The sequence below is a fragment of the Vreelandella sedimenti genome, assembly GCF_013416325.1.
Classification (GTDB): Bacteria; Pseudomonadota; Gammaproteobacteria; order Pseudomonadales; family Halomonadaceae; genus Vreelandella; species Vreelandella sedimenti.
Window position 1 is genome coordinate 1 of record NZ_JACCGK010000015.1, and the last position, 57,671, is coordinate 57,671.

At 52.6% G+C, this 57,671-nt stretch carries 53 protein-coding genes and 2 pseudogenes; 17 read left to right on the plus strand and 38 right to left on the minus strand.

The window, feature by feature from the left end; genetic code table 11:
- Together HZU72_RS16705 and HZU72_RS16710 are read right to left on the minus strand one after the other, a co-directional pair.
- Positions 1–1,183: PqqD family peptide modification chaperone (locus HZU72_RS16705; protein WP_180094111.1), on the minus strand; the 1,183-nt coding region annotated here is incomplete at its 3' end.
- The gene (locus HZU72_RS16710) at positions 1,167–1,415 is read right to left on the minus strand and encodes a hypothetical protein (RefSeq protein WP_180094113.1); all 249 of its coding nucleotides are present in this window, start codon (positions 1,413–1,415) and stop codon (positions 1,167–1,169) included. The genes HZU72_RS16705 and HZU72_RS16710, both read right to left, overlap by 17 nt.
- Before the next feature lie 344 nt (positions 1,416–1,759).
- Between HZU72_RS16710 and HZU72_RS16715 the strand changes: the two genes are divergently transcribed.
- The 4 genes from HZU72_RS16715 to HZU72_RS16730 are packed head-to-tail and all read left to right on the plus strand — an operon-like array spanning position 1,760 to position 6,231.
- Complete coding sequence (locus HZU72_RS16715; protein ID WP_180094115.1) at positions 1,760–2,446, plus strand: carboxypeptidase regulatory-like domain-containing protein; 687 nt, start codon at positions 1,760–1,762, stop codon at positions 2,444–2,446.
- 50 nt (positions 2,447–2,496) lie between these two features.
- Entirely contained in the window at positions 2,497–4,866 is a 2,370-nt protein-coding gene (locus tag HZU72_RS16720) for a bifunctional diguanylate cyclase/phosphodiesterase (RefSeq protein ID WP_180094117.1), read from the plus strand.
- On the plus strand, positions 4,863–5,753 hold the full coding sequence (locus tag HZU72_RS16725; RefSeq protein WP_235976157.1) for a DUF3034 family protein: 891 nt from the start codon (positions 4,863–4,865) through the stop codon (positions 5,751–5,753). Before HZU72_RS16720 ends, HZU72_RS16725 begins: the two co-directional genes overlap by 4 nt.
- A 10-nt stretch (positions 5,754–5,763) precedes the next feature.
- A complete protein-coding gene (locus tag HZU72_RS16730) occupies positions 5,764–6,231 on the plus strand; it encodes a group I truncated hemoglobin (protein ID WP_180094119.1) in 468 nt (155 codons plus the stop codon).
- On the opposite strand, the gene HZU72_RS16735 is transcribed toward HZU72_RS16730, so the two are convergent.
- From HZU72_RS16735 to HZU72_RS16745, 4 genes are all read right to left on the minus strand, one after another.
- Positions 6,215–7,267 (minus strand): GGDEF domain-containing protein, encoded by a 1,053-nt coding sequence (locus HZU72_RS16735; protein ID WP_208458133.1) that lies wholly within the window; start codon positions 7,265–7,267, stop codon positions 6,215–6,217. The two genes, HZU72_RS16730 and HZU72_RS16735, sit on opposite strands and share 17 nt — an antisense overlap.
- Before the next feature lie 92 nt (positions 7,268–7,359).
- Complete coding sequence (locus HZU72_RS16740; protein WP_235976158.1) at positions 7,360–7,875, minus strand: hypothetical protein; 516 nt, start codon at positions 7,873–7,875, stop codon at positions 7,360–7,362.
- Between the two features lie 202 nt (positions 7,876–8,077).
- A complete protein-coding gene (ccoM, locus tag HZU72_RS24055) occupies positions 8,078–8,200 on the minus strand; it encodes a cytochrome c oxidase subunit CcoM (RefSeq protein ID WP_263364941.1) in 123 nt (40 codons plus the stop codon).
- Positions 8,201–8,332: 132 nt separating this feature from the next.
- Positions 8,333–8,851, minus strand: a complete 519-nt coding sequence (locus HZU72_RS16745; protein WP_180094124.1) for an FKBP-type peptidyl-prolyl cis-trans isomerase — start codon at positions 8,849–8,851, stop codon at positions 8,333–8,335.
- A 114-nt stretch (positions 8,852–8,965) separates the two neighbouring features.
- On the opposite strand from HZU72_RS16745, the gene HZU72_RS16750 reads away from it, so the two are divergent.
- Positions 8,966–10,327 (plus strand): AmpG family muropeptide MFS transporter, encoded by a 1,362-nt coding sequence (locus tag HZU72_RS16750; RefSeq protein ID WP_180094126.1) that lies wholly within the window; start codon positions 8,966–8,968, stop codon positions 10,325–10,327.
- Between the two features lie 19 nt (positions 10,328–10,346).
- Here HZU72_RS16750 and HZU72_RS16755 read toward each other — a convergent pair whose 3' ends face one another.
- Both HZU72_RS16755 and HZU72_RS16760 read right to left on the minus strand, forming a co-directional pair.
- Complete coding sequence (locus HZU72_RS16755) at positions 10,347–12,164, minus strand: SEC-C domain-containing protein (RefSeq protein WP_180094127.1); 1,818 nt, start codon at positions 12,162–12,164, stop codon at positions 10,347–10,349.
- A 137-nt stretch (positions 12,165–12,301) separates the two neighbouring features.
- Positions 12,302–13,543: an ABC1 kinase family protein gene (locus HZU72_RS16760; RefSeq protein ID WP_180094129.1), complete on the minus strand. Its 1,242-nt coding sequence runs from the start codon at positions 13,541–13,543 to the stop codon at positions 12,302–12,304.
- A gap of 190 nt (positions 13,544–13,733) precedes the next feature.
- Between HZU72_RS16760 and HZU72_RS16765 the strand changes: the two genes are divergently transcribed.
- Positions 13,734–15,656 (plus strand): DNA topoisomerase III, encoded by a 1,923-nt coding sequence (locus HZU72_RS16765; protein WP_180094131.1) that lies wholly within the window; start codon positions 13,734–13,736, stop codon positions 15,654–15,656.
- Between the two features lie 108 nt (positions 15,657–15,764).
- On the opposite strand, the gene HZU72_RS16770 is transcribed toward HZU72_RS16765, so the two are convergent.
- Positions 15,765–16,280 (minus strand): MgtC/SapB family protein, encoded by a 516-nt coding sequence (locus HZU72_RS16770; protein ID WP_009286495.1) that lies wholly within the window; start codon positions 16,278–16,280, stop codon positions 15,765–15,767.
- A gap of 232 nt (positions 16,281–16,512) precedes the next feature.
- On the minus strand, positions 16,513–17,418 hold the full coding sequence (locus tag HZU72_RS16775; RefSeq protein WP_180094133.1) for a LysR substrate-binding domain-containing protein: 906 nt from the start codon (positions 17,416–17,418) through the stop codon (positions 16,513–16,515).
- Between the two features lie 119 nt (positions 17,419–17,537).
- Here HZU72_RS16775 and HZU72_RS16780 point away from each other — a divergent pair, with 119 nt between their 5' ends.
- A complete protein-coding gene (locus tag HZU72_RS16780) occupies positions 17,538–18,239 on the plus strand; it encodes an FMN-dependent NADH-azoreductase (protein WP_180094135.1) in 702 nt (233 codons plus the stop codon).
- A gap of 56 nt (positions 18,240–18,295) precedes the next feature.
- On the opposite strand, the gene HZU72_RS16785 is transcribed toward HZU72_RS16780, so the two are convergent.
- The 18 genes from HZU72_RS16785 to HZU72_RS16870 all read right to left on the minus strand — a co-directional run bounded on the left by HZU72_RS16785 (position 18,296) and on the right by HZU72_RS16870 (position 34,116).
- Complete coding sequence (locus HZU72_RS16785; protein WP_180094137.1) at positions 18,296–18,616, minus strand: DUF1330 domain-containing protein; 321 nt, start codon at positions 18,614–18,616, stop codon at positions 18,296–18,298.
- 139 nt (positions 18,617–18,755) lie between these two features.
- Positions 18,756–19,304 carry a GrpB family protein gene (locus HZU72_RS16790; RefSeq protein ID WP_180094139.1) on the minus strand — a complete coding sequence of 183 codons (549 nt, stop codon included), beginning with the start codon at positions 19,302–19,304 and terminating at the stop codon, positions 18,756–18,758.
- A 32-nt stretch (positions 19,305–19,336) separates the two neighbouring features.
- Positions 19,337–21,310, minus strand: a complete 1,974-nt coding sequence (locus tag HZU72_RS16795) for a M48 family metallopeptidase (RefSeq protein ID WP_180094141.1) — start codon at positions 21,308–21,310, stop codon at positions 19,337–19,339.
- An 18-nt stretch (positions 21,311–21,328) separates the two neighbouring features.
- The gene (locus HZU72_RS16800) at positions 21,329–21,925 is read right to left on the minus strand and encodes a LemA family protein (RefSeq protein WP_180094143.1); all 597 of its coding nucleotides are present in this window, start codon (positions 21,923–21,925) and stop codon (positions 21,329–21,331) included.
- Positions 21,926–22,052: 127 nt separating this feature from the next.
- Positions 22,053–23,162, minus strand: coding sequence for a GGDEF domain-containing protein (locus HZU72_RS16805; protein WP_180094145.1), 1,110 nt, complete (start codon positions 23,160–23,162; stop codon positions 22,053–22,055).
- A gap of 192 nt (positions 23,163–23,354) precedes the next feature.
- Positions 23,355–23,840, minus strand: coding sequence for a VOC family protein (locus tag HZU72_RS16810; protein WP_180094147.1), 486 nt, complete (start codon positions 23,838–23,840; stop codon positions 23,355–23,357).
- Positions 23,841–23,871: 31 nt separating this feature from the next.
- A complete protein-coding gene (locus tag HZU72_RS16815; protein WP_035578737.1) occupies positions 23,872–24,111 on the minus strand; it encodes a hypothetical protein in 240 nt (79 codons plus the stop codon).
- Between the two features lie 69 nt (positions 24,112–24,180).
- Complete coding sequence (locus HZU72_RS16820) at positions 24,181–25,494, minus strand: S8 family serine peptidase (protein WP_180094149.1); 1,314 nt, start codon at positions 25,492–25,494, stop codon at positions 24,181–24,183.
- A 196-nt stretch (positions 25,495–25,690) separates the two neighbouring features.
- Positions 25,691–26,482 (minus strand): type I methionyl aminopeptidase, encoded by a 792-nt coding sequence (gene map / locus HZU72_RS16825; RefSeq protein ID WP_180094151.1) that lies wholly within the window; start codon positions 26,480–26,482, stop codon positions 25,691–25,693.
- Positions 26,475–26,681, minus strand: a complete 207-nt coding sequence (locus HZU72_RS16830) for a ParD-like family protein (RefSeq protein WP_022523750.1) — start codon at positions 26,679–26,681, stop codon at positions 26,475–26,477. Before HZU72_RS16830 ends, map begins: the two co-directional genes overlap by 8 nt.
- Before the next feature lie 88 nt (positions 26,682–26,769).
- Complete coding sequence (locus HZU72_RS16835) at positions 26,770–28,140, minus strand: CHAD domain-containing protein (RefSeq protein WP_180094153.1); 1,371 nt, start codon at positions 28,138–28,140, stop codon at positions 26,770–26,772.
- 53 nt (positions 28,141–28,193) lie between these two features.
- Complete coding sequence (locus tag HZU72_RS16840) at positions 28,194–28,595, minus strand: DUF2784 domain-containing protein (protein WP_180094155.1); 402 nt, start codon at positions 28,593–28,595, stop codon at positions 28,194–28,196.
- A 130-nt stretch (positions 28,596–28,725) separates the two neighbouring features.
- Positions 28,726–29,529: a M48 family metallopeptidase gene (locus HZU72_RS16845; RefSeq protein ID WP_180094157.1), complete on the minus strand. Its 804-nt coding sequence runs from the start codon at positions 29,527–29,529 to the stop codon at positions 28,726–28,728.
- A 270-nt stretch (positions 29,530–29,799) separates the two neighbouring features.
- The gene (locus tag HZU72_RS16850) at positions 29,800–30,600 is read right to left on the minus strand and encodes a coiled-coil domain-containing protein (RefSeq protein ID WP_180094159.1); all 801 of its coding nucleotides are present in this window, start codon (positions 30,598–30,600) and stop codon (positions 29,800–29,802) included.
- 262 nt (positions 30,601–30,862) lie between these two features.
- Positions 30,863–32,083 carry a winged helix-turn-helix domain-containing protein gene (locus HZU72_RS16855; protein WP_180094161.1) on the minus strand — a complete coding sequence of 407 codons (1,221 nt, stop codon included), beginning with the start codon at positions 32,081–32,083 and terminating at the stop codon, positions 30,863–30,865.
- A gap of 171 nt (positions 32,084–32,254) precedes the next feature.
- Positions 32,255–32,746 (minus strand): arsinothricin resistance N-acetyltransferase ArsN1 family B, encoded by a 492-nt coding sequence (locus tag HZU72_RS16860; protein WP_180094163.1) that lies wholly within the window; start codon positions 32,744–32,746, stop codon positions 32,255–32,257.
- Between the two features lie 102 nt (positions 32,747–32,848).
- Entirely contained in the window at positions 32,849–33,436 is a 588-nt protein-coding gene (locus HZU72_RS16865) for an O-methyltransferase (protein ID WP_180094165.1), read from the minus strand.
- Between the two features lie 53 nt (positions 33,437–33,489).
- Positions 33,490–34,116 (minus strand): LysE family translocator, encoded by a 627-nt coding sequence (locus tag HZU72_RS16870; RefSeq protein WP_180094167.1) that lies wholly within the window; start codon positions 34,114–34,116, stop codon positions 33,490–33,492.
- Between the two features lie 908 nt (positions 34,117–35,024).
- Between HZU72_RS16870 and HZU72_RS16875 the strand changes: the two genes are divergently transcribed.
- Positions 35,025–36,410 (plus strand): FAD-binding oxidoreductase, encoded by a 1,386-nt coding sequence (locus tag HZU72_RS16875; RefSeq protein ID WP_180094169.1) that lies wholly within the window; start codon positions 35,025–35,027, stop codon positions 36,408–36,410.
- A 324-nt stretch (positions 36,411–36,734) separates the two neighbouring features.
- Here HZU72_RS16875 and HZU72_RS16880 read toward each other — a convergent pair whose 3' ends face one another.
- The gene (locus tag HZU72_RS16880; protein ID WP_180094171.1) at positions 36,735–36,950 is read right to left on the minus strand and encodes a hypothetical protein; all 216 of its coding nucleotides are present in this window, start codon (positions 36,948–36,950) and stop codon (positions 36,735–36,737) included.
- A gap of 399 nt (positions 36,951–37,349) precedes the next feature.
- Between HZU72_RS16880 and HZU72_RS16885 the strand changes: the two genes are divergently transcribed.
- From HZU72_RS16885 to HZU72_RS16895, 3 genes are all read left to right on the plus strand, one after another.
- Positions 37,350–39,260 (plus strand): hypothetical protein, encoded by a 1,911-nt coding sequence (locus HZU72_RS16885; RefSeq protein WP_180094173.1) that lies wholly within the window; start codon positions 37,350–37,352, stop codon positions 39,258–39,260.
- 22 nt (positions 39,261–39,282) lie between these two features.
- Positions 39,283–40,404, plus strand: coding sequence for a patatin-like phospholipase family protein (locus tag HZU72_RS16890; protein ID WP_180094175.1), 1,122 nt, complete (start codon positions 39,283–39,285; stop codon positions 40,402–40,404).
- A gap of 102 nt (positions 40,405–40,506) precedes the next feature.
- Complete coding sequence (locus HZU72_RS16895; protein WP_180094176.1) at positions 40,507–40,731, plus strand: hypothetical protein; 225 nt, start codon at positions 40,507–40,509, stop codon at positions 40,729–40,731.
- Here HZU72_RS16895 and HZU72_RS16900 read toward each other — a convergent pair.
- From HZU72_RS16900 to HZU72_RS16925, 5 genes and pseudogenes are all read right to left on the minus strand, one after another.
- Complete coding sequence (locus tag HZU72_RS16900) at positions 40,728–41,198, minus strand: hypothetical protein (RefSeq protein ID WP_180094178.1); 471 nt, start codon at positions 41,196–41,198, stop codon at positions 40,728–40,730. The two genes, HZU72_RS16895 and HZU72_RS16900, sit on opposite strands and share 4 nt — an antisense overlap.
- Before the next feature lie 100 nt (positions 41,199–41,298).
- Positions 41,299–43,329, minus strand: coding sequence for an NAD-binding protein (locus HZU72_RS16905; protein ID WP_180094187.1), 2,031 nt, complete (start codon positions 43,327–43,329; stop codon positions 41,299–41,301).
- A gap of 232 nt (positions 43,330–43,561) precedes the next feature.
- Positions 43,562–45,187 carry a toll/interleukin-1 receptor domain-containing protein gene (locus HZU72_RS16910; RefSeq protein WP_180094190.1) on the minus strand — a complete coding sequence of 542 codons (1,626 nt, stop codon included), beginning with the start codon at positions 45,185–45,187 and terminating at the stop codon, positions 43,562–43,564.
- A 156-nt stretch (positions 45,188–45,343) separates the two neighbouring features.
- Positions 45,344–45,911 (minus strand): annotated as a pseudogene (locus HZU72_RS16915) (IS30 family transposase); the annotation flags it as partial.
- 346 nt (positions 45,912–46,257) lie between these two features.
- Entirely contained in the window at positions 46,258–46,719 is a 462-nt protein-coding gene (locus HZU72_RS16925) for a hypothetical protein (RefSeq protein ID WP_180094192.1), read from the minus strand.
- A 95-nt stretch (positions 46,720–46,814) separates the two neighbouring features.
- Here HZU72_RS16925 and HZU72_RS16930 point away from each other — a divergent pair, with 95 nt between their 5' ends.
- The 4 genes from HZU72_RS16930 (at position 46,815) to HZU72_RS16945 (ending at position 50,866) form a co-directional block, all read left to right on the plus strand.
- Positions 46,815–47,783, plus strand: coding sequence for a LysR family transcriptional regulator (locus tag HZU72_RS16930; RefSeq protein WP_180094194.1), 969 nt, complete (start codon positions 46,815–46,817; stop codon positions 47,781–47,783).
- A gap of 43 nt (positions 47,784–47,826) precedes the next feature.
- Positions 47,827–48,000, plus strand: coding sequence for a hypothetical protein (locus HZU72_RS16935; protein WP_180094197.1), 174 nt, complete (start codon positions 47,827–47,829; stop codon positions 47,998–48,000).
- Between the two features lie 484 nt (positions 48,001–48,484).
- Positions 48,485–49,240 carry a phosphatase PAP2 family protein gene (locus HZU72_RS16940; protein ID WP_180094199.1) on the plus strand — a complete coding sequence of 252 codons (756 nt, stop codon included), beginning with the start codon at positions 48,485–48,487 and terminating at the stop codon, positions 49,238–49,240.
- A 1,092-nt stretch (positions 49,241–50,332) separates the two neighbouring features.
- On the plus strand, positions 50,333–50,866 hold the full coding sequence (locus HZU72_RS16945; protein ID WP_180094201.1) for an invasion associated locus B family protein: 534 nt from the start codon (positions 50,333–50,335) through the stop codon (positions 50,864–50,866).
- Positions 50,867–51,275: 409 nt separating this feature from the next.
- On the opposite strand, the gene HZU72_RS16950 is transcribed toward HZU72_RS16945, so the two are convergent.
- Together HZU72_RS16950 and HZU72_RS16955 are read right to left on the minus strand one after the other, a co-directional pair.
- On the minus strand, positions 51,276–52,271 hold the full coding sequence (locus HZU72_RS16950) for a GGDEF domain-containing protein (protein WP_180094203.1): 996 nt from the start codon (positions 52,269–52,271) through the stop codon (positions 51,276–51,278).
- Between the two features lie 80 nt (positions 52,272–52,351).
- Positions 52,352–52,816 (minus strand): hypothetical protein, encoded by a 465-nt coding sequence (locus HZU72_RS16955; protein WP_235976159.1) that lies wholly within the window; start codon positions 52,814–52,816, stop codon positions 52,352–52,354.
- Between the two features lie 660 nt (positions 52,817–53,476).
- On the opposite strand from HZU72_RS16955, the gene HZU72_RS16960 reads away from it, so the two are divergent.
- Both HZU72_RS16960 and HZU72_RS16965 read left to right on the plus strand, forming a co-directional pair.
- A complete protein-coding gene (locus HZU72_RS16960; RefSeq protein WP_235976160.1) occupies positions 53,477–53,863 on the plus strand; it encodes a phasin family protein in 387 nt (128 codons plus the stop codon).
- A gap of 399 nt (positions 53,864–54,262) precedes the next feature.
- A pseudogene (locus tag HZU72_RS16965) lies at positions 54,263–54,967 on the plus strand (transposase); the annotation flags it as partial.
- A gap of 382 nt (positions 54,968–55,349) precedes the next feature.
- On the opposite strand, the gene HZU72_RS24235 reads toward HZU72_RS16965, so the two are convergent.
- Positions 55,350–55,451, minus strand: a complete 102-nt coding sequence (locus tag HZU72_RS24235) for a hypothetical protein (RefSeq protein WP_371829550.1) — start codon at positions 55,449–55,451, stop codon at positions 55,350–55,352.
- A 681-nt stretch (positions 55,452–56,132) separates the two neighbouring features.
- Entirely contained in the window at positions 56,133–57,428 is a 1,296-nt protein-coding gene (locus tag HZU72_RS16970; RefSeq protein WP_180094214.1) for a sensor domain-containing diguanylate cyclase, read from the minus strand.
- Positions 57,429–57,671 lie beyond the last annotated feature (243 nt).

A 57,671-nucleotide genomic window follows, 5' to 3' on the forward strand; every position in this document is an offset into this window, starting at 1 on the left:
CTGAGGTACTATGAGAAATCCAGGCTAGCAATAAAGACATATCTTTGGAAACCTGTTCACGGGAAACTGGCATAAAAAACTCGGCCAATGTTTTACTTAGTTCGTCTATATCCATTGCTTCATTTTGCAATAGCAGCCACACGGCGCGGCTAGTGACATTCATGCGGTGAATCGCACCGCCATCTTCGACAATCACAAATAGTTCATCGCCCAAGGAGTATTCATGGGCCGCTTTACAGGCCCGCCAACAACGCTGATCGCTTCTCTCCAATGCAGCTGCTTCAGGCATTGACGCTGCCTGCGAGGGTGGTGTGTAAGTTGATGGCTGGTCGTGTAGCGCCCGCTTAAGCTCACGACCTACAAACTCTGCTGCTTGGTAAGCATCTGAGTAGCGCAGTAAAAAACAGGGAATACGCTTAACCAAGGGCAAAAACTTGGTGATCAGTACCTGTTCGGAAAGCGTATCAGCAAAGTTCTGCTTTAGCAGCTGCCATAACCCCTCCCCGTGCTGAAGCGATGATAATTTGGGAGTGGTGACACTATTGTCACGGTCAATTAATATGATCGCACCTATGGGCCGCTTCACACCATGGTGCGCCAGTAGCCTTTCATCCAGCACTAAATAACCGTAGCGGTGATCGCTTGGGCCTTGATGTGCGCTGACAAAATCCTGAAATCCGGCATTAATAGAATCAGGGAGAGGCAAACGAAGCCTTGGCGCAATGCCAAGCGACACGCCTTCCCCTTCAGGCGTTAATGCCAACACGTCGTCACCGAATACTCGATACCCTGTGGCCGCAAACGCAGACGTCAGCGTACTTTTACCGGCACGGTGCGATTCAGGGAAAATCACTAGCTGACCATTTATCTCGGCAGAGCCACAGTGCAACCCAATATAATTAGGCTGTTTACGCAAAAAAGCACCCGCTACATCTGCAATAACACTACAGGCTGCGCCTACCGCCGTTTCAAGCCACATGCCTCTGGGCAGCGCATTCGCCTGTTGCCAGTAGCCCTCTTCTTGCTGCCAAACGCAGATATCAGGCTCAACAGATTGGCGTGGGCACTCAGTTAATGCCCAGCCGGGCATCGCCGCTTGAAGAACGGGCAACAAGGGTTGCGCACCTACCAGTCGGATACAGGGGCCTATACCGGGAAGCGAATAGTCAGTCACTGAGTTCATGGCCATTATCACCAGCGATGCGGAAGTAGACGGCTAATGCGCAATTCAATAACCCCATCGCGCTCCCAGCGTCGACGTTCACGACGTCCGTAGGGGCGTGAATAATCAGACCTAGAATAGCTGGGTCTAGAGTAGCTAGGTTTTGAATAGCTGGGTCTTGAATAACTGGGTCTTGAATAGCTAGGCCTAGAATGACCTCGATGTTGGCCGCTAGGCCTAGAGCGATGATCATGAGCCTGCGCTTGATTCATCGACAGCAGCATCGGAGCTACATAGAGTGCCGCTGCGCCCAAGCCTAAACTGGTTAACACCTGCCGACGAGAGCGGCGCTGCTTTAATAGGGTTGGCGTTGCATCGTTGTTCATCTCTCTTCTCCACAGTTAACGAACACCGTTTTACAATATTCACTTTAACCACTGCGCCTTTAGAGCACCACTCCACAAGTGTGCTTTCCCTATTGTTTACTCTTTTTGGCAAATGTTGGCTTACCGTTAAGCCAAAGGCATGACTTTCTTGCATAATCCATCCACTATTAGGCTTAACACTTTGCCAGCTTAATGCGGGATGCCGACCTCTATGCCAAAGCCAACACTACGACGTCGCCCTTTTAGAGGGTTTATCAGTGCATACACAGCCCCGCTATTGGCACTGGCAGTAATCATCCTAATTGTCCCCAACGCTAACGCCGCGCAAATAACTATAAGCAGTTCTGATGGCCAGCCGCTTGAGAACGCAGTCGTTGAGATTTACTATACTTCGGAGGCGAATCCCCCCCAAGAAGAGAACATCTATCAACGTGATGCTACCTTCCACCCCAAAGTACTAACCGTTCCTAGCGGCAGCCATGTGGCATTTCCCAACCAAGATACAACCCGTCATCATGTGTATTCTTTTTCACCGGCCAAAACCTTTGATTTAAATCTATACCTGCAAGAAACGCCGCCACCGGTGCACTTAGATCAAGCCGGCATTGTCGTTTTAGGATGCAATATTCACGACCATATGCAGGCTTTTATTGTTGTCAGTGACGCCCCCTACGCGGCGACAACGGACGCCGAGGGCATACTTACGCTGCCGGCGCTGCCATCTGGTGAGCATCGTGTGCGCGTTTGGCACCCGCGTCTTGATGACAGCCAGCAAGTCTGGTGGGAAGGCATCATTACCGATACCGACCAATTGGAAGTCAGATTAGAACTCAACGCGCTACCACCCCCTGCGCCAACACTCTCTCCCCTTCAGCAGCGATTTAAAGATGCCACTTAAGTCTCTATCAGTGTTAAGGAGGTGGCGATCAGCCACTTAGTGAGGTTGCTATGCGCTTTAGAACGCACCTGATGCTCGTACTACTGACAGTGGTGATTGTCTCGCAACTTGCCACAGGGATGGCGTTTCTCCGCGCGACCCAAAATGACGTTATCGCTAAAGGTTCACAGCGCTTAGAAGTAGGCGCCAAAGTGCTTAACCAGTTGCTGGATGCCCGCGGTGAGCAGTTAGCTAATAACGTCGCCATCCTCGCCGATGACTTCGGTTTTAAAAGCGCCGTTTCCACTCAGGACACCGAAACACTCTACTCCGTATTGGCCAACCATGGTGATCGAGTCAAGGCGGATATCGTGTTACTCAGTGGCCTGGACGGGCGTATTTTGGCCAGCAGCCATCACGCGCAAAATAGCCCAATGCCTTTCCCGCAACTGCTCGATCGTGCCCGTCAAGAGGGCGAAGCCGTTAGTGTTGTCATCGCTGAGGGACAGCCGTATGAGTTTGCCCTGCTCCCCGTGCGTGCCCCAAACCTGATTGGCTGGGTGGGTATGGGTTTTTTAATCAATGAAGCGTTAACGGAAGAGATTAATGCATTAACCGGGTTGGACATTAGCGTAGTTAACTATCGCGATAACGGCGAGATCAGCTACCTTGCCAGCTCTCATCCCGAGCAACTGGCCCAGGAGTTAATGAGCGGGCGTGACGATGAGCTAATCGCAGGCGAATATGCCTTACACAGCCAGATGACGCCGGATGCCGAGTACCTGACCTACGCGACTCAGTTCTACTCCGATGACGTCAACCAGGCCTATGCGCTGTTACAACTCTCACGCAACGAGTTGCTTGGCGCTTACCGCTCGCTGCAGTGGCAATTGCTGGGGATCATTGCTCTGATTCTGCTGTTTACCGTACTCATAGCCATGTGGAGCGCGCGGAGCATGAGCAAACCGCTAATGGAACTGGCGAAGGCGGCTCAGCGCATTGGACGCGGAGAGCGTTTTACCGAGCTACCCATTGGTACTGAGCGAAGTGAAACGGGTCTTTTGGCGTCGACACTGCTCGCCATGCAGGAGGGCATCGCTCAGCGCGAGGCGACGCTTCATCACCAGTCCCGCCACGACCTTCTTACCGACTTGCCCAATCGCATCAGCGCCCAGGAAGATATCAGCCTTTTGATCAAACGCGGTGAGCCGTTTACCCTTCTGCGCCTGGCAATTAACAACTTTCGCGACATTAATGACACCTTCGGCTATGCGCTGGGGGATCACGTGCTGGTTACCCTGGCCAAGCGCTTGCAGCACTTTGATGGCTCGGAGAGCACAGCCTACCGGCTTGATGGTGAAGAGCTGCTGCTGCTCGTCAAGCAGTCAAGAAGCGACTTTGCCTGGCGTACCCGACTATTCACTAGGCTGCATCACCCTATCGATCTTGATCAATCACCCATCACACCCTCACTTTCAGCGGGTGAAACAAATTACCCCGACCATGGCGACAGCCCACAACTGCTGATGCGGCGATCCGATATAGCATTGGATATGGCGCGTCGTCACCGACACCACCATCAGCGCTACCTGGAGGGCCAGGATGAGCACCATTTACGCCAGCTCACCTTGATTCGGGATCTACAGGATGCGGTGGGTAACGGTGAGCTGTGGATGGCCTACCAGCCCAAAGTAGGCACCCGTAACGGTCGTGTCGATCAGTGCGAAGCGTTGATGCGCTGGCGCCACCCCTCATTGGGTTTTGTCCCCCCCGATGAGTTCATTAGCCTGGCCGAACGCTCGGGGAGTATCAGCATGCTTAGCCACTGGATGTTGGCCAATGTCTGCGCTCAGCTGCATGCTTGGCAGCAACGTGGTTATCATTTATCCGTAGCGGTTAATCTCTCCGCCAGTGATGTAATGGATCGCCAATTAGCCACTTATTTAGCCAGCTTACTTGAGCGCTATCGCCTTGCCCCTGCCCGCCTGAGTATCGAAGTCACTGAAAGTGCCGTTATGCAGGACGTTGATGCCGCTATGGCCACGTTGATAGAGCTCAACCAGCTAGGGCTGCGTATTGCGATTGATGATTACGGCACTGGCTACTCTTCCCTCGCGCAAATCAAACGTCTACCCGTGGATGAACTCAAGATCGATAAGTCTTTCGTGCTGGCGATTGACTCCCAAAAAGATGACTTAACCATTGTCAGCTCAACTATCGAAATGGGCCACAGTTTAGGACTGCGCTTAGTGGCCGAAGGCGTTGAGAATCGCGCCAGCGCCGAGCTGTTAAGCAAGCTTGACTGTGACTATTTACAGGGGTATTGGATTGCTAAACCTATGCCAGCGGATGAACTTCCCGCTTGGCTGGATAATTTTACGCCGCTGTCATTGCCCCACCCGATGTCTTCCATACTTAAGACGTTCCAGAAAAAGCCATGATGTTATTTCAGTCTATGTTTTCGCCCCCCACCGCCCCCTTTCGACACTCCCTTTCCGGCTACCTTGCACCCTGCTTAGCGGTCTGTTTAGCATTTGCGGCCGCAACCTCCTCTGCCGGTAGCCGTATTGTAGGTACCGGTGGGGTAAGTGCCATTGAAGGGGCCGCGGGAGGAGGTTTATCGCCTTGGGCAGTGCTGACCAGCACCGCCAGCGAACAGGAAATAGGCGTCACTGCTGCCGCTACCCGCGCCTGGGTGGACGATTATCGGCTAACGGTGACCGGCGCTAGTCTGAATGTTTATGACCGTATTGAAGTCTCTGTGGCGCGTCAAACGCTTGACCTAGATACCCTGGGTGGCGAGCTAGGCCAGGATATTTACGGTGCTAAAGTGCGCTTGCTCGGCGATGTGCTCTATCACCCTTGGGGCATTTGGAGTGTTGGGATGCAACATAAACAACTGATTGATGGCACCATTCCCACCGCCCTCGGTGCCGATAAAACAAGCGGTACCGATGTGTATCTTAGCGCCAGCAAGCTGCTGTTTAGTGCTGTTGCCGGGCGCAATGTGCTACTCAACGCCACCCTGCGCAATACCAATGCCAACCAGGGCGGTCTGCTTGGCTTTGGCGGCGAGCAGAGAAGCCGCTCGTGGATGGCCGAGGGGAGCGTGGGCGTTTTTATTACCCCGCAATGGGTTGTCGGTGCAGAGTATCGTCAGAAACCCGATAACCTAATCGTAGCTAAAGAGGATGATTGGCAAAGTCTCTACAATGCCTACTTCTTCAATAAGCACTTATCACTCACGGGCGCGTGGTTGAACTTAGGCGACATTGCCGGCCTACCTTCCCAACGCGGCGGCTATCTTTCACTTCAGGCAGCTTTCTAAGCGGGGCGCTATGAGCTTTCCACACAAATACAATCGGACACACCGTGGTTTAATAGCGGTTATTTTTGCAACAATCGCAATTACCCTCGCAGGCTGCACTCATCAGTCAGCCACTCAATCAACAACGCTTTACGAACGGCTTGGCGGTCAGGGCACTATCGACACGGTGGTCGAGAATCTCTTATACCGAATTGCGGATGATCTCGAAGTAGTGGTGTTTTTTGCTAACACCAATATCGATTTATTTGCTGAATCCCTGGCCAGCCAGCTATGCGATGTAAGCGATGGCCCCTGCCGCTATGAAGGCCCGCCGATGGGTCGTGCTCATCAACATATGGGGCTAACAGATGCGCATTTTAATCGCTTGGTGGAACATCTCGATGCGGCTATGCAGGCGCAGGGTATTGCCCTTGGCGCGCGTAATGAACTGTTGGGCAGACTCGCCCCTATGTACGCAGACGTTATGCGTCTTCAGTAACCTGCCAGCCGTCACGGCCCATCGCTTTTACCCGGTAGAGTGCTTTGTCAGCGGCTTCGTAAGCGTTGGGAAACGTTGCTTCATCGGCCACAAAACAGCTACCACCAACGCTTAACGTCACGCCTTTTTGATCCGGATGGGCGGGGTGAGCAAAACCAGCTTCCCGCAGCCCTTCAATTAACTGGCGGCAGTAACGCTTCAGCGTGTCAGTGTTCGGGCAGTGAAGTAGTGCCGCGAACTCATCGCCTCCCAAGCGGTAGAGCTGCGCTTCATCATTCAGAGTTTCACCAATCAATGTGGCCAATTGGCGCAAAAGGGTATCGCCTTGCGGATGCCCATAGGCATCGTTGTACTGTTTAAAAAAGTCGATGTCGACCAGAATCAGTCCCAACGATTGATGCTGCTGCGCCAACACATCATGGTGCAAAGCGCTGCGATTACCGATCCCGGTGAGCGGGTCGCGCATGGCGCGCTTTATCCACTCGAAGGTCTCTTGGGTGGCACGATCTGTGCGTTTTAGCTGGCGCTCATGGAGCCACCAAAACGCCAATCCCATCACAAAGATCAATAAACTGGAGTAAGTCAGCACCTGACTATGCTGACGGGTGCTTTCGGAAAAGTCGTTAATCGCTGCGCCCCGGCGATCAAGCTGATTCATCTCAATATAGGTTAAGCATTGAATCGGTGCGAACAACGCCATCGCCGCAGCGACACGGTCAATACCCCGCGTCACGAACAGTGCCGCCAGCCGATCTAACTCCTTCAAACTAGGCTCAGCGCAGGTATATTCACGCCGATAAATGTGCACATCGGTTAAGCCGTAGGCCAGGTCAATATCCAAGGTGGCGGCATCCAGCGCATCTTGCTCTGCCTGGTCACTCAATAGCTCGGATTGGGCATTTTGTAGGTAGACCCGTGCCCGAGTAGAAAGCTGCTGACCTGTAAGACTCCCCGTCTGGCTGAAATAACCCTGTATTTCGGGGTATACCCAGCGTGATTCATAAACAATCAGCACCATAAGTGCCAAAAAGCTCATCAAGCTCAACGATAACCACGTAAAATAGCGGTGCTGGCGAGCTAAAGGCCGGGGACGAACTGTTGGCTGCGCGACAGGCCTGGTTTTGGATGTCACCACTTTGCCTCTATGCTACGAATCATCCAGATCCAGTCATTGAACTCACGCAGGTTTTCTACGTCGCGATCACCATTGCCCTGATTATTGTAGTCACGTTCTACCAGCCGCACAGGACCTCGCGTGCGGATGGTGAGCGGATCGCCATCCTCAGAGCTAATCAGGTACCAGTTAGGGTCGTCCCACCCTTCTAAGGTCACCTCGTAGTCGTCCCAGGCAGTAAAATGAAGCGCGGGGGGTACTTCGCCAAACTGTTCAATCAGAAAGGTGCGAAACTCGACGCCCTGCATCTCCACATCGCGCCCTTGATAGGGGTCATAGAGTGTAAACGTCGTATCGGACATGGCATGTAAATCACTTAAAGCAACCTTTTGAGTGACATCGCCGTTGATCATATTCAATGCCTGGGCAAAGGCAGTCGCGGGAAGTGTTATGCCCACGACAATTAACGCGCACGCTAATCGATCACGTACACGACCCCACGGGCTGCGGTGTAAGGCAACTGCGTTCATGGCAAAGCTTCCTAGTGTAGTCATTGCTTCAATGAACTTTACCAGAGCACGCTTTGCATTGCTCATCAACGCACCGCTATGCGATTTCAACTTTTCAGCACATTTCAGGCAAAAAAAAGCCAGCCCATGGTGGGCTGGCAACAGGAGGTTTACTGCGTTAGCAAACCCCCTCCCCTGACAAGGTTTACATGAGGTGTGAAAGCTACTTCTTACGCTCATCTTTACGTAGATGATCACGAATCACGAAGCCCACCCACCCCAGCATAAAAACGATTACTAACGCGACGGTCACTAAGCCGAAAATAACTGTGTCATCCCAATACATGGTGAATCCCCCGCCGTGATGTATGTGCTCATACTAGCCACTCAGCGGCAGAAGAATGCTGACCTAGATCAAGTTACGGACGGCGGGGGTAAGCGGTTAAACAAGAAATTGATACTGATCAATTTTTGGGTGCTACAGCACCTTACGGTCTTCAACTTTACTGTGTTCGGTACCTGGCGGTAACGGATGGCCTTTGGCTAATTCTGCACGGGTAGCTTCGCGTACGTCTAAAATGGTTACTTTATAGTTCAGCGTGCGCCCGGCCAGGGGGTGATTGGTATCGACGGTAACGCGGTCGCCATCGACTTCCAGTACCGTAACAATTTGCGGCCCGGCTTCGCCCTCAGTTTGAAAACGGCTGCCCGGGTCCAACTCAGCGTTACCAAATGAGCCACGGCTGACTTCTTGAACCAAATCTTCGTTACGCACACCGTAGGCATCAGCAGGCATTAGTTGAACGCTGAGTTCGGCGCCAACGGTTTGACCTGCTAGCGCACTCTCCAACCCTGGCACGATATTGTCGTGGCCATGCAAGTACTCTAACGGCTTATTGCGCGCTTGGGAGTCATCCAATACCTGCTTGCTGCCATCGTTGAGCACGTCGCTGAGGACATAGTGCAAGGTAACTACCTGATGCGCCGTAATCGACATGGAAAACTCCTCTCCGGTAAGCTGTCGGTTTTGTGATAGAACTTTGGAATAGAAACACTGCTTCAGTTTATCACTTGGCCGTTGCCAGCGTCTTTCCACCAGGAGTAGCGTTTAATGTTAAACCCCACCCCCCAGCGCAGTTGGCTTGCCGCGCTGGCGATTTATTGTCGTGCACCCGTTATTACCATGCTGTTTTTGGGGTTTTCTGCAGGCTTGCCCTTTTTATTAGTGTTTTCAACGCTCTCCGCCTGGCTGCGTAGCGACGGCGTGGAGGTAGCGGCCATTGGCTTTTTTGCCTGGATTGGCATGCTCTACTCGATCAAGTTTTTCTGGGCGCCGGTGGTCGACCGGTTAGCGCTCCCGATTTTGACCCGCGCCTTCGGCCAGCGCCGCGGCTGGATGCTGTTAGCCCAGGGGTTGATCGTTTCAGGGTTAGTGGGGCTGGCCAGTTTGAGCCCAGTGGGTAATCTCGGCTGGGTGGCCCTCTTTGCACTGCTGGTGGCGTTTGGTTCAGCGACGCAGGATATCGCTATCGATGCCTATCGCATTGAGTCCGCCGATGACGATGTCCAGGCCGCCATGGCCTCGACCTATATTATTGGCTATCGCGGTGGCTTACTTGCTGCCGGCGCAGGTGCGCTGTATATCGCGGCGTCTGCCTCTTGGGATGTGGCCTACCTGAGCATGGCGGCACTAATGGGTATTGGCGTTCTCACCGTGCTGCTGCGCCCTGAACCTAAGCGCGCCTCGCTTTCTATTCAACTTATCCATGAACCTAAGGTCCGGGCGTTTATTCGCGCCAGCCGCGGTAAGCCCAAACTGTTACGCCGCCTGGGTGCCTGGAGCATTGGTGCGCTCGTCTGTCCGTTTACCGACTTTTTTCGCCGCTATGGAGTGAAAGCGCTGTGGATTTTGGTGTTTATTGCCGTATTTAGAATCAGCGATTTGGCCATGGCCTCCATGGCCAACCCGCTGTATATCGACCTGGGCTTTTCGCTGGCAGAGATTGCTAACGTGACCAATATATTCGGCATTGCGATGAGCATTACCGGTGGAATTCTAGGCGGGCTATGCGTGGCGCGCTACGGCATTGGCCCGCTGCTGATCTTCGGCGCGGGGTTGGTGATGGTGACTAACCTGCTGTTTGCCGTGCTTGCCGTGGTGGGTAATCAGTTGCCCATGCTGGTGGTGACGATTATCGGCGATAATCTTGCCAACGGCTTAGCCAGTGCGGTGTTTATCGCCTTTCTTTCCAGTCTCACATCACGCGCCTATACTGCAACGCAGTACGCGCTGTTCTCATCACTAATGACGCTGCCAGGAAAGTTTTTGAGCGGTTTTGGTGGGCTGGTCGTAACCTCTCAGGGCTACCCAAGCTTCTTTGTCATCGCAACGTTACTGGGCCTTCCCGCCATTATCTTGGCAATTTGGATCAGTCGAGACAAGCAGCTAGTGCCTACCCCCAAGCCTGCTTAAACAGGCTTGAAGGTTTAGGCTAGCGGTGTGTTTCGAGCCAGTCCAAGGCCCCTGGCGTAGTCCGCCACTGATCGCGCATCAAGGTGCGGTACTGCCACGCTTCCGCCCGGGAGCCGGGGTCAACCTGACCATCGGGGTGAGGCATGGAAGGCCGCGGACTATCTGCACAAATTAGCTCTAACGCGTAGCGGTTATGGCCAAGCACATCGCCTAGCGCCGCTTCTGCCGCCTCGCGCTGCTCTAACCGATAGAGTGCCAGGGCTTTACCCATTAAAAGCCCCAACACCAATGAGCCGTCGTCGTCATTCTCTTCCGCAAGTGCCAACGCTTCCTCGTTGCGATCATCGCGCAGCAACTGGTCAAGTACCAGCTCCCGCAGCCCTAAGCTATCTTCCTGGTCGATCAGCAGTAGCTCTTCGGCCAACTCGCGGGAGTGCTGACGCGCGCCGCGCTCCATGCCGACCACCAGCGCTAGCCCTGTGCGTAGCAACATGGCGTTGTTGGCATCGTCCCAGCACAAGTTGCCGTCGCCTTCAGCGCGGGCTTGTTCCAACCAGCGCGAGAGGCGAAGCGCCAGTGGCTCCAGTAGGCTTGGGGCCATCCACGGCAGGCTGCCAAAGCGGCTGGTGAGCGCCAACGTTAAGTCCTGCACTACCTGTGGGGCGTCCAGCCACTCAGGATGTGCACAGAGTGCCGACATCCACTCAATGGCGTTGCCCCAGGGATCATCGCGGAAGCCCAACGCTACGTCTTCATCAACCAACACCTGAAACTGCTCATGCCAAGCGGCAAACAAGGTCTCTTCACGAGCACTGGTGTTATATAGCAATCGCCCACTTTCAGGGTCAGCGCTCACATCGATTTTGGGGGCAATGGGCAGCGCGGCCAGCAATGCCTGAAGCGCTACCAGCGGCGTTGCCAGATCCTCTTCCGCACTAAGCAACTGATCGGCAAGCGTCGCACCGGGGTTATCCGCCAACGCGGCTAAAAAATCCAGCTGATCTTCATCCAGGTCACCCTGGCGAACCAGGCGACGATACCAGAAGTTGGCGCGCTCTTTGGCTTCCTGTTCATGCCCTTCATGCAGCAATAGCATGGCTTCGATGTAGGCCAAGGTAGGCGAATCGGGTAGCGCCTGCTGAGCTTTCACAAAGGCACCACGAGCACTATCCAAATCATCGTTATCCAAGTGCATCAGGCATAAACGCTCAAGAGCCACGCCGCGCAAAAACAGCGGCCCCCGTTCCATTACATCATCAAGCAGGTCAGCACGTTTACGGCTAAAGCCGCGCTCTTGATAAATATCCAAAAGGATTTCAAAGGCGGGTTCGGCCTGTTCGGGCAGTCGTGACCAATCGCTGCCATCGAACAGCGATTCAAGGATTTGCATAGCGCGGCCCGTCTGGCCGCTTTCAGCAGCAATCAACCCGGCTTCCAGTAGCGCTTGAGCCGGAGCCTGTTGGCTATCCAACGCGGCTTTCAGGGTCGCGCCCTTCCATTCGCGCAGCGAGAGCATCCACATCATCTGATCGGGAATCTCGGTAGGGAACTCAACCTGATAGCAACACTGCTTGAATTTGCGCCCTGAGTCGCACCAGCAGGGTTCATTACGCCCTGGCGTGGCGAGGGGCTCACAGGCGAAGTCGAGCCGCTCTAGTGGTGTTTGCGACCACAGCACTGGCGCCAGCGCTTGGGCCATGGCCACATCGCCTTCAAATGAATCCGCGCCTTTGGCGCGCACCCAGGTCATAAAATCCGGATAGTGTTCTTGTTGCCTGATTGCCGAGAGTGCCCCGGAGGCGAATCCCAGCAGCTGATCGACCCATACCGCCAGCATTGCCGTCTCCATGTTGTGACAGGATGGCTTGTTAAACGATGTCGTGTTCAACGATATCGAATTAAACAATGACCTGTTTAAAAGCGGCATAGTTTAGCATGAAGGCCGACATGGTCGCAGTGGCAATCGGTTGATCATTAATAGGCTCGTTGTAATAGCGGAAGCGTGCGCTCGTGCATATTCAGTCGCGCGCCCAAACGCACTAAATTCCAATAGTGGCCGTTCAGCGCCCGGGAAAGCAGCAGCGTTTCTGCAGGAGGCTGTAGGCGATCCATCGCCGCCCACACTTTAGGGGTTAGCTCGCGCAGACGACGGTGCACCCGCACATCGCTGAAATCCTGCTCGCCTGGCTCAAACAGTGGCGCGATACATTCAGCGGATTCACGATAGAGCGCCAACGGTGCGCCCTGCCCCTGGCGGCCACCCATTTGCATCAAGGCTTCGTCCATCCCCATGGGGTCATGCTTCAAGGTGGCATCCAACAGTTGCATCATCGCCCTTATGCGCGCATCGGGGACCGCAATTACCGCGCCCAAATCGTAAATCACCAGTCGCCCTTGGGCATCGGCGGCGAAATTACCCGCGTGGGGGTCGGCGTGTAGTTCGCCGTAGGCAAACAGCTCTTGGGTAATCCAGTCCGCTAATGTCTTGGCAATGCCCTGGCGCGTCGCGTCATCTGCCTCGGCTAATTCGCGCAATGGCGTTCCTTCCACGTAGCGCATCACCAGGACATGGGGGCCGGAGAGCGCTGGCAAAGGCTCGGGAATCATTAGCCGTGGATCATCCTTATAGCGCTCACGGTAACGGGCCAACGCAGCAGCTTCGGCGTGATAATCCAGTTCCCCACGCAGGCTTTCGGCGAGCTCTTCAAACAGCGCGTCCAAGCGCGCCTGGGGCACTTTAAACCAGCGGCCTAAACGCATAATGCGTCGCACCTGGATTAAATCGCTCTCCAAAACCTCAGCAAGGCCGGGGTACTGCACCTTGAGCACGACCGTTTCTCCCTCATGGGTGGTCGCGCGGTGAACCTGCCCCATAGAGGCGCTGGCAAAGGGGCGCTCCTCGACTTCGCTGAAATAGTGGTCAATGTCGCCGTACTGCTGAACCAGCGCTTCATGAATACGTGGCCAGGGCATCGGTGCGGCCTGGCGCTGCAGGCGGCCAAGCTCCTCGGCGAGATCGGGAGGCAACAGGTCGTCCCACTGGGACATAATTTGGGCAAGCTTCATAGCTGGGCCTTTAAGCTCTGAAAGCCCCTCAAACAGCGCTTCGCCCAGGGCTCGCCAATCCGCTTGGCCACCTAAACGGGTTTTCAGCAGCGCTCCACCGGTGCGTGCACCCAATCCCATTAAACGTCGTGTTCTGCCTCGATCACGCATTTGCTGTCTCTCCTGGTTACTCAACTCACCACTTAACTAAGCCGAATTATTTATACAAAATATATACAATAAAAATATTTTGGAAATAGTTGGCATCACTATACATCCCCCTACGACTCCTTGCTCTATATAGATCAATGGGTCTGCTACCATAGGCGCCATCAAAGGATACGATGAAGGCTTCGCTGCTATGCGCCTGATAATTGCCGAAAAACCCAGCCTCGCCCAAGCCATTGCCGAGGCGTTACCGGGCACTAGCAAACGCCAGGAGGGCGCGGTGCTATGTGGCGACACCACGGTCACTTGGTGCCTAGGGCACTTATTAGAACAAGCGCCACCGGAAGCCTATGACCCCGCTGACAAACAGTGGCGGCTGGATCGGCTCCCTATTGTGCCGCAGCAGTGGAAACTCATGCCACGCCCCAAGGCGCGTGGGCAGCTCGCGGTGATCCGCAAGCTGATCAAACAAGCAACGGATGTGGTTCACGCGGGTGACCCTGACCGCGAAGGTCAGCTGCTGGTGCAGGAAGTGATCGAATATATGAAGTATCGCGGCCCGGTACAGCGGCTGCTGATCAGCGACCTTAATAAACCTGCAGTGAGCCGGGCGCTTGCCAAGTTGCGCTCCAACGCCGAATACCAGCCGCTGTTTCAGGCAGCCCAGGCCCGCTCTCGCGCCGACTGGCTGTATGGCATTAACCTAACCCGCGCCTGGACACTCACCGGCCGACAAGCGGGGCACGACGGTGTGCTTTCTGTCGGTCGTGTGCAAACCCCGGTACTGGGATTAATCGTGCGCCGTGATAACGCCATCCGTGACTTTGTGCCCCATCCGTTTTATCCGCTATGGGTGGATCTCAAGGTTGCCCAGGGTCAACTGCGCGCCTGGTGGGCGCCCAAAGAACACCACCCCCTCGATGATCAAGGCCGCTTGATTGACCGCAGGCACGCCGATGCCCTGGCGGCTCAGTTACCCGGCGCATCAGGGCAACTCACCAAGCTCGACCAGCAGGAGAAACGTCAAGCACCGCCTCTGCCCTACTCGCTCTCTGCCTTGCAAGTGGATGCCGCCCGCCGTCACGGGCTTTCCGCGCAGATGGTGCTGGATATTTGTCAGCGGCTTTATGAGCGCCACAAGCTGATCACCTACCCGCGCTCTGATTGCCGCTACCTACCCGAGGAGCATCTTCAGCTTGCCCAGCGCAGCCTGACCAGTGCTTGCCAAAACGATGATGCGCTTCAGCAGTGGCTGAATGGAGCAGACTTTACCCTACGCTCCAAGGCGTGGAACGATAAGCAGGTCGGTGCCCACCACGCGATCGCACCGACCGGAAAACCCGCGGATTTCAGCCAGCTCTCCGCTACCGAAGGCCATGTGTTTCGGTTGATCGTGCGCAACGTGATGGCGCAGTTCTACCGTCCGCTGCGCACCTTCGAAGTCAAAGCCGAATTTACACTGCTTAATGAAGCCTTCCGCGCCCGCGGGCAAAGCATTCTCGACCCCGGCTGGAAACCGCTATTCACTACTCGGGATGAAACACCACCGCTGCCACCACTCACCCAAGGCGAGCCCTGCCAGGCGCTGGGCGCAGGCGTTGAGGAGAAGGAAACCCGCCCGCCGGAACCGTTCACCGATGCCAGCCTGATCAAGGCAATGATGAACATTGGACGTTATGTGGATGATCCCAATGTTCGCCGAACTCTACGCGACACCGATGGCCTGGGCACCGAAGCCACCCGGGCGGGCATTATCGAAACCCTGGTACAGCGCGGCTACCTGGTACGCCAGCACAAAGCCCTGCGCGCCACCAAGCTTGGCACTGCCCTAATCGCCGCCCTGCCCAGTGCCGTAAGCACACCTGAGAGCACCGCGCTATGGGAGCAGCGGCTACGGGCGATTTCCGAACAGCAGGACGACCCTGGCGCGTTTCAGCAGGCGCTGCTGGATGACCTGCGCGGATTACTCACCCACAGCAATGCAGAAAAGCTTAGGCAGAGCCTGCAAACCGCCCAGGGTGAGGCCGGTGGCCCGGCGAAACGCACGGGTAAGCCGAGAAAGAGCTATGCGAGAAGGAAAAGCCCCAGTGGAAGAGAGAAGGCTTCCAACAAATAATAATTATACCGTCTGGGTGTAGTTCCCTGATTATAAAAAGGCGAGGCCTTACCAGAGGATTTAACTCTCTGTTCATTCACGCCCTCTAGTTTTTGCATTCGGCTGCCATCAAATATCGGTATTATCTTCGTCATCGCCCAAGGACGAAGACTTTTTCTTGCTGATTGAACCGGAAAAGAAAGGCACTACATAGAGGACTACCCAGGCCAGCAGCGTACACAAAACCGCCGTCTGCTCGCGTCCTAGGCCTACGGCTATGCCAATTGCCGCCGTCAACCAAACCCCTGCCGCCGTGGTAAGCCCTGACGTACCTTTTTCATCTTTTCGGGTGATGATGGTGCCAGCACAAAGAAAACCGATGCCAGCAATAACGCCTTGGATGACCCGGCTCATTTCCGCATCAGAGATACCCGTTTGCTGAGGTATAAATATAAACAAAGCCGCCCCCATACAAACCAGCATATGGGTGCGTATTCCAGCGGCCTTGCCTCTCTGTTCTCGCTCGAGCCCCAATAGACCGCCTAGTACAGCCGCCAACAGCAAGCGAATCACAACAATAATGAATTCACTCAGGTCATTAAAATCCGAAAACTCGGATATTATAGTATTAATAATTACTTCCATCGTTTCGTTCCTTGACTGCCAGAGCGACGGCTCTTAAATACTATGAGTTGAACTCAGGGAAACAGCATTTCTCACCTGCAGTAGGACGAGCATCAGCTCGGAGCTTCACTTTAGAAGCTCCTTGAACAACAGCGAAGCTTCGAAGGTCATCCAGCAGCGTGGCCTGTTAACCAAGTCAGCAAGGTGGATGGGTAGCTTGCCTATAAGATAACGGTATAAAAGTTCTCCACTATCAATTCATCAACGTACACAACCCACCCGGCACCGCCAACACCCAATCACTGATCGCTTGAATGGTTGGGTCATGCCGTCGGCTTTCTGGATAGACCAGAAAGAACGGTTTGCCCTCGAATTCCGGGCCAAAGGGCTGTACCAAGCGCCCTTCTTCCAACTCATCCTGAATCAACTGTCGGCTCATCAGCGCTACACCCTGCTCCCCAACGGCAGCCGAGATAGCGTGGGTCTCATCAGAAAAGACCAGCCCGGCACTCACGTCCAGCCCAGGCACCTTTGCCTCTTTCTGCCACGTCGCCCAATCCAGTGGTGATGATATGGCCCCCTGACTGCTGAAGTGAATCAATGGATGCAACGGTAGCTGTTCTACCTCGTGTAGACCCAGGCGTGGGCTACAGGTCGGGATAAAGGTGTTATCAAACAGCTTCTCGGCGACCAACCCTGGCCAACGGCCATCGCCATAGCGAATGGCAATGTCTGCCGTTACCCCATCCAGCGGAACCGACTCATGCGAAGCATGAATACGCAGATCAATATCTGGATGGGAGTCACGCAGCATACACACCCAGGGCAGCAACCAGCGCACCGCAACCGCTGGCGTTGTAGAGAGCGTAACGGTTTGGCGAACAGGTACAGCGCTTAGCCGCTCGACGACACTGCTGATGCTATCAAAGGCTGTTTCCAACACTTGCTGCAGCTCCCGGCCCTGAGGTGTCAGCTCCAATTGACGGGGTTTACGCAAAAACAGCGAAACGCCCAGTGCCTCTTCGAGTCCTCGGACTTGGTGGCTAATGGCAGTGGCAGTCACCGACAGCTCTTGTGCGGCCTGCTTAGCGCTTTCATGGCGGGCAGCCGCTTCAAAAGCACGAAGTGACGAAAGAGAGGGTAATCGGCGATGGCTCATGAATGAGTTTCACTCATCTATAGCTGCAAGAAAAGATCGTTTGTTCAGGCTGAAAGGCACAGCCTAAGCTAAGCCTGTTGTTAATCATAGATGAGTTCAACTCAGATTAGGAGGCCACCATGACACACATTCTACTTATAGACGCTAGCGCCCGCCCCGGCATTGCTGGCACAGATAACCATGGTTCGCATAGCCGCCATTTGACTTATCAGTTTGTCAGCCAGTGGCAATCAGGCCGACCGCAAGACACGGTTACCTATCGCGATATAGGTCAAAACCCGCCGTCGATTATCAGCCACGACTGGATTGCCTCTGCCTTCGCCCCAGAAGAGCGACGAGAAAACTGGATGAAGAACGCGCTGACAGAGAGCGACCAACTGATTGATGAGTTAATTGCTGCTGATATTGTGGTAATCGGAACGCCGCTTTACAACTTCGGTATGCCTGCCGCCCTCAAGGCGTGGGTCGACCAAGTAGTACGGCCCGGTCGAACGGTAGAGTTCGATGATACCAACCCGATAGACCCCTACATACCCAAGCTCACAGACCGAAAAAGGCATGCCGTTGTGCTCACCGCTAGAGGCGGCGTAAATATGGCGCCAGGTGAAGCAATGGCCCATATGAACCACCTTGAGCCACACTTGGCCACAGCACTGGCATTTATCGGCATCACTCGCGTTCATTACATCGCGATCGAAGGACAGGAAGTGGGCGGCGAGATATTGGCCAAATCAGTTGCTGACGCGATAAAGAAAGTCGAAACGCTTGTTGAAGAGTTGCAGGAAGCGTTGGAAAGCGCTCCCTCACCTCAACCGGCCTAAATTTCAGTAGATGTACTTTTATCGTAAACACACTGGAGCATAAGGAGCGGCTATCGCTACCCAAGGATATCCGCTCCTTTATGCCCTTCTGGTACGCCTTGAACTAATAGCACATCGCCCTCTGTATGTCGGGTACGAAATGGGCGGATCGCTTTATAAGCAGCCGAGTCATACCAACCTTGCGCTTGCTCCATGGAAGGAAACTCAATCACCACCATATCGCCTGCCCATGCCCCCTCAAGCGGCATGTATGGCCCACCATGCACGAGGTATTTGCCCGAGAATGGCGCGAGCGTTGCATCAATGCCTTCTAAATATTGTTTAATTTCAGGATTGAATCGGGTTTCGCGGATAAGAGCAACTGCATAGGCCGGCATCATCACCTCCCCATAGGTAGACGGAAATAGTTTCCTGAGCAGCGAACCTACTTAACACGAGCTAGAGTTCAATACACAAACGAGCATATCCTGCCAATAAAGAAGCTAAGTAATATCGCCACGAAAGACAATTATTTTGTTAACTAGGTTGTGAGGCACTTTTCAATGTTTGTTGAATAAAATTCCCCTTCGCTGCCGTATAGGCTTCTCTATCTAACGTAAACTCCTCCGCCCACTGCTGCTTTTTCACTTCATACTGCTGCGCTAGCGTAGAGCTCTCACGAAGGTAATTGCGAAAAGCCAGACGCCGATTCCACTCTTGGCTGCCATACACCATAAGATGTAGGTGATGAGTCCTGCGCCCCTCTGCCCACCGCATGAGCCAACGACGCTCGATTAGCGAAGCGTTGTATTCCATTGATGTAGCATATTTTGCTTGGCACAACGGCTCCAGCAAGTCATCAGCCTGGTGCATTGACTCTACGCCTGCCAGGATATCGATGATTGGCTTGGCCGAGAGACCATAAACAGCGGTACTTCCGATGTGCTCAATGGCTAGAAATTCATCTGAAAATAATCCTAGAAGCCTGTTTCGCTCCTTCTCAAATAGAGCTGGCCAAGCCGTATCATATGGAAATAGCGCTACCTCCTCATGGATGGCTCGATTTAAAGATTCCGTTTCATCCATGGTTGCGGTTCCTCCGTATCACGAATGGTTGCCTATGCCTCATCTGATAACAGTGGCGGCATGGGGCAATCGAGAATATCGGCCATAGCACGGAACAGCTCGGCTTCGGCAGGCAAAATACGTCCGCTGTGCTCAATACAGCGCGCCATCGCTTGCAACAGCGCGGGCTTTTGCAGAGGCTTTAAGCGCCGCAAACGCTCAACGGCCAGGCTGAGCGCACGCATATCACTTATATCGTCAGTGGCCCTCAATGAGAACGGCAACTCACTCTCAGCAGCGTTGAGCGCCGCGCTTATCTCATCAGGGTCATCTTGCCCGGCGGTGGCAAGCACCGTGAGTAGCAGCTGACACTCCCGCTGCAGATCGTTTAACTTGAGGTTAGAGAGCCCACTACCTTGCTGGCCTAAGTTACTCAGTAATAGCTGATATAGCGTCCACTCAAACAGACTGACATCACCATCCGCCTCTATCAGCCGTTCCATACAGAGGCGAAAGTGCTGGGCCTGCTCCATTGAGAGCGTCCGCAACGCTGGCAGCACCAGTTCAATCAGTGGCAAGCGTAACTGTACATCCAGCCTCAACATTTCCGGGCCATAATCCATCAGCGCTCGGTAAACATCTGGCCGTGCAACTTGATGCAACGCCTTGAGCTGATGCTTACGCATTATCTTATCCTGGCTGAGCAGTAGTGAATAAATCAAAGCACGAGCGGCATAGGGCTCATGGGCGGCGGTTTTAATCCGCTCAGGCAGCGCCTCTAGTGTCGCTCTAGCTTGGGTAAGGTGGCGCCGGTCAGGCTGGCCCATGGTGTTAATGGCAGTCTGAGCAGAGGCGCCGGTTAACACAGCGGCCATTGCCCCCGTCCCTGTTCCTGGTCTGGATATGGGCCCCGCCTCAGACCGCTCATATTTGCTTTCTCGTTCGGGAGCGTCATTCTCGGTTTGCTGGGTGGGCCAGTTCTGATGGCCACTGACAGTGGCTTCGAAGCGGCCATTCCAGTCCGGCATGACCCGCGTGATACGATCCTTAAGTGGCGGATGGGTGGCCATCATTTGGCTAAAGCCCTGCCGCACGCCTTGACCGAAGAACAGGTGGCTGAATTCCGCCGCCTGCGTCGCTTGCAGGTGAGAACCCTGGGTATGCGAGCCGATTTTAACCAGCGCATTACCAATCCCCTTAGGGTTGCGGGTAAACTGCACCGCAGAGGCATCTGCCAGATATTCACGCTGCCGACTGACTGCCGATTTGATCAAATTGCCAAAAAAGGTACCCGCGTAGCCGATCAGCATTAGCACCGCCCCCAGTGCTAAAACGACAGCGCCTGAGTTGTCGCGTTTTCCACCGCCCACCCTTCGAAAACGCATACTACGCAGCAGTGTACCGCCCAATAAGCCAATGATTAGGATGCCATGGAGGATGCTGATCAGGCGCATATTCAACCGCATGTCACCATGCAGAATATGGCTAAACTCATGAGCTACAACGCCCTGCAGCTCATCCCGCGTCAGGTTACGGATCGTGCCACGGGTAATCCCGATCACTGCATCATTGGTTTGATAACCGGCGGCGAAGGCATTGATACTCTCTTCCTCAAGCACATAAACCGAGGGCACTGTCGTTCCAGAGGCAATCGCCATCTCTTCAACCACATTGAGAATGCGTCGCTCATCAGCATCGCGAGTATTAAGATTGATCTCGCGCCCACCAAGGGCTTCGGCCACTACCCGGCCACCACGCCTTAGCTGACTGCGTTTGAATAGACCACCCAGCACCACGACGGCCAACACTGCAATAGCAACGCCAATGACAAGTTCAATCGAGAGTGCCGACCACATTCCCTGAGCAGAAAGATTGGTTTGTGAAGCGGATTGCTCCCCCATTAAATGCAGCGCGATGGTAATTGCCAACGTGGTAACAGCAATCAGGGCGAGTACTGCCAGTACCATCAAAACAACCAGACGCCCGGTTTTACGACGAGCGTTATCCTGCGCGGTAAAAAAATCCATGTCGCGTTTTCCCTGAAATTAGAACGACACCTTCGGCGCCGCTTGAATCTGGGCGCTGTCTTCAAACTCTAACAACGAGGCATCCTGCCCATGGCCGAACATGCCAGCCACTGCCACCGGCGGGAAGCTCTGCCGATAAGTGTTGTAGTGCATCACCGCGTCATTAAAGGACTGCCGTGCAAAGGCCACCTTGTTTTCAGTGCTGGTTAGCTCTTCTGACAATTGCTGCATGTTCTGCGAGGCTTTTAAATCCGGGTAGGCTTCCATGACCACATTGAGCCGCCCCATCGCCTGTGTCAGCGCTCCCTCTGCGCCGCCCAGGTCTGCCATGGCTTTGGCGCTACCTGGGTTTGCCGCGGCCGCTTTTAGCCCATCGGCGGCTGTATTACGTGCTTCGATGACTGACTGCAACGTCTCCCGCTCATGGCTCAGATACCCTTTTGCAGTTTCGACGAGGTTAGGAATCAGGTCATGCCGACGCTTGAGTTGCACTTCAATTTGTGCAAAGGCGTTCTCAAACCGATTTTTCAACGACACAAGCCGGTTGTAGACACCGATGACGTAAAAGGCAATAACGGCGATGATCGCCACAATGATGATAAGAGTCAGCAACATGGTTCTTCCTTTAAGTAGGCTTTAGTCAGTGAAAAATACTTTACCATCGCGGCGATAATAAAAAACCGCAAGCGGAAGGGTAAGATAAATCAATGCTGTCTCGGTATCTGAAAAACCTGGCATGCCATCAACGATCTGCCAGTACCGCGCGGTTGCGCCCTTCTAGCTTGGCACGGTAAAGCGCCTTGTCGGCGCGGCTGATCACTTCGTCAATGCTCTCAGTCTGGCGGTGAAGAGCCACACCCAGGCTCAATGTAACCGCCAAGTGGCCTGCTGAGGTGGCAAAAGTCGGTTCAGCGACTACTCGCCGTACCTTTTCGGCGACAGCCATAGCGCTCTCCACGGTGGCATTTGGAATCAGTAGCAAAAATTCCTCTCCGCCCCAGCGGGCAACCCGATCTCCACCGCGAAGAGTCGTGGTGAACCGGCTAGCAAGAATGGTGAGCACCTCGTCACCAACCTCATGGCCATGCTGGTCATTAACAGCCTTGAAATGATCCAAGTCGGCCATCAATACAGCAAAACACTGTTCGTCGCGTTTAGCGCGGCTCCACTCTGCCTGCAAGTGTGTTTGCATCGAGCGCCGGTTGGGCAAGCCGGTCAGCGCGTCGGTCAAAGCACTATGTTCAAGTTGCTGGCTGGCAATAAAAGTGCGCCGGTGTTCCTGGTAAAGCATAGTGGCAATGACTAAGCCTATGCCCATCGCTGCGGGAATGAAGATCAAATGAATGGGGTTATCTGGAACCGGGCTGCCTGAAAAAACAATAAAAGCGATTACTGCCATAAATGGCAAGCCGTATATCAAAACCAAATCTCTAACACCGTAGACGGTCGCTGTAGCCACAGCAATGATGGCCAAGGTTAGCCCCTGAGTGATGTAGAGAAGATGTCCACCCTGCTCCGAATAGTGCAATACGAACATGGCTGCCATCATTCCCACTATTGAAAGATTCAGCGTCAGCAATAGCGGATAAGCCCAAAAGTCTGGAGATTTCTTATGATGGAGCAGCAAAAAAGTAGTCGCCAGAATAGCGGCGGGCAGGCGGAGGAGAATATGTTTCCATATCAACTCCCCGTTAGAGTAGCTGACCAGAGTTGCATCCAAAATGGTGAAAACGGGTAACAACACTAACACTACGCCAGACAACAAGTAGCCAAGTCGGCGTGACCGCGAGTATTGATTCAGAAGAAAATCGGCCCACCATTCGGCGGGGATTGACGCATGCTTTCTCATCATCACCTATTTCCGGAACTGGATAGTTTTACACCACCCACCACCTACCGGGAAACACCGGTGAGATCAGGTTCTTCTGACGTGGCTAATGGGCAATTACATATTGTAACATATTGAGTTTTAAGACTCATAATGCCCGAGTTAAACCGCTGTACGAAATATCCTTAACTTAAACAAGAGCTAATCCACCCTATCTCAACCGTGAAGCGCCGCCTCTATTTCCGCGATGTTGATTTTCCTCATCTGCATCATTGCGTCAAATGCGCGCTTAGCGGCGGCAGGGTCGGGATGAGTGACGGCGTTAATCAGCACGGCAGGCGTTATCTGCCAAGATACCCCCCATTTATCCTTGCACCAACCACAGGCACTTTCCTCGCCACCATTACTAACAATAGCATTCCAATAGCGATCCGTTTCGGCTTGGTCATTCGTTGAGATCTGAAAAGAGAAAGACTCATTGTGCTTAAACGCAGGCCCGCCGTTGAGCCCAAGGCACGGAATACCCATCACGGTAAACTCTACGGTCAGTACATCCCCTTGCTTACCCGATGGAAAGTCTCCCGGTGCGTGATGAACCGCCCTGACAAACGAATCAGGAAAGGTATCAGCGTAAAAACGTGCTGCCTCTCCTGCGCTACCATCGTACCAAAGACAAACAGTGTTCTTTGCAGGGGTCGTCATGTCGTTTCTCCCAGTGAAATATTTACCGAGCTTACCAAGTCTCTTCAGAGCCCGGTGGCCCCATATCGATCTGCATATCAGGCGCTATATCCACTACGCCTTTGATCTTTTTCAGCCGTTCCGCCGTGGCATCGTCTGCCGAGCCGGTAATGCAACCGATCTCCTCCAGCACCTCCTGGATGGTTAATCCTTCAGCGCTGAGGCGCGTGGCCATTTCATTTATCGGTTGATCGCTGGAAATAGTGATCAACCATAGCGCTACCGTTGGCATCTGGCATATCTCCATAGTAAGAGCACTGAGCGGCCAGAAAGGAACGCCCGCCCAGCGCGTCGTCTAACATTAGGGCGCCTGCACCAACCCTGCTCCCACGCCGGATTCAGGCAACGGCAGCTCTTGCACCGAAGCCACTAGCTGCTCCCACAGTTTCCTTCCCCGTAATGAGGCATCAGACTGTGCCCACAGTGCCGCGCAGCCTGCCACGTGTGGCGCCGCCATGCTGGTGCCACTGATCGTCTTATGGCGAGTGGGCCGGGGCCATGAGGAGAAGATATCGCGCCCAGGCGCGGCAATCTCGATCTTGCCATGATTGGAAAAGCTTGAAGGCTTCAGGTTCGGATCGAGAGACGCCACCGACATCACGGTAGGTGAGTTGGCAGGCGCCCCTGTATTGGTTGCAGAATTTCCCGCTGCAGCGATAACGAGGCACCCATTACGCAGCGCCGCTGCACCAGCATGGGTGTAGGCGGCCTGCACCGGGCTCTGGCTGCCAAGTGACATTGAGATCACTTCACACCGGTTGGCGATGGCCCAGTTCAGGCCAGCGAGCACGCCCGCCCCGGTACTGCTGCCCGAGTTGGTCAGCACCTTGCCGACGAAGACCTGCGCCTCATACGCGACCCCGTAACGCTGTGTGTTTTCACCGGGCGCCTGAGGGCCACAGGCTGTGCCGATACAGTGAGTACCGTGCCCGTTGATATCCTGCACCGGCTCCCCGACGAATGAGCGGGTAACGAACTCCCTACCCTCGAAATCCGGGTGGCCAAGATCCATCCCGGTATCCAGCACGGCGACTTTTATACCCGCGCCACTCCAGCTACTTTGCGGCACCTTACAGCGTTTTAGGCCCCAAGTTGGCCGAAGGGCATCCTCCTCAAGGTGCTCTTCGCCTTCTTCCAAATCCAGCTCAACACCAAGATCACGAGCGATGGTGCTGGCTGCCCGCAAAAAACCACGTAGATATTCAGAATTTTCAGAAAAGGCGAAATACTCTGGTTCAATAATTTCGATGGGACTATCCGCGGCTACCTTACCCAGCGCACTCATGCCATGCTGCTGTAGGGCATCGCCGCCTACCAGCGCTACTCCAAGCTCCGGAAAGACCATTGCCTCAGCATCTCCGACATCTTCCAGGCTAACGGCTTGATCGGTGAAATCCCGCGCATCTGCGATCCGAAATTTTTGGGCTTTTAGCGACTTAATGCCCTCTTCTACCCGCCCTTCACGATAGCTAATCAGAAAGCGCCCGGTTTCAAGGCAACTGCCGCCCCGCTCTAAGGCTGCCAATAGCAATTTTTCGGTGCCGCATGAAACAGTGGCGAGTGACTCACCCGCTGGCGTATTGCCTTTACCGTTACCTGTCGGTTTTTTCGCCATCGTAGACATCCTTTTCATTTAGCTGTTAAGCGATATGGAATAGATGAATCATAGACTCCATGCAAGAGAAAGCATGCCTATCTATGTAGCACTCACCCTTGCAGCTTAACGCACCTGATGTGCTTCGCCAGATCGATTTCAGGCTACGTCCTTAAACATACCGGGCGCCTAAACGAAAGAGGATGGGGAATGGTCGTTATTGATTAATCTCAGTAGGGGGACGCTCGTTATCGCGCAGTGTTAGCACTTCGAAACCAGAGGATGTGACCGCTACCGTATGCTCCCACTGAGCAGACAATTTCTTGTCACTGGTCACCACCGTCCAGCCATCCCGCTTGGTTTTTATTTTGGCCCTGCCCTGATTAATCATGGGCTCGATGGTAAACACCATTCCTTCTTTCAACGCCAGGCCTCTGCCTCTCTTGCCGTAATGCAGCACCTGCGGCTCTTCATGCATTTCCCGGCCAATGCCATGGCCGCAATACTCACGAACGACAGAGTATCCGTGTTTTTCGGCATATTGCTGAATTGCGTAGCCTACATCACCCAATGTGGCACCAGGCTTGACCGCGTGTATTCCTTGCCACATGGCCTCGTAGGTTTTATCGACCAGTCGCTTGGCATAGGGAGTCACATCGCCGATCAGATACATCTTGCTGGAGTCAGCAATAAAGCCGTCTTTCTCCAGGGTAATGTCGACATTGACGATATCGCCTGTTTTGAGTATTTGCTTCTCGGATGGAATGCCATGGCACACCACGTGATTGACTGAAGCATTCAATACGTACTGGTAATCGTATTGCCCCTTACTGGCCGGGCGTGCCTTCAATTGATCGACGATATAGCACTCGGCCCATTCGTTAATAGCCATGGTGGATACGCCGGGCGCTATCTGTTGGTCGAGATGACTGAACACCAATCCGAGTAGCCGTCCGGCTTCCCGCATCAAACGCAACTCCTGTTCGCTTTTCAGCGTCAGCTCACTCACCGACCACCTTCCTTACTTCAACGTCGGCTTGTTTCATTTGCTCACGCATGATGTCAGAGAAGGTCATTCCCGGGTTGGCCTCAGCCAGCATGCCCACCTTTATCCAGTACTCTGCCTGGGCATTGATTGAGCGCACCATGACGGTGCTTGCCTTGCGAATATCCTCATGCAACTGGTCATTGATCTTAACGATACCCATCACACCACCCAATATATGAAACGAATATGGAACATATACAAATCATATATTGCGTAACGATTGGCGGCAAGGCTACCTGATTACGTTGTTACGGGGACACGTTGGCCAGAGGTTCCAACGCCAACACTTCTTTGCGCAGCATAAGCTTCGGCTTCTCTAACGAATCGCGCCACTCGAGACACTCCTGCTGTGGCTGCGGGTCGTTATCGGGGCTTGCGCCGAAGGCATCCAGCCAGGCCTGACGGGAACACAGGTCTTGATACTCCCCGAGTAGGCGTTGGCGGTGCTTCAATTGGGACAGAAACGGTTCAGGGGTCTCTGGATTCAGATCAGCCAGGTAGCGAATCCGCTTCACGCCCTTACGCAGTTCATGGAACTCGGCGTCATGACTATCCAACGAGAGTGCCGCCAAGTCTTCATCGTGGCGTGCGATACGCTCATTCAGTACCTTACAGATACGCTTTGGCGTGAGTTTCGAAAGCGCCTTCCCAACGTCATCGGAAGCGATAAAGTGCTGCCATGCCTGCATCTCCTCAGCATACGCCGGTGCATTTAACTGCTGACACAGCGCCTGGTGGCGTTCCCGCTGACAAGCCTGGAGCCTCTGCATCAATCCCTGGCAACTACCAGAAGTGAGCGGCGGGGGCGTCTTGGCCATATCCTCCAGAAACACATCAATATCACGCAGGTCACTGGTAGCCTGGGCTCGTTGCTTGAGCCGCTTAAGCATCTTTTTCAGGCCAGGCACTCGAGTAATGGCGTGCACGGATTCACCCACTGCCCGGCTACGACGCAGATTGACCCGGTACTGGTGCAAGAACTCAGGGTCAACGCCTGCGATAACACCAGCTTCCAAGGCACGGATCATCTGATACTGGTGCTCCAGCATGTCACGAATACGGCGGGCGGTGTCGTTATTGCGTTTGGGTGATTGGGGGGCAAGGCGCTGAAAAAGAGGATAGCTGGCCGTTTCCGGGGTCAGGTACCCTGCCAGTTTGGCTCCGCCCTGCCTCACGCTTTCCCAGGAAGAGCCGGACAGCGTGAAATGCAGCACGCTCCCGGTGGGCAGCGAATGCGGCGCTGCCTGTTCGAGCCAACGAGCCAGATCATGCAGCGCCGGGTTATGCCCAATCACCAGGACTCTTTCGGCTTCATTCGGCAGCGAGTCGAGCCAGGCCTGCAGCCCGCCACCATCGAACGTATAAAGGTCTTCATCGAAGTGAACCTGGTTGACCAGGGTATGATCAGGCAGTTGGCCTGCGATCTCATCGAAGGTTTCCCGCGTGCGAGCCGCTGTACTGACGTAAATCCCCCCTTCTAACGCTTGCCAGTGCTGAAGCACATGCGCCATCGCCGCTGCCTGACGTTTACCACGCTTTCGCAACGGCCGTTGGTGGTCGGTCATGTCGCCACTGGGCTGTTTAGCTTTGGCGTGCCGCATTAGGTATAGGTGCCGCATGGGTTCGCTCCCAAGCACAGTGTGATACACAAAGTTTAGTACACGCCCATCTTCTAGGGAGAGTGCTGTCGAGGCTTCACCACAAACCAACTGGCCAACACCAGGCTACCGAATAGCGTGTACACCACTACAAACGCCCATTCCGGCAAAGTGAAATAGAGCAGGCTGTGCAGCCAGTACTGAATAAACGAGCCCGAATAAGTAGCGGCGCCCGCCTCTGCCCTCAGCACCATTTCCCAGGTGGTTAACGGGCAAACCACCCCGAGCCAAGTCTGAACCACCACATAGCCAATGGCGCATAGATGCACGATGCGAAAAACGCGATTGCGAACCCACCGCCAGTTGAAGAAATAGCCTGCGTAAATAGTGACCAGGCCTAACACCACAAAGGCCACAAACAGCACGTGGAGAACTAGCAGGGTGTCGGCGAGCAGTAGCAGCAGCGTGGGAGGCATAGCAGAGCTTACCTACTGGCTTGGTTTGAACGAGTTAAGACAGCAGTATTGGCCGTGTGTTCGGGAGCTGGAGCTTCCTCCAAGTACTGACAATAACCTCACACTTGGCTCAGTATCAAAAGTTTCGCTGCTAACTTACACAATTAGTCGGGGTAGCCGTGCGATAAATGGCCGTTGCCTTTTCCAACCCTTGCTGTAATGCCCGAATGCGAGATTCATGGGCGGGGTGCGTAGAGAGGAATTCAGGGGGCTGGCTTCCACCAGTAGTAGCCATGTTGCGCCACAGGGTCACGCTCTGCTGCGGGTCAAACCCCGCACGGGCCATAATCTCAAGGCCCATCAAATCGGCTTCCTCCTCATGGGTGCGGCTGAAAGGCAGGCTAATGCCCACCTGCGCACCGATACCCAACGCCTGCATTAACTGCTGATTGCCAAATTCCCCTTCCCCCAATAACCCCACCACCAATAACACGGCTTTAATGCCAAGCTGCTGGGTAAGTCGCTCATTGCCATGATCCGCCAGCACATGCCCCACCTCATGCCCAATCACCGCCGCTAGCTGGGCTGGAGTCTCGGCCACTCGCAGTAGGCCGCTATGCACCCCGATGCGTCCACCCGGCAGAGCAAAAGCATTGGGGGAAGCATCCTCAAACACCACCACGTCCCAATGCTCTGGAAAAGCGAGCCCTGGGTAGCTTGCCTCAGCGCCAGCCACCACTTTTTCGGCCACACACTGCACCAACTGATTAGCCTGGGTATCGCGATTGATCGGCTGGCTATTGCGTAGCTGATTAAAAGCGTCTTTCCCCATGTCAGCCATTAACGAGTTCGGGACTAATGCTAGTTGGGAGCGCCCGGTGGGCGTTTCCTCGCAGCCAGCCAAAGAGGCCAGCAACCCCAAGAGGAAAAGAGGTAACAGAAATCGCCGATGCATCGGATAGTATCGCCTGGATTAAGAAACGTGCCGTAGAGTGTAAGGCGCTTCGCGGGCGTGGCGCTCGTCGCGTTAATCTACGCTACCCAGCCCAAGGTGCCGGTCGTTATCGTAGGCTACAAACAGACGATCATGATCCAGCCCGGTACGAAGCTCTAGCGAGCCTTCCACACCTTGGCGGAGCGGTAGATACCGTCAAGAACCTCCCCGTTTAAGTAGCGGGGAGGTACGTCTACATCGCTGCGAGGTGTTACGCGTTAAGGCTGTAAATCATTCAGGCGTTTGCGCTTCGTCACGCATCACTTTGAGCGAAGTGATTTCAATGGTGAGCGCATCACGCGTTGCTTCTAACTCACTTACCCTATCACCGACCGCTGAAAGTTGGTTATTGGCATCTTCAATCTGAGTATTTAGCGCTTCAAGGCCAGCTTCAACCTGACTGTGGGCATTTTCTGCCTCTTGACGAGCCTGTTGCGCGGTATCGCTGGCGGCTTCGGCCTCTTCAATCTCGGTGTTGAGCGTTTCAAGATCTGCTTCAGCCTCGCTGCGAGCGTCTTCTGCATCTTGGCGAGACTGTTGAGCGGCATCACGGGCGGCTTCGGCCTCTTCTTTCTCTTTTTCTACCTCGGCGTAGGTCTCATTCAGCTCTTCAAGGCTGCTCTGCCGTTCGTCGACCTGCTCATTGAGAGTCTCTACCTCTTCTTCGCGGGTTTCACGCTCACCCCGTAAAGCGGTCAAATCTTCTTCAGCATTAGCAATGTCTGCGCGCGTTGAAGCAAGTGCGGCTTCCGCCTCAGCTTGTTCAACTTCAAGGTTCTTCATCCGCTGCTGCAAAGTTGCTAAGTCCAGCTCCGCGGCTTCAACCTCAGACATCTCCGCCTGAATCTGTTGGTGCTCTCGCTCAGTTTCAGCCAGCCGCGCTTCGAGCGCTTCCATACTGTCTTCCCGCGACCCTGCAATGGTGTGCGCCACAATGGCCCAGACCACCGCAATAATCGCGATAACCAAGAGCACCTTTACCCGGTGATCGCTCAACAATGCGGTCGTTGATGGTTTATTTGTCCCTGTCATTGGTGCAATCCTCTCGCTTAAGCGCTATCGCTAATATGGTAGCTAACGTTTGTACGGCAGCGGGTCGTCATCTGCCCTGCTGTTAATTCACAGCAATTAAGCCTATACCACAAAGACCACATGGAGAATTAGGATCTCATCCGCCAAAAGTAAAAGCGGCGACTGTTGAGGAATATTTATGTACCTGATGTCATGGCTCCAAGGAAAATTTCTCCGATCGCAGCATCTGGTTTAGCCCCTCAGCTCTGCCTTGCTCCCAAGCTCACCCTAGAGATTTTAGCGCACTGCGCAAACGCTGAGCCAGGTGTTCAGGATGGACTCCATTCAAAGACACTGAGTCAGATTTTTGAAAATGGCAAAACTGAACAATGGCTTCCACAAAAGCAGTAACGACTCTATTTTCGTCAAAAGTGTGTGGTTCGAAATATAAATTCTTGATCTCTAAGTGGCTGGTTTTTCGATGGACTTTACAATCCATCCGGCCAACAAACACATCGCGATACAGTAGCGGCAGGCAAAAGTAGCCATACTGACGCTTGGCTTCGGGCACATAACATTCCAACTGATAGTCGTATTGGAATAGCGCTTTGAGTCGCTCCCGCTGAATAACACTGTTGTCGAATGGCGAAAGAATCAACATACGCTCTTTCAAACGAGGCAGGGAGCGTTCGAATCCACCCTTTTCCAGTATAAATTCATCGCCACTGCTCACTTTTACTCTCTCTAAATCGCCCTGTGCCAACCTTTCATTTACCAGGGCATTCACAGCTTTGCGTAACTCTGCATTTCGGCGCAGATAGGTCAGTCCTTTGAGTGAAGCAAACCCATGACAGCGCAATTGTTGGTCTACTAGGTGCGCCGCATACTCCTCAATGGAGGGCATCTGTAAATTTACGTGAGATGGCAATACCCGCTCGGTTAGATCGTATGTCTTTTGAAAGCCGTCGCGGTCGCTGACCATCAGATCGCCTTCCATATACAACTGTTCAAGTGCCTTTTTGGCTGGCTTCCAGTCCCACCAGCCTGCGCGCTTTATGGTGCTAGTCCCTACATCTCGAGACCGCAGCGGACCATCTGAACGTATGCGAGCCAACAATTCTCCCATGAGCTTTTTATCAGGTGATCTAAACCAATGCGTTTGCCCACTTTTGATAGCCTTTTTGTAGGGCAAGGTAAAGCGAAAATCGGCAATGGGTAAAAATGCAGCTGCGTGCGACCAATACTCAAAAATGTCTTTATTGATTAATAGCTGGTTCAACATGTGTGGCTCAAACCCTGCTACTCGGGAGTGAATAACATGATGATGGGCTCGCTCTACCACAGATATGGTGTCTATCTGAACATAACCCAGGTGGTTAATCGCTTTACGGGCCCCGGCTAAGCCACGTCCATAAGGCTGATTCTGCAGCAAACCTTGCGCAGCCAGGGCAAGGCGACGTAAGCGCGACAGCTCTTGTGGGCGTTTAATTTCAATTACGGTCATTTTTTCCCCAAAGCTCGCCATAAACAGTGCGAAATACGAGCGCTGGATGGCTTAATATTATGATCGTGCTTTTATTGCGCGTTACCCAATAGCTACACGCCTAGAAGAGGCAAGTGCTGTCCATACTTTATCCACTTACATCAGCCTTAATTTACACGTATTGAGTCACAATCAGGCATTCAGATTTAGCTGCCAATAGCCAACGTCGTGCCACTGATCGAACTTAAACCCTACCTTTTCAAAATGAGCTGCTTTTTTCATGCCCATTTTTTCATGCAGTGCAACGCTGGCAGCATTGGGAAGCGTGATGCCGCCCATCACCGCATGAATTCCGCCCTCTTTGAGCGTGGAAAAGAGTGTTTCATACAGTTTTGCGCCCAAGCCTTTGCCTTGCTTCTGGTTGGAAAGATAAACGCTGACTTCAACTGAAAATCGATAAGCGCTTCGCTCCTTCCATTTTGTAGCGTAGGCATAACCCACTACAGCACCATCTTCCACTGCCACCACCCAAGGCAAACCGGCCAACTGAACGTTTTCAATCCGACCTTGAATGTCTGGACCCGATACTGGCTTTTCTTCAAATGAAATAGCGGTATTTTCGATGTAGTGGTTATAAATGTGCGCTATGGCTTCCGAATCACCCTTTACGGCATCTCTGATCATGGTTTATTCCGTTTATACTCTGACGGTTTACGTTCACTGAGTAACAAAATTCGACCTCCGCTTTCTTGGTCAGCTAGGGCGCCTTTAACGCTTAGCCAGCCGTTACCCGCACCGCGTTGCCAGAAACTCGCCATTGCCGACGGGCACAGTGCAGGTGATAAAATCGGGGCCTGCCGATACCTGCGCCATAAAAGCAGCCATTTCGTCTGCATGGGAAGTGGCGTTATCCACCACAAGCAGTCCGCCCTTGCGTAAAACTCGCTGGATATTCGGCCACCACTGCACATAATCAGAGCGTTTTGAGTCTAAAAAGAGCAGATCGAAATAGGCATCGTCCAGGCTTTCAAGCAAACTGCCCGCCTCCCCTCGATGCTGAGTGATGACCTTAGAGAGGCCTGAGCGCTCAAAATTTCTCGCGGCCATCTCACGCTTGAATTCGGAAAGCTCAACAGTGGTAACGTGCCCACCAACCCTCTGCACTGCCTGGGCCAGCCACAAGGTGGAGTACCCATTCGAGGTGCCAATTTCCAGCACTCGCTGGGCATTGGTTGCTTGAACAAGCACCGATAAAAACTCACCCGTATCACGAGTAATATTGAGCATTCGTCTTGGGCGTTCAGAAATGGCAGCATCGTTTTGTTGGCCAAACTGCTCAAGCTCCATTAGCAGTTCTTGAAGGGTTTCACTCACAGTTGTCTCCCGATACGAACAGCATTTCCATCATCCAATTTACCGTCCTTTACTTACACAGGCCGCTTTGCAAGCATCGCCCAGACACCCGCCGAAGAGAGTAACGTTCCGCCAACCAAGTTGAAGCGACGCTGGGCGCGACGCGATGCCAGCATCTTGCGCACCGACGTTGCGAACACGGCATAAAGAGTGGCGTTCAGCGTTGCCAAGGCCACGAATGTAACCGTAAGAATCCACAGCTGCTGCCCAGCATCGGCGTTCGGGCTGACAAATTGCGGCAAAAAGGCGACGAAGAAGATAATGCCCTTCGGGTTAAGCGCAGTAACAAAATAGGTATTGGTGAAGAGCTTCCAGCGCGAACCTGATACCGCCGGTGTAACCGGCTGCACCGACGATATACCGGCACGCAATAGTTTGATGCCCATATAGAGCAGGTATAAACCGCCGATCCACTTGATCACGGTGAACCAAAATGCCGAGGTGGCTAACACCGCTCCCAGGCCAAGCAGTGAAAAGAGCAGTGCCGTTGAATCACCCAATGCCACCGCAGCGACAAGCGGAATATTGGCGCGCCTACCTTGGGCAATAGAGTAGCTAACCACTGTCAAAATCGTTGGCCCAGGAATCGCGAGCAAAGCCACGGACGCAAGGACAAAGGCGAACCAGATTTCAATAGACATGGAAAGCTACCTCACAGGTTGTGAATGCTAAGTTAGCATAAGCTCAACAATGATTGGAGTGCTCTGCTAGAAGCTAAGTGGCTCTCTCTATCACGCTTGCTTTTAACCATCACCACATGCCCAACTGAACAGCGATCCAGCGTCCCGGTGCCAGGGAACCAACAAAAGCACCAACTAGCCCCAGATAGTCGCCAACCATCCAACTGCGATGCTGCTCTACCCTTGAGGATAGCCGCCAATGCAATGGCAAGAGCTACTAGCCCCCACAACGAAAGCAGATGAATCGGCCCAAAGTGACCTATCAGCGGCAGAACGCCGACGCCAAACCAGAAGCGGCTCAAGGAGCGCCTAACGACCTACGCTGCCATCGAATGGGAGTGGTTTAGCAATCCAAAGACATTGACGCCCGCCCAGCGTGCGCACTGGCAAACGCTGGGGCTTGGCCAACGCCTTACCGAAACGTGGGTGGAATGGGTCGAGGAAGTGATGGAAGAGGATTAGCTATTGTTGAAACCAGCTTCTCACGGAAGCTTGGGGCTTTGGAGGGGGAAGACTGTTATCGGCCAGGAGTTAACTGCAAGAAAGTCGTGACGTTTCAATAATAAAAGCAAGTTGGTGGGTCGAAATTAACCAAAATCTTGCAGGCAAGGTACGCGTTTATCAAAAAATGCCATAACCACTTATCAATAATCAACCGTGGTCAGGCCATGATGATTAATGGATCGTTCGAAGAAAAAAGAGCAACTCTTGACAGGCTTCTCTATACTGTGACTATCCACTGACGAAATACCAATCAAAGGGTCGCTGTGAAGATTGGGGATAATCGCCAGCTTGGTGGTTTTCCTCACTTACCCGCCCGGCGGCCCCTTGTACGAATCCTGCCCTGGGCACACCTCAAGGTGTTCGTCATGAGCCAGCTTTCGCAAACCGCAATAGAGGAGTTCAAAACCAATTTCTCAGGAAGCGTGATTCTTCCAGCAGATAAGCAATACGAGGAAGCGCGTCAGATCTGGAATGCCATGATTGATCGCAGCCCCTCCATGATTGCCTGCTGCACTTCACCTGACGATGTTGTTCAGTCCCTAAACTTCGTACGCCGACACGATCTCCCTTTCTCCGTACGCGGCGGTGGACACAACATTGCAGGCAACTCTGCCTGCGACGATGGCATTATGATCGACCTCTCGCAAATGAAGAGAGTCGACATTGATCCAGAACTTCACCTTGGATACGTCGAGCCAGGTTGCACCCTCGCGGACTTCGATGCCTCTGCCCAAGCGTATGGTCTTGCTACCCCACTGGGCATCAACTCCACCACGGGTGTCGCCGGTCTGACCTTGGGAGGGGGATTCGGTTGGCTAAGCCGAAAGTATGGCATGACCATCGACAACCTGCTTGGCATGGACGTCATTACCGCCGATGGCCAACAGTTGCATGCCAGTGAATCGGAAAACGACGACCTTTTCTGGGGGCTTCGCGGTGGAGGCGGTAACTTCGGTATCGTTACCCGTTTCGAGTACCAATTGCATCCCGTAGGCCCGAATGTGCTATGCGGTCTTATCGTCTTTCCCCTCGACGAAGCAAAATCGGTCATCACGCAGTTCGCCCGCTTCACGGAGACGATGCCAGACGAACTCAACGTGTGGATGGTGACGCGCAAGGCGCCCCCCTTGCCTTTCCTGCCCGAGGCAGTGCACGGGAAAGAGATTGTCGCTCTTGCCATTTGCTACGCAGGCGACCCCTTAGAAGGCGAGAAACACATCGAACCGCTTAGAAGGTTTGGTAACGCATACGGCGAGCATATCGGTGTGCAGCCGTATATCGACTGGCAAAAGGCGTTCGACCCACTGTTAACGCCAGGGGCACGCAACTATTGGAAGTCTCATAATTTCTCGATGTTGGAAGAAGAGCCGATCGATACCATCATCGAATACGCTGGTGCCCTACCGTCTTCACAGTGCGAGATTTTTATTGCCACGATAGGCGGTCAAACGGGCCGAGTGCAACCTGAAGCGATGGCCTACTCGAACCGTGATGCTAATTATGTGTTGAACGTGCATGCACGTTGGGAGACGGCCGCAGAGGATGAACGCTGCATTGCCTGGGCGCGTGAATTCTTCACCCGGTCACAGCCTTATGCCAGTGGAGGTGCCTACGTCAACTTTCTGACCGGAGATGAAGCCGACCGCACCGCCTTCGCCTATGGTGCGAGCTATGAGCGGCTGGTGGCGCTCAAGAAGAAGTTCGATCCGACAAACCTCTTCCGTATCAACCAGAATATCCTTCCGACCTGAATGCATTTCGCGTCATAGCGCTATCGACCTAAGCTTTAGAGTCCAAATTGTGCAACCCCCTGAAAGCGTCGCGGTTGTTCACCTGCGCTGGTACTCTGCTCCTTCGAAGTCGTCCAGCGCTTGCCAATGATGAGAGAGCTTCTCTGAGACAAAGACCATGCCCTGGACATGGTTCATAGCAACGAACACCTTCTTCTTGTCTCTAGCGCGCAAATCCACGCATATGGCTTCGGAGTGCCTCGTTAGCGTACTCCCTCGCCCCCGCATGAATCCAGCGGGTCCACATTTGCTGAATCTCTATGGCGTCAGGAAAGTACGTAAACGCTACCAAGACAAGCAAATCGCCTCGCCGAGATTATCGGCGCGCACAGACCATACGATCAGGCTGATCTTCGAGCACCAGAGAGCTCCAGATAATTGCGCGGCATTAAGCAGCTCAAGATTGAGTGTCAGATAAAGGTCGCGCATCAGGCAGTGGACGATGGCGGCGAAAGTATCAGGCGGCGTAGCATCGCCCCAGGCAGTCCCGAAAACGTTCATGTTTTTACAAAGGCTCGATGAAGAACGGGATGACCAAATTGTCGTGCTCCCGAGCGAAGTCAAGTTCCAGCGCTACCCAGGTCGATACTGCGGATAGCTGTGAAGCGATGACTTGAATCGCCCTGGGTATTCTAGTTACCCGTTAGGTTCTTGAAGTAACGCTTTTCATACTCACCGCACAGTCGTTCCACAACAATAATAAGGGCTTAAATTCCGCCACGAGTGGAAAAAACCTGATTATCGCTGAATTTTTGATTATTGTAAGTAATAGCACCTGTCAGCGGAGAGCCGAATCCCTATTAAGAAATTGGGAACCGAGAATCTACGCGCTCTCTTGCCCTCAATAAAGCTTCTCCAATTTCAGCCGCGCGATCTTCCAGCATTACCCAGGTATCAGAAATGGAACCAATGGTGGAGCAACTTAAAGGCCCTTACATCGCCCCGCGCCTGACCTTACGAGTTGGCGTTACTGGGCATCGTCCTCATAAGCTTGAGGGCGTTGACACGTCTAGGCTCCATGCTCGTGCCTCAGAAGTTCTCCATTACCTTTCCTCAGTCACGCGATCGCTGCAGGAGAAAAATGATGCACTGGGAGGTGCTGCCCCTTTTTCTCCAGAATCTCCTGATCTAAGACTCGCGACTTCAATAGCCGAGGGTGCGGATCAGATCGTGACAGACGCAGCGGTGGACGCTGGCTACAATCTGAACCTGATACTTCCCTTTCCGCGCGCCAGCTATGCACAGGACTTTGAGGGGGCCGCTCTGGAGAAGTTTCAGCGTACCTTCGACCATAACGCTGTGCAGAGCTGCACGGAACTGGATCTTGGTGACATGCCCGATGGTCGCAACGACGGCTATCTTGCAGCGGGGCACTTGATGCTTGCGCATTCGGACGTCTTGGTCGCTATTTGGGATCAAAAGGCTGCCGATGGCCTGGGAGGTTCAGCTGAGATTGTCAACGACGCACGCCAAAGAGGCATCATCACCGTGCTGATCACCCTTGAGGGTGAACTCAAACTCTGGAAGGTTCCAGACACGGCCGTCGATCTGCTGGAGGATGGTGAGTGGCAGGCGCTCAATCTGAGTAGCGAGGCTACACCTGTATCCCTGGCCTTAGCTGAACAGATCGAGGAACATCTCGCCCTACCGGAGCAAGTTTATTCTGCCCATGATACTCCCTCATTTGCAGCGGGCCTAAGGCGCTTTAAAGGTGAGAAATTCCATCCGCATTGCTGGGCCTTTGGCTATAACCTCTTGCGATGGGCATTCCTACCAGAACGCCGTTTTTCCCTACAGGTCGACAACGGACTAACGCGCGAGTGCCAGCAAGCATGGATCGAAACCCATCAGGCAGCCGAGAATATAGGCGGTGCGACATTCCGCAATCACCTCGATTTGCATTTGCGCGCGCGCTGGCTGGGTGCAGACAACCTTGCTATCCACTATTCACACCTATTCCGCAGTGCCTATATCGCCAATTTCACACTCGCCGCAGTGGCGGTTCTTGTGGGACTGCTGGCTGTCTTCTTCTGGGAGAGTAAAGCGGCAAAAGCGATCTGCGTGCTCGTCGAGCTTATCATCATCGGCACCATACTGATGACCACCTGGCTCGGTCACCGCGGGCAATGGCGTGACCGCTGGCTCGATTATCGTAGCCTTGCCGAAGCGCTGCGCCCTGCGCGATTGCCGCTCCTGATGGGTAGTTCGCCAATCCGTCCGAGCAATAATATCGGTGGAACGCCGACACAGACCTGGATCGCCTGGTATGTCAGGGCATCGCTGCGAGGGATTACGCCCCCCACAGCTGTCATCGACCAATGTGCGTTACAAGCGGCGATTGACGTGACGCTGAGCGAGGAGATCGACAGCCAACTCAGCTATCACCGCGAGAACGCTGGGCTATTGCACTTGCTTGACCATCGGCTTGAAAGAGCTGCTGAGGTGGCACTGTGGGCCACCATTGCCAGCGGCACTGTCTACCTGTTGGCCTTCGCGCTTTATGTGCAAGGCTGGCAACTGGCAGCCGATTTCTACAAACCTCTGGCCACACTGCTTGGGGCAACACTGCCGGTAGTGGGAGCGGCGATCTTTGGCATCCGCGCCACCGGGGATTTCCGTTCATCCGCCCAGCAGTCACTGCGCATGGTTTCAGAATTAGAGCAGTTAGCCAGATCCCTGAAAGCCAGACGGGGCTCTCCCGATCGCCAATCCGTTCGTCGCCTTTTGGGTCAAGTCAGCCTGACGTTGTCGGATGACCTGCGGATATGGCGGTTGATTTACAGCGAGCGGGAGCTGACCCCAGGGTTCTGAGGTATCTTAAGGAGTTATGCGAATGAGTTGCGCCCTACTGCACCGCCTTACCTCCTCTACGCCCAAGCGTATCCTGAGTTTAGATGGCGGTGGAGTACGTGGCATTCTGATGTTGGGGTTTCTCGAAACGCTTGAGAATCAACTACGCAAACGGCATGGACGCCCTGACATGCGACTCAGCGACTATTTCGACCTGATTGGCGGAACCAGTGTGGGTTCCATCCTGGCGGCGGCTCTCGCCATGGGTATGGAAATGAAGACGCTCACCGGGCACGGCATGGACGTCACCACCCGCATATTCGCCCGTCGAAACTGGCGAGCCTGGCACTCCAGATTTGATTCCAAGCCACTTCAGAGTGTTTTACACGATGTATTTGGCGACTGCATGCTGGGCGATGAGCGGCTGGCTACCGGCCTGTGCATTGTGACCAAACGCGCCGACACTCGCAGCACCTGGCCACTGATAAATCACCCTCAAGGCCGCTTTTATGAAATGAACCGTCACATCCTGTTGCGTGACGCTGTCTATGCCAGTGCCGCGGCCCCTTACTTTTTCGTACCAACAAAGTTTGATGTCGGCCAAGGCGAAGTCGGCGCCTTCGTGGATGGTGGCGTCAGTATGGCAAATAACCCAGCTTGGCAAATGTTCCTTCTAGCAACACTGAAAGGGTTCCCGTTCCACTGGCCGACGGGTGAAGACCAATTGTTGATGGTTTCGATAGGCACTGGCAGTTGGCAGCAGCGTGATCCTGTCGACAAGGTAGCAGGCGCCAAAGCATGGAACTGGCCCGTCGAGGTACCGAAGATGCTAATGGAAGACGCCAACACTCAGGTTCAGTTGCTCATGCAGTATATGTCCCGAACACTGACACCGTGGACGCTCGACTCAGAGGTCGGCGATTTAAGCGGAGACCTGTTAACTCGCGAGCCAGCGCTCAGTTACCTACGCTATAACGCGAAGCTGGAACGTGAGCCACTTGCCGAGTTGGGATTCGATCTATCAAATTCACGGGTAAAAGCCTTGCGAAACATGACAGCCCATAACAATAGTGATCAGCTACTCGCGATTGGGCGGGTGGCGGCAAGGGAAAGTGTCAGTATTAAACACTTCCCTCCTTGCTTTGACATCCCGAAACGCCCGTGACCACTCCTATCAACATTATCTGGCTCATTACGTGTCTCTCTGAGTTCTTCACTTCCCTGGTAGTTAGGCACCTGCGCTGACAAAGACTAGGAGAAAAGGCCCATGACCGAATCTGAAGACCAATATCGCTACTGGGCCTTCATTTCCTATTCGTCGAAGGACGCGCGCATCGGCGAGAAACTTCACCGGCAGTTGGAGACCTACCGTGTCCCACGTGACCTAGTGGGTCGCCCCGGCCGCGATGAGCCTGTGCCGCGTCGCCTCTTCCCTATCTTCCGCGACCGCGAAGAGCTGCCGCGTTTGTTGAGTTCAGGCAGGAGCACCTAGATGCGCCTCTCGCACAGGCAGTCGATGGGGGCGGCTTTGAAATTGGTTTTAAGGGTGGAAACCAGCGCTCCAATATTACCGGGCACGAGCTTCACTATAATGAGCTGGGCCGAGTCATCGGCCAGATATACCTCAATTTCAACAGAGAGCGCCGTGCAAATGCCGCAGGGGTCTTTGGTCAGCGTTTCGTTTATCACGGCGATAGCTTCTTGCCAATCCGTGTTATCAACCTGGGGGTTAACGGCGAGCCACAGGCCAGTCGACGCGGAGTCGTAGCGGTGGACATTGCGCACAGTGAGCTCGGTGACCGGATTGAGCGGCGCTAACTGGGAATGAGCGATGATCCGGTGCTTCATATTGATAACTATCACCGAGTCAGACTGAAACTTGATACACGCGGCAACATCACTGAGAAGACCTACTTCGGAGTCGAGGGTGAGCCGGTTCTGCACCGGGATGGCTATCACCGCTTCACGGGGACTTTCAATTCGCGCGTCAGATTGGCTATCGGCCGGACAGGAGCGCGCAACCAATGGACTGACAGATTTTCAGTTCAGCGCACTATATTCAAACAGGCCCGCTATCCGCCCTTGTCAGCGCTATGGCGGGATGCTTACTACAGAAGTCTATGAGGCGATCAATCTGGTCTCGGTCCTTTGCTAGCTCGTCGCCCTTGAGGGTGTCCCAATCGACTATCGACAGCCGCCGCTTGCGGGCATTGTCGCGTTCACCAAAGGTCCAACCATTGAGCAGGCGCTCGGCTAGCCAGCGGTTGTGTTCCATGCGTGCCACATGCTCGCGTTGGTCGGGGGTTATTTCGACGGTGTCGACCGGCATACTGGTATCATCGCGATAAACTAGCTTCAGATCCAATGCAGCCAGCTTGGTGTTCAGGTGCGCCGCGGCTGAAAGATTGGATTGTCGCTCCCATGCCGTCAATGTCGAGAAGGCAGGCGCTTTGATGTCGCGTAGTGTTTCCCCAGCCGCGACTGCCCGCTTTTTCTCGTAGTGGCGATGAAAATCGGCGGCAAGTGCCTCCGCCAGCGGCTGTTGTAAATCCCTGGTCAGCTCTTTGTAGGTGCAGACGACATCGGACGCGCCGAAACTGAACAAATCCGGGCTTTCAACCAATCGCGTCAGAATGGGGCGTTGGGGTACATACGAAAAAATCGCTACCGGCATTAGGCCATCCCGGTATTTCAGCAATGTACCATCCTCCTCGCTACTTACCTTAAGCCTTTGATCCAGCTCTGTACGTAGCTTCTGCGTCAGCGAACAATTCAACTCGTCAGATTCCCTGCAGATAAACACGAAGGGCCGCAAGCCGGGTGAACCGGCCAGCTCCACGATCCGACCCACGAATTCATCGGATTCCGGCGCGGCGTCCAACTCTGTCCAGCCCCCGTTGACCACAAACGGCACGCCACGGTCGCTCGGCTGGGGGCTTTCGTGATCAGCAAAAGAAACGCCGAAGGACCAGTCATCCTTCGCTGCATCCGGCATCCAGGCATCGGCCAGAGCCTCTGGGGGCATCATCCGTGGGTATGTCTGCTGGAATCGCCGCACTGAGTCGTGCTCGCTGGCTTCGTGGACGATGGTCATACGCGAGCGCTTGTAGTTCTCAAAGTGCGCCAGTTCTGCAAGCCGCAAAGCCAGCCGCTGGCCGACCTCACCGAAACCGACGATCACGAAGTGTGCAACTTGCGATGTCGTTCGGGGCCGCCACGGCAGAATAAGATTACCGACAACATCTCGCACCGAGCGATCAATAACATTGAAAGCATTAATACGGCTACGGCCCGAGGTAGTAGCCAAGCTCCGGCGATTCTCAATCACGCTTTCAAGATCCGCATGTCGGAGGTGCACATAGAGATTCGGCGCTATATGATTCGCCGGCAGAAGCCTTTCGGCAATAAGGTCATCAAGTTTGCATGCGCCCTCGATGTTCGCTTCATCCTTCCCCGTCAGAAAGAATACGTCACGCGCCTTATGAGCGTTGATACCCTTGAGTGTCTGAATATCAATGGCATCTCCATGCACTACGGTGGCTCCCAACTGACGCGCGGCATCGAGGTAATGGTTTTCTCGATCGGGTTCGACAACCACCACCTTAGGGAGGCCCGGTCTTTTTTTCCCACTTTCCTCTGTCGCGGCCCGCAAATCGCGCACCAAATGGTAGCCAATCTGCCCGAGGCCACAGATCACCACGTGTTGCCTATTGAGTTGCAGCATCACGCGCTGGATAGAATCGGCAAAAAGCCGACGGATAGCCTCGTAGGCCAGCATGAAAACTGTCGCCAAGGCAGAAAGCCGCGACATTTGAATCAGAATATTGTCATCGGGGCTAGGGCCATCATTCATGAAAAGTAATTGGACAGACACAAACACTGCATTTGCCAAAAGCTCCACCAAGCCGATCTCGCCAGCTTTCATTTCGATTTCATAAAGAAAAAAACCTAAGATCCGAAGCAATACGGCCAACAATGCTGTCACCAGCAGCGTCCAAGCCGGAAACGTTCTGGAACATCGGTAGACCATCAAGGCTAGAAAAGTACCCCACAGGACGAGAACAATCTGATGACTCAGCGCATTGGCCATGAGGTACATCTCCCGGTAAGAACAATGCCCGCCTGCAACGCGAAGGCTTGATCTGCTTTCTAAATCAGATAATTAGAGCGCATAATTGTGCTTGAAATAGGATGACTGCGGGTGATGCTGATCAGCAATTCCTGAGGCGCCCCATTAAGGCCTCCGGCAAGGCAGCACAGATTCAATTTATAACTAGAAGAGAAGGCACCGAAAGCGTTCAGATTTGTCCTCATGTTCTCGTTCATCCGTCGGATGTGGAATCCTGTGAACATGCTAACGCCGTATAATCGTAATAATCACTTAAGCGTACGACTGAACGATCAGGTTCCCAACGCATGGAAAAGCGGCGCCAGCAGTCGTCTGGCCGATAGTCTTCCTGGTTGATAAAAGGCTTGCAATGCCCAAGCCCCGCGCCAGGAGACATGTAACGATAGATTGACCAGTCCTGTTCATTGGCCGCCACTTCTAGCAAGGCATATCCACCGTCCCAACCTTGCGGTGTCGTGGTGAGAAAGTAGCCCTTCCCTTGCGATACGGTTAAGAGTTGATGAATGGTAAACCCGGTCATCCTGTGGTCGTAACTGTCACCGGGCACAATATACTCGGGCATTTTTTCGGCCAATGCACACCAGTCTTTGCTGGTTTCTGCCGTCGCCTTTTCGCATATGGACGTACTGCTTCGCGCAGCGCAACCTGCAGGAAGGATTGCAGAAGACAAGTTAAGCCTCTCTGAGGCTTCCACCAATTGTTTGTACTGTTCTATGTGATGGTATTCAAAACTGAACGCGTCTTCCTCCGGAGGTACCAGTGCAGCACCTGCAGCCGCTAAACCGCGCGCAACTTCTGCTTGCTGGTCTTCTGACCAATGATCATTGCTTAAAGCATAAGTGTAAGGAAACAAAATCCTCGGAATTGCGTAAGGAGATAAATGTAGATCTTGGTAGGTGTGTGGGCTTGCTCCGGCTTCGAGTAACGCGAGAATAGCGGCCGTATTACCGCTTGCGAACGCCGATGAAATCAGCCCTTCGCGAACATAGTGCTCGCTCTCCACGGTGAGATTTGGGTCGACCCCTGCTGCAATTGCATCTTTGAACCAGCGAATGGCCTCCTGATTTCCCTGGCTACGATCAAAGAATGACCGACCAGCTTGAATAAAACCATCTGTCAGTGCCCCCACCCCAATTCCAGCTTCCAGGAAAAGATTGAGGTCGACAACATTCGCACTGGCCATTGCCCGAGCTACGTCCTCACTGGTAAGCGAGCTCCCCCGTTTCGCGAGCTCGGCGACAGCGCGCTCTCGATCATTCATAAACAAGGTGCGCATATCGGGGGCGAAGACGACGCTGACGAATATCGCCACAGCTAACAGTACACTAGAGAGACCAGCACCGATCCGCCAACGGCGGCGGCGTGTCAGAACTCGGTTATCCACCCATTCTTCGTCCGATGCAATCGCCGCGGCAATGCGCTCAGCATGCGTTGTGAGAACCCCATCCAGCGCATCAAGAGACTGATGCATGGAAATGAAATATTCAAGCTTTGGTGATGGCGGTACATCTTCAATACGAACTGGATAGATCGGTTTCGACTTCGATGCGGCCCGCTCGACTTCTCGGCGGACATGGGAAGAAAGATTGGAAGCTTCAGAAACGAGTAATACGAAGCACTTCGACTGATCAATACCTTTAATGATCTCCTCGGCATATTCTCGTCCTGGAGAAATGTCTCTCGGCGCGATCCAGGCTGTGAGTCCCTTCCTTTCTATCGCATCCACAAACTCTGCGGCAGTATTACTATCAGCTGATGCGTGGCTTACGAAGACCGTGTATTGACGCGCGTTTTTTGCATTGTTAATTGTTGCATTCATCGACGTTACCTCTGGAAGAAGCACGATGGTTTTGCACACAACGATGGAAACTAACGAAACCAACTGTTCAAACTGTCAAGATGAGATATCGCTCAGTGATAATTGTAGATGTTAATTAATGTAACAGTCGATATGGTCAACAAAATAAAGGCCAAACTAATGAATTACATTGTTTAAACGTGCTCGGCCGGCAACGGATTTCTTGAGCACCTCGGCGTAGACTTCCAGCGGCGTGCGCCAGTCCAGTGTCTTACGCGGCCGTGTATTGAGTGAGTCGGCGATCTCGTCGAGCTCTTCCTGACTGTAGACCGATAGATCCGTGCCCTTCGACAGGTACTCTCTCAACAGTCCGTTGGTGTTAAGGGGGCGGCCAACCGCTTGAACCCACCTGTAATGGGCCATGCGTGTCGGCAAAGTAGATAGCTGTCCCCGTCTTCAGAGTGATCTCGGCATGCTTCACCATCTCTTTGCCCTGGCCATAGGTCATGGACAGGTATCAGGCGGTCTTCGATCTCAGGAGGCCGCAGGTGGATGTTCACCAGATCAGGAATCTGTTGCCGCATATCCTGCCCACTGCTGTGAGGGTGTCGTTTACATTTACCTTGGAGCAAAAGGCAATCAGCTTTTTCTTGAGCAAGCCTCGCGGCATGAGGTAGAGCGCATTGTAGAAGGCTTCGTGCAAGACGAGGCGGTCAGTGTCATCAGGAAACATACGCTTCAGTGTGGGGTGACGTCGGCACGCATACGCTGCGCCATACCAAGCATCGCTGATATACCGCCAAACGAGAAACCTTAGAGCCGTTCAACTGCTCCTGGGCCATACGAAGCTGGAAAGCACTGTCAGATACCTCGGGATAGAGGTAGACGATGCCTTGGAGATGGCCGAGCAAACGGAAGCATAGCAGGAACCGGAGGAGGAATAGGCGGGCACTGACCGAGCCATTGTGAGCGAGCTTGGACTATCTTGGCCCCCTATGCTGAGGATCGTCTCACGGTTTTAGTCGTCTGGTTATAAGCGCCTGAAGCTATGGCAGGCCATAGCTTCATGTTCCAGATAGAAGTTCTCCTGGTCACGGATACTGGCCGTCGGCGTCGTTGGTCGGATTTTTCGGTGTTCCAGAAGCTGTCAGCGGTTTGAAACGGTCAAACTGGGCCCAAAGGGTCATTCCGCCGGTTGCCACCAAGATGGCAGCGAGCGGCAGTCCGGCGGGATTCAACACCACATGAAACACCACAATCACCGCCATCACAGGCGCAAGCAATGCCAACCCTAGTGCAGGCGCTCGATTGCTCAGCAACAACGAAGCGCCGATCAGTTCGATAATTTTCATCAAGGGCCAGAAAAATCCAACCTCTTTGAGAGCGGCTTCAAAAGCCAGACCATCTACTGATGTTGGTGGGTGGATGAGGTGCGATCCAGTGAATATGTACCAAAACCCATCAATTGCGCCGATCAGGAAGATGCCTCCAAGCACCAGTCTTGGGCCAGTATCAACAAATAGAGTCTTTGCGTTTGGTAGCGAGAGCGCCATCGTGAATTCCTTTCAGCTGTATATTGATTTTTGACCGATACGGGGCCATTATGCTGGTAATTCCGTGTCATAAAAGCAAATAGTATTCATTTAGCATGAATGAAATTCAGATTAGAAACCTGGACCTGAACCTGCTTTTGGTCTTCCGTGTGTTGATGGATGAGGGCAGTGTCAATCGGGCCGCAGAACAACTCGGACGTACGCCTTCGGCAGTCAGCCATGCTTTAGGTCGGTTGCGCGACCAGCTTGGTGATCCGCTTTTGGTTCGTGTTGGTGGAATTATGCAGCCCAGTCCAAGGGCTCTCGCACTTTACCAAGAGATACAGCCGATCCTCGCCCGGATTGAACGCGCCGTGCAGCCGCCAGCGGAGTTTAATCCCTCGAAAAGCACACGTATTTTCAAAATAGCCGGCCCCGGCTTGGACATTGTGGCCACAGAAGTTGTCAGCAGGATGCACAGAGAAGCACCAGAGTCCGGCCTTGCATGGCAGCCCCTGTCAAAGGAGACCATGGGTCAGATCGTAAGTGGCGAAATAGACATTGCATTTGGGAACGCAAACTTCCCTCTCCCGGCAGGATTGACGGCTAAGGCTCTCCCCCCACTGAAACGCTATGTCTTCGCTCGTCATGGACACCCAGCTTCAAATGACTGGACAACGGAAAGTTGGATGAGTTGGCCTCATGTCGTTGTGCGCGTTCCAGGTGCAACACATGGAACCGTAAAAGAGCGGTTCGACAACTTAGGCCTGAAACGCCGGATTGGGTTACACGCTGTCAGTTGGTCAGGCATTGGTGCGGTTTTGAACAATACCGACATGCTGGGTAATTTTGTCGCGCTGTGTCTACTGGGAGGCGTGCAGGGTGAAGATATTCAGGTATTTGAGCCTCCCGAATCTTTGCCTGACGTGTCTTTTCGGGTGATGTGGAAATCAGAACTTGATGGTGACCCCGCCACCCGGTGGCTACGCAATATTGTTTTGGCGACATTCGATACGCTAATCGATGAGGCTAACCGACGCCTCGCAGCATCTGACATCATCAAGCCGCGCCAAAGCACCTGTTAGGGTTCTGTTGCAAATTTACGGGCGACGAGTAGCGGGGTTGGTGATGTCAGGTAGATCGGGACGAGCGCTGAGCCAGCAGGCTCGGAGTGATTATGCGGCGATCCTCGTGGGCAGGCTGTCGACCGGTGGCGCCAATACGGGTCCTGTGATCGCGGAGGCTATCAATTTCTTGGCCGTGCCCGGCAATACCAGTTGTCTCGATCTACTGCTGCAGTAGTGGCCGTCTGGTCTCACTGATATCCGGATTGGGTCGAAATCAGCCCTTCAACCAGGTGCCCCTAGAGCAATAATCTGTGCTTACTTTCACCCACTCTACGCGCAGATTTTCAAAATCTTCTTAGCTTCAACGTTTCCAGATAATGATTGCTGCCATCGCTGGAATTAACCTTTTATACCACCTTCATTTATAGGCAGTGAACACGATAAGCTTGGCGGCAACGCCGCTGCCAAGGATGAAGCCAAAATCGCGAATGCCACATGGCAACTTCGTTTTGGCAACATTTCAGGCAGCACCATCAGGTCAGCCCCGCGACTGGGGAAAGACCTTCGGCGACAATGCATAACTATTCTGCTAAATGCCCCCTGACAAAACGTCATCCTGCTGTAGAAGTAAGCGGTTTTCCGCGCTATGGATAACGCAGGCACAATAAGACCGTCAGAATCGACGTTGCGTATCACTTATTAAAGCAAAGGAGTTGCAAATGAAGCCCCATGGAAAACTTGGACAAGCTGGACGCCAAAGCTTTTCCCTACTGGCTCGGCTCGGCCGCTACGAACTGGCGATGCTGCTATGCGTCGCGGTACTTTCCGGTGGGATCTGGGGGTTCGTCGCGCTGGCCGAAGAAGTTATTGAAGGGGACACCCATAGCATCGATGAGAGCCTACTGCTCGCCCTTCGCAACCCCGCAGATCTTAGCGACCCAATCGGGCCGGGCTGGGTTGAGGAAATGGGCCGAGACTTCACCGCACTGGGCGGTGTCGGCGTGCTGGTACTCATCACATTGGGCGCCCTGGGCTACCTGTTACTTGCCAGGCACTACCGCGCGGCTCTCTTTGCCTCAATCGCGGTGCCCGGCGGCATACTACTTAGCACAGTGATGAAGCTGGGCTTTGACCGCCCTCGCCCGGATCTCGTGCCTCATGAAGCCATGGTCTACACCGCGAGTTTTCCCAGCGGCCACTCGATGATGTCTGCCGTGACCTACCTCACCCTGGCCGCGCTACTCATTCGCATACAGCCCGCGCGGAGGCTGAAGGCTTACCTGCTGATACTGGCGATATTGTTGACCCTGCTGGTGGGCATAAGCCGCGTCTATCTCGGCGTCCACTGGCCGACCGATGTGCTCGCGGGCTGGACGGCCGGGGCTAGCTGGGCAGCGCTGTGCTGGATCGTGATGCGCTGGATGCAGCGGCATGGTCAGTTAGAACCGGAAGAGAGAAGTTCCGGCACCGAATAACTTTCAAGCAGAGATGGGCAACACAGTGTATGTTGCCCTGCCAGTCAGTTCACCACTTGCAAAATCAGCGCCTTTTGACGTTCTGAAAGGCAAATAGCCGCTTAAAAGCCAGCGTAGAATATTTCGCGGTTCAATTATCGGACAAAAAAACTTTAGTCAAAGTTAACAAATAAACCTAACCCTATAGAAACAAAGAATTAGCTTGTAGCGAAACAAGGTACGGTCTATCAGTCACCTTGCTACTTCCTGAAGATTTCATAAGGCCAGGGTGGGGCCAGCTTTTACGTTTTAGTAGGGTATTAACTATATAACAATGCGCGTCGACACTTTATGCGCTAACATCAGCTTTCGGAAGCTGGTTTCATACAGCTTAATGGGTCGACTAATGGATTAATAGAGGCAAATAGCATGAGCAAAGGACAAGACAGTAAAAAAAACACTAAAAAGAAACCTCTTTTAACAGCCAAAGAAAAGAAAGCTGCTAAATCATCAAAGAAGAGCGAAACTAATGTACTAGGGAACTAAGTGAGCCTAACTACCTAAGCACTACCGCTCACTGCTATGCCTAATAGCAAAATGCAGTAGTGTTAGGCGTAGCTTATGATAGAACGAAACTTTGTTACCTTACATAATTTCAAACAGCCCTTCACCTTCTTGCCTTTCACTTTTAATTGACCACTACACAAACCACACCAATAAAAAACTGCAAAGGTAAGCGGGCATATAAATACAGCCTGGGTGTATCAGAATATTGCTCAGGGTATAATGCCAGATTTATATCGGCAGGATATCTGACGGTGATTTTCAGCTTAGGGAGACCCAGGAGCAGTGCACCTCTACACGAGCCAACACGCCTGCCTAGCGTCCTGTGTAAGCCTGAATCACCACTCCGGAGCTCACCTATATAGCGAGTGGTTTTACACATAAAATCTACTTTTACCTTAGATAATACAACGCTCAGGAAGACTGGGTGAAGAGGAAGGTAAACCGCCCAACCACGCTCTCGTAAATCAAGGGCTCGACCTCAAGCGAACAAGCAGGCATGGTGAGTATTATTATCCACCATCAGCGAACCGACAGGAGGTTACGCCAATGCCGAACTCTCTTACTCAAAACCTATGCAGGATGGGGCTATTATCGCTCTTGGTGTTGTCCCCCAATGCTTTCAGCCAACAACAACCGGGGGCAGCCTCCGGTAATAATGTCACTACCGAGTCGTTCCAGGACTGGGAAGTCCGTTGCCAGCGTAATGCCGAGGGTCCGAGCCCTTGTGCGATGTCGCAATTGATCACTAGACCTGACAGCGACCAGCCCTTGATGCAGGTAATTCTCGACTACCCTCCCCAGATCGATGACCCGGTGATGAGCTTCTTCGTGCCGCTAGGGGTACGTCTGGCTGCGGGCCTGCAATTCAGTGTGGATAACGGTGAGCCAATCCAGTTCCCCTATCAGGTCTGCCAAGAGCAAGGGTGCCGTGCTGACGTGCCCATTGAGTCGTCGATGTTGCAGCAACTCCGCAGTGGCAATACGGCAATCCTCAGTATGATTGGTCCGCGCGGTGACCGCATGGACATAGATATTTCACTGATCGGCTTTACCGACGCCAGTACCCGCATCGCTCCCTGATCAGAGGCGCCTTCCCCGACAAAGCCGGCTTAAAAGGGCCGGCAAGTCGACTCAGCTGTTGCCAGCAGGCTTATGTTTACGCCTGCTGCCGTGGTGGCAATGCAAAACTGCGCTCTACCAACTGCATTCCGGCACGATGGTCTGAGCCACAAACGATAAGTTAGCTGGAAAGCACTGTTTGATACCTTGAGATAGAAGTGGATGGCGCTTGGAAATGGCAGAACAGACCGAAGTTTGACAGGGCCAAAGTAGGCCCTGGCTGGGCAGTCGATATCGGCCAGGAACAGCCGTTCATAATGTACTAATGTAATCTCATAAAACTGTGGTGCCTTTATACGTCCACCTGCTCTTGACCGTTAGCTAAATTGCTACTTCCTATGCAATGGGAGGCCTTTAATATCACCCTTCCTTATAGGGTCTGCGTGCATTCGATTCGGTTACGCCCGTTTCGCTTGGCATTCAATAACATTTGATCAGCACGCTTGATCAAGTCATCGACTGTCTGGTCATAACGCTCAAATTTTGCGATGCCAATACTGATAGAAAGACTAACGTTTTCCAGTGTGTTTCTTAGACGCTCGGCTATGATACGAGCTCCTAGGATATCCGTTTCGGGCAACACGATTATAAATTCATCGCCGCCATAACGTCCGATCAAATCGCAGTCGCGTACCGTGGCCTGCATTCCCTGTGCCACAGACTTGAGAGCCTGATCACCCGCCATATGTCCTTGGCTATCATTGATTGACTTGAAATGGTCAACATCGAGCATTATCACGCAGAGCGATAGACCATAGCGGGAAACCCGTTGGAATTCAGTGCTAGCCAGTTCGAGAAGATGGCGACGGTTATGCGTTTCAGTGAGGTAGTCATGGGTAGCTAAGTAAGTCAGCTGCAGATTAATGGTCATTAATTCAGCAGTGCGCTCTATTACACGGCATTCCAATTCATGCTCTGGAGATTTTGCAATCTGCGCGTGGTTGGCCGTGCCTGTACTACGGACGATGCAGAATAGATGCGACAACATCATGTTAGGAGGCTTCATGATGGGGAATAGATAGACATGACAGCCGTGCAGGTGACGCTCTTCGTCGCTGTGTTCACCTGCCACTGTGTACTGAACAGGTACACCTTCTTCCATGCAGCGGACGCAGTTAGCCATCAACTCATTACTCAACGATGACGAAAAAAAATGGCCAAGGCGTTGTCCTACACCTAGCAATTCGCTACCTAGCCTGACTTGCTGAGAATGGTTGATGGCCTCTACGATGAAATGCACCTTCCCCTCAACGCGAATGATCAACATTTGTTCAGGAAAAAAATCCCAAAGGATCTTTACTAGCGAGCTGCCATCTCTGTCGAGATAACTAAGCAGTTCAGTAGGATTTTGCATTGACGCTAGCATGGATATGCTCCGCTAGAAAGGGTGTGCTGGTAGATAAGTCCTTTTCATGTAACGTGGCACAACTCAGGAATGCCTGTATTCTACTGGTCTAGATAATCTTGAAGTATGCGATGCTCATTGTTTTTCTGAATTGAAAAGATAAAGAGCGGTTGATGAAGCTCAGGGGTGGCATTGGTTTCCAGAAGCCAGCTAATGAATGTACACGTGGATTTAGCTGCTTCTACTGCTCCGATAAGAACCTGTCTAGCCATTCGCGCATCCACCACAAAAAAATGCTGATAATTGTTATCAAAATAAGAAGTTACCGGTAGCGATCGCACATCAATGCAGGCACCAAGCTCCATTCGGCTAGCTACTTCTTGCAAGTTAAGGAGACGGTGTACACACTCCTGGCCTATGATGGTCATCAATCGGCTCATAGGTGTATCAAATGGTAGGTACCTAAGCGCCAACCATCGATAGCGATTCATTTCGCTTGTTTCGTGCGAATGGACTAAGTTGATCTGATCCTGCGGAAGAAAAAACAGTGCGGTGAAGTTATCCATGAGCATGATCCTGTATGTAAATAAAAAACGGGATACTATGCGATATCAAAAAATATAGCTCAAAATAATTCAATATCTATTAACTCTCCTTATGAGAAAGCAATAAAAATAGTTGAATGTTAGTCAGCCATTAATATTGGGTGACTAATTATTTAATGTTACTTAAAACGAATTAACTGCTATCTTCCATGCATGGAATAATACTATTCCACAGTTTTAAATTTATAGATACTAAAAAACAAAAAGTAAAGGAAATTCTAAGTCAGTAAATTAGTATCAATTTTATGATATAAGACTAATATAAAAGTAATGCAATTAATAAATAGTGAATGATTTTTTAAATTTCCTCTTGGAACATGGGGTTAGCATAATAAAATCACGTGCAGCGATGCTTCTACGTAAGAAAGGTCGAAAACATTAATCCTGAGTGGGGTGAAAATCGACGAGCAAGCGCGAAAAACTTGGTGGGCACCACTTAGCAGCACTTTACTGACGTTACTTTTCTCTATCAGGAAGTGATCAAGCCCAAGCATGAGGAAAAACCATGTTGCGATGCACAATAGACACTGCTAGCTTTAATGGCAGCAGAGGTAACAGCCTTGCTTAGAAATGCCCACTAAACACGTGCTTACGTGCATATTCAAATCTGGAGAAGTACTGATGAATAATAGTACCGATAAAATGAGTTCTGATAAAAATAGCGTCAAGAACACAAATCAACAAATTGAATCCGTTTTTGCATCATCTATGCGATCGTACACGCTGACCGCGCTTGATTACTATGACCAACTGTTTAGCGCCCAAATGGATTCTGCTCGTGCCTACTCGGATATGGCTATCTCACAAGCGCGTACGTGGCTTGATGTAAAAGACCAAGAAAGCTTTAAAAACGCCCTAGAGACTCAGCAGAAAACTGCTACCGAGTTTATGGAGCGTGTGAAGGGTGACACTGCAAAAGTGACGTCCATCGGCCAAAGCTTTACTCAAGACAGCCAAAAAATGGCAGAAGAAACAACAAAGAAAGCGGCAGAGACTGCCAAGCAGTAATTTTTAACCAGCAACACCACGAAAAACGCTGCGCCCAAAGGGTTCGGCGCTTTAGTCGTGGATTCATAGAATAACTGCAGTACTGATTTTGGGTAATAAGAAATCTCAGGCTCACTATGCCAAGGTAGTTCCTCGACGCACCATCGGATACTAAGGCGGCCCAAACGAAGTTATTTATCTCGACGTCACCCCCAGATTGAGTAGCGCTACACTTTAGAGTCAGATCCTATACGTAACGAGATTGGACATGAAGAAGCGCTTCAGCGAAGAACAGATCATTGGTTTCCTGTGCGAGCGGGCTCTGCTTAGCATGTGATAAGCGTCACGATTATGTCGGTGATGCCCTTAGTGGCGGTTATGATTAATCAAGGCTCCTCCGTTGTCACAGAAGCGCAGACGTCAGGGTTGAAGGAAAAGATCGCCTCCCTGACAGAAGAAGTTCAGCAACTGCAATCCATTGAAATTCAAAGGACCGAGGCACCTGATCAGCAAGTCTCTTTGACAAACCCTGACGCTCGCTCCATGAGCGCGCGAGGAACGGGAATTGTGGGTTAAAACGCTCAGACGACTGTCGATAGCCAGCATCGTCTGATTGTCGCCCATGAAGTCACTAATGTCGGCAGTGACCGACGTCAGCTTTACCGGATGGCCAAGCAAGCACGTGATGCTAGCAGCGTCAGTGATCTCCACGTCGTGGCTGATCGCGGTTATTTTACGGGTAATGAAGTGCTTGCCTTTCATGAGGCCAGTATCACGACATATCTTCCCAAGCCTAAAACCTCGCCGAACCAGGCTAAAGGTATGTTTCCCAGAGAGGCGTTCCGTTACGTGCCCGAACGTAATGAATATCGCTGTCCCGCGAGAGAGCGGCTTATTTGGCGCTTCAAGAACATCGAAAAAGGCCAGACGCCGGATATAATGCGCATCCGTCGTCAAACAGTTGAGCATCCCTTTGGCACGTTGGAAGCGTGGATGGGTGCGACGCACTTTTTAACCAAAGGGCTCAAGAATGTCGGAACGGAAATGAGTCTTCATGTGCTTGCCTACAATATGAAACGCGTCATGAATATCCTCGGTTCCAAGGGTTTTATCCAGGCGATGTGAGCATAGGGTAGCTGATCCTGGTNTATGAAACGCGTCATGAATATCCTCGGTTCCAAGGGTTTTATCCAGGCGATGTGAGCATAGGGTAGCTGATCCTGGTCGACCAAGCATATAGAAGCCGTTAACGCTCTTTAGCGGGTGTTTTTAAACATTATCTCGAATAGCTTGAGATGCAGAAATAGTAAATGAAGGCATTCTGAAGCGCACTGCTGGCCGATAGTCGTGCCAATACGACTGAACACTATCATTGCCAACTGATTTTTAGGTTTTCACACAGCCTCGGCCGTTTGCAGACACTCACCAAGGCGTCATTCCACTTCCTAAAAGGTGAGCTAGCGCTCAATTGAATTGAGAGGCTAGCTCCTACATACATCAATTATGTTCATGCTCGCTCTTCCACAATCCAGTTGACCACCTTTTCATTGCCAAATTCTGATTCCCATTCCTGAATAACTTTGTGTTTTCCACCGCGAGTTTCGACCACTTGGCCTGTGTGTGGATTTTTTAGACCTTCAATGCGCGCTTTTTACGACCACCCATATTTACACCTTTGCCGGATTTACTCCGGTATGAAGGATCCAAAATCTCACACACATCGCGGCCAACTTTTGCGTACTCAGCCATAAGCGCATGCAATTTTTCCTTGAACTCTAATTCTTTCTTGAGCTCGCTATTACTTTCAAGTTGTTAAAACTCTTCCTGCAGCTTCTTTAACATTTGTTCTTTCTTGATGTAATCTTTTAACATTGCTGCCATCTAAATTACTCCAAATATTTTGAACCCTTGGCTAATTGTCCGTGTTGAATTATGCCATATTAACCCTAACTCGCCAATTCGTTGTTTTGCTTATATTCGACAGCCAGATAGACTACCAAATAAATCTTTCTTGATAGCTATTTTTAAATACCGGTTACCGCGCTCAGTTTACAAACATTACCCTTTTCTTCTTCCTCTCGACAGGTAACGTCAGTTTACACCGACTGGATCAGTGGAAGTGAATTTGAACAAGTTAGTATAAGCGTAAAGTAAGCTCACCATTTTTTCGTATGCTGATGGGCCTTTGCTAGTAACACGTTACAACAATAGCGTAGCAGAGGATGTTGCAGCGTGGGTACCCTTTTATCCCTACCCTTCTGGTACCCACATCGTTAGCTAGAGAAATGCTTCAACGACATTGACTTTTTCGATGAGATTGTTTGTTGAGAATCATATTCCGGCCACTTTCCTTGGCCTCATATAGCAGTCGATCAGATCGCTTTAGCAAGTCTTCGACTGAGGTAACATCGTCAGTCATTTCCAAAACACCACCACTGACAGCGACAACAAAGGGTATATAATCTTCGTTTAGAAATTCAGTTTGGTTGACCACCTGTCGAAAGTTGTCTGCAATCTGGATGGCTTCTTCCTCTGAGGTATTGGGCAAGATTACGAGAAATTCTTCGCCCCCCATACGACCTACAATGTCAGTGACTCGAAGGCGGTTTTTCATCAGCTTGCCAATTTTAGATAGCACTCGGTCACCCACCAGATGACCATAAGAATCATTAATTCGTTTAAAATGATCAATATCAAGGCTAATCAGCGAAAATGGCGTCTTGTATCGCCGATAAAGCTTCATTGAGTCGCCAAGTGCACGGGTCAGGTAGCGGCGGTTAAACAGACCGGTCAATTCATCCGTAACGGACAGGTAAGCCAGTGTATTTTCTAATTGCTTTTGGTCATCAATATTTGTCAGCATACCGTGCCAGACTAGTTTTCCGAAGGGGTCTCGGATGGGCCGCGCAACCGCCTGGAACCACTGCTCGGCCCCGTCTACTGCTATTCTGAATTGACAAGACGTTTCCGATTTTGATCTGTAACAGGTTTTTAAAGCTGCTTTGATATCAGTAAAGTCGGCTGGATAAATAATATCTAATAACACAGAGGCATCTGCCTCAATGGCTCTGCAATCAAGACCAAAATAGGCGTACGAACGCTCACTGACATAGTTGAATCGGAACTCGACTGGCGAATCCATTTCAAAAGAGAAAAGTATTCCTGGCACAGAGGCTGCCAGATGGGCAAAGTGCTGTTGTGATTCCTGTTCGATGGAAACGTCGATATGCGTGCCCATCATCCAGTCTGTTGGTGTACCGTCGGGTTCTTTCACCAGCATTCCTCGATCCTGGATCCAGCACCAACTGCCATCCTTGCGACGAACTCGGCATAGGCATTCATAGAAAGGGACTTGGTTATCCAAGTGCTGGCTGATCAGCATGTAGGATTGCTTCAAGTCGTCGGGGTGACACAGACGGTTCCAGGTTTCGATGGAAAGCGGTTGGATCTCTTCCAAGGTGAAACCGAGCATAGACGCCCAACGTTCGTTGAAAATCACCTCTCCGGTTTTGACATTCCATTCCCAGGTGCCCGCTCTTGTGCCGTCTATAATGGCCTGCAAACGCAACTCGTGAGAGAGATTCATGGTGTAATATCCATTCGATTCAATGAAGTTCGACTACCCTCTGGCGAAGAAAAGCTGTCCTGACTAGAGCATACATGTGAAAGAATTGGCTTATCTTTGCCCCCGTCCGTAGTCGATCAAAAATCAAGTTGCTTATCATATCCTATATTTTTTGTTATCCAACAGACGTCTAGGCAGCATCTCTACAGCTACCTTCCACCAAACGCACTATCAGGTAATGATGAAAAGCGACGGCTATTCAAA

What these genes read in the sequence shown, in the direction of transcription:
- HZU72_RS16740 (WP_235976158.1), bottom strand. Translation starts at nt 7,875, where the DNA reads ATGAACGCAGTTGCCTTACACCGCAGCCCGTGGGGTCGTGTACGTGAT.
- HZU72_RS16890 (WP_180094175.1), top strand. Translation starts at nt 39,283, where the DNA reads ATGAGTTGCGCCCTACTGCACCGCCTTACCTCCTCTACGCCCAAGCGT.
- HZU72_RS16800 (WP_180094143.1), bottom strand. Translation starts at nt 21,925, where the DNA reads ATGTTGCTGACTCTTATCATCATTGTGGCGATCATCGCCGTTATTGCC.
- HZU72_RS16910 (WP_180094190.1), bottom strand. Translation starts at nt 45,187, where the DNA reads ATGAATGCAACAATTAACAATGCAAAAAACGCGCGTCAATACACGGTC.
- HZU72_RS16830 (WP_022523750.1), bottom strand. Translation starts at nt 26,681, where the DNA reads ATGGGTATCGTTAAGATCAATGACCAGTTGCATGAGGATATTCGCAAG.
- HZU72_RS16770 (WP_009286495.1), bottom strand. Translation starts at nt 16,280, where the DNA reads ATGGAAGTAATTATTAATACTATAATATCCGAGTTTTCGGATTTTAAT.
- HZU72_RS16940 (WP_180094199.1), top strand. Translation starts at nt 48,485, where the DNA reads ATGAAGCCCCATGGAAAACTTGGACAAGCTGGACGCCAAAGCTTTTCC.
- HZU72_RS16855 (WP_180094161.1), bottom strand. Translation starts at nt 32,083, where the DNA reads ATGACCGTAATTGAAATTAAACGCCCACAAGAGCTGTCGCGCTTACGT.
- HZU72_RS16935 (WP_180094197.1), top strand. Translation starts at nt 47,827, where the DNA reads ATGTCAGGTAGATCGGGACGAGCGCTGAGCCAGCAGGCTCGGAGTGAT.
- HZU72_RS16870 (WP_180094167.1), bottom strand. Translation starts at nt 34,116, where the DNA reads ATGTCTATTGAAATCTGGTTCGCCTTTGTCCTTGCGTCCGTGGCTTTG.
- HZU72_RS16775 (WP_180094133.1), bottom strand. Translation starts at nt 17,418, where the DNA reads ATGAGCCATCGCCGATTACCCTCTCTTTCGTCACTTCGTGCTTTTGAA.
- HZU72_RS16780 (WP_180094135.1), top strand. Translation starts at nt 17,538, where the DNA reads ATGACACACATTCTACTTATAGACGCTAGCGCCCGCCCCGGCATTGCT.
- HZU72_RS16850 (WP_180094159.1), bottom strand. Translation starts at nt 30,600, where the DNA reads ATGACAGGGACAAATAAACCATCAACGACCGCATTGTTGAGCGATCAC.
- HZU72_RS16885 (WP_180094173.1), top strand. Translation starts at nt 37,350, where the DNA reads ATGGAACCAATGGTGGAGCAACTTAAAGGCCCTTACATCGCCCCGCGC.
- HZU72_RS16970 (WP_180094214.1), bottom strand. Translation starts at nt 57,428, where the DNA reads ATGAATCTCTCTCACGAGTTGCGTTTGCAGGCCATTATAGACGGCACA.
- HZU72_RS16810 (WP_180094147.1), bottom strand. Translation starts at nt 23,840, where the DNA reads ATGACGACCCCTGCAAAGAACACTGTTTGTCTTTGGTACGATGGTAGC.
- HZU72_RS16735 (WP_208458133.1), bottom strand. Translation starts at nt 7,267, where the DNA reads ATGAGCTTTTTGGCACTTATGGTGCTGATTGTTTATGAATCACGCTGG.
- HZU72_RS16760 (WP_180094129.1), bottom strand. Translation starts at nt 13,543, where the DNA reads ATGCGTGATCGAGGCAGAACACGACGTTTAATGGGATTGGGTGCACGC.
- HZU72_RS16960 (WP_235976160.1), top strand. Translation starts at nt 53,477, where the DNA reads ATGAATAATAGTACCGATAAAATGAGTTCTGATAAAAATAGCGTCAAG.
- HZU72_RS16820 (WP_180094149.1), bottom strand. Translation starts at nt 25,494, where the DNA reads ATGGCGAAAAAACCGACAGGTAACGGTAAAGGCAATACGCCAGCGGGT.
- HZU72_RS16730 (WP_180094119.1), top strand. Translation starts at nt 5,764, where the DNA reads ATGAGCTTTCCACACAAATACAATCGGACACACCGTGGTTTAATAGCG.
- HZU72_RS16840 (WP_180094155.1), bottom strand. Translation starts at nt 28,595, where the DNA reads ATGCCTCCCACGCTGCTGCTACTGCTCGCCGACACCCTGCTAGTTCTC.
- HZU72_RS16895 (WP_180094176.1), top strand. Translation starts at nt 40,507, where the DNA reads ATGACCGAATCTGAAGACCAATATCGCTACTGGGCCTTCATTTCCTAT.
- HZU72_RS16710 (WP_180094113.1), bottom strand. Translation starts at nt 1,415, where the DNA reads ATGATCATCGCTCTAGGCCTAGCGGCCAACATCGAGGTCATTCTAGGC.
- HZU72_RS16925 (WP_180094192.1), bottom strand. Translation starts at nt 46,719, where the DNA reads ATGGCGCTCTCGCTACCAAACGCAAAGACTCTATTTGTTGATACTGGC.
- HZU72_RS16930 (WP_180094194.1), top strand. Translation starts at nt 46,815, where the DNA reads ATGAATGAAATTCAGATTAGAAACCTGGACCTGAACCTGCTTTTGGTC.
- HZU72_RS16745 (WP_180094124.1), bottom strand. Translation starts at nt 8,851, where the DNA reads ATGTCGATTACGGCGCATCAGGTAGTTACCTTGCACTATGTCCTCAGC.
- HZU72_RS16765 (WP_180094131.1), top strand. Translation starts at nt 13,734, where the DNA reads ATGCGCCTGATAATTGCCGAAAAACCCAGCCTCGCCCAAGCCATTGCC.
- HZU72_RS16950 (WP_180094203.1), bottom strand. Translation starts at nt 52,271, where the DNA reads ATGCTAGCGTCAATGCAAAATCCTACTGAACTGCTTAGTTATCTCGAC.
- HZU72_RS16790 (WP_180094139.1), bottom strand. Translation starts at nt 19,304, where the DNA reads ATGGATGAAACGGAATCTTTAAATCGAGCCATCCATGAGGAGGTAGCG.
- HZU72_RS16750 (WP_180094126.1), top strand. Translation starts at nt 8,966, where the DNA reads ATGTTAAACCCCACCCCCCAGCGCAGTTGGCTTGCCGCGCTGGCGATT.
- ccoM (WP_263364941.1), bottom strand. Translation starts at nt 8,200, where the DNA reads ATGTATTGGGATGACACAGTTATTTTCGGCTTAGTGACCGTCGCGTTA.
- HZU72_RS16905 (WP_180094187.1), bottom strand. Translation starts at nt 43,329, where the DNA reads ATGGCCAATGCGCTGAGTCATCAGATTGTTCTCGTCCTGTGGGGTACT.
- HZU72_RS16715 (WP_180094115.1), top strand. Translation starts at nt 1,760, where the DNA reads ATGCCAAAGCCAACACTACGACGTCGCCCTTTTAGAGGGTTTATCAGT.
- HZU72_RS16755 (WP_180094127.1), bottom strand. Translation starts at nt 12,164, where the DNA reads ATGCTGGCGGTATGGGTCGATCAGCTGCTGGGATTCGCCTCCGGGGCA.
- HZU72_RS16805 (WP_180094145.1), bottom strand. Translation starts at nt 23,162, where the DNA reads ATGATGAGAAAGCATGCGTCAATCCCCGCCGAATGGTGGGCCGATTTT.
- HZU72_RS16720 (WP_180094117.1), top strand. Translation starts at nt 2,497, where the DNA reads ATGCGCTTTAGAACGCACCTGATGCTCGTACTACTGACAGTGGTGATT.
- HZU72_RS16795 (WP_180094141.1), bottom strand. Translation starts at nt 21,310, where the DNA reads ATGGATTTTTTTACCGCGCAGGATAACGCTCGTCGTAAAACCGGGCGT.
- HZU72_RS16955 (WP_235976159.1), bottom strand. Translation starts at nt 52,816, where the DNA reads ATGGATAACTTCACCGCACTGTTTTTTCTTCCGCAGGATCAGATCAAC.
- HZU72_RS16860 (WP_180094163.1), bottom strand. Translation starts at nt 32,746, where the DNA reads ATGATCAGAGATGCCGTAAAGGGTGATTCGGAAGCCATAGCGCACATT.
- HZU72_RS16875 (WP_180094169.1), top strand. Translation starts at nt 35,025, where the DNA reads ATGAGCCAGCTTTCGCAAACCGCAATAGAGGAGTTCAAAACCAATTTC.
- HZU72_RS16835 (WP_180094153.1), bottom strand. Translation starts at nt 28,140, where the DNA reads ATGCGGCACCTATACCTAATGCGGCACGCCAAAGCTAAACAGCCCAGT.
- HZU72_RS16845 (WP_180094157.1), bottom strand. Translation starts at nt 29,529, where the DNA reads ATGCATCGGCGATTTCTGTTACCTCTTTTCCTCTTGGGGTTGCTGGCC.
- HZU72_RS16880 (WP_180094171.1), bottom strand. Translation starts at nt 36,950, where the DNA reads ATGAACGTTTTCGGGACTGCCTGGGGCGATGCTACGCCGCCTGATACT.
- HZU72_RS16945 (WP_180094201.1), top strand. Translation starts at nt 50,333, where the DNA reads ATGCCGAACTCTCTTACTCAAAACCTATGCAGGATGGGGCTATTATCG.
- HZU72_RS16785 (WP_180094137.1), bottom strand. Translation starts at nt 18,616, where the DNA reads ATGCCGGCCTATGCAGTTGCTCTTATCCGCGAAACCCGATTCAATCCT.
- HZU72_RS16815 (WP_035578737.1), bottom strand. Translation starts at nt 24,111, where the DNA reads ATGCCAACGGTAGCGCTATGGTTGATCACTATTTCCAGCGATCAACCG.
- HZU72_RS16725 (WP_235976157.1), top strand. Translation starts at nt 4,863, where the DNA reads ATGATGTTATTTCAGTCTATGTTTTCGCCCCCCACCGCCCCCTTTCGA.